Source organism: Gabonibacter chumensis (assembly GCF_024741215.1).
GTDB lineage: Bacteria > Bacteroidota > Bacteroidia > Bacteroidales > Marinifilaceae > Gabonibacter > Gabonibacter massiliensis.
Genome location: NZ_JANSKB010000001.1, coordinates 346,029 through 403,699 on the forward strand (window position 1 = coordinate 346,029; position 57,671 = coordinate 403,699).

The following is a 57,671-nucleotide window of genomic DNA, read 5'->3' on the forward strand; positions in this document are numbered from 1 at the left end:
CCTCGGCCCGCCGGAGCTATCTTAAAATGTTGTTCAATATCATCGGACTGCCATTTTTACCCGTATACAATGACTTCCAGTTCAAAACAGAAACAACAATCGACGGCAAGGATAAACTGACCGTTATCGGTATAGGAGCTTACGATGTAAATCATTTGAATAAAGGGATGAAACATCCCGACGACAATCAAAAATATTTACTCCGTTATTTACCGGAAAGTAAACAATGGAGTTACACCATAGGTATCACTTACAGGCATTACGGCAAACATTGGAACAACCTCTTCGTGCTGAGCAGAAGTACCCTACAAAATGAAATCGAAAAATATACAGACAATAACAAAAACCGTCCGAAATCAACGGACTATAGTTCGGGCGAAACCGAAAACAAATTCCGTTTCGAACATCAACGGTTGCTAAAAGCCAGCATCCAACTCAATTTAGGTACGGGTATCGAGCATGCGACCTACAAGAATAAAACCGTCAAAACACTATTCACGCATGGAGATATTGCCTCCATTCATTACAATCACGATCTCCATTTTTTTAAATGGTCTTTTTTCGGACAAGCAAGTAAAATATTCGGAGACGAAAAGCTAACCCTCTCTTTGGGCATTCGGGCAGACGGGAACAATTACTCTTCCGATATGCAAAATCCTTTCAAGCAACTCTCCCCCCGTTTCTCTTTATCCTACGGATTAACACCATTCTGGTTCATCAATTTTAACGCGGGACGTTATTACCAGTTGCCCTCCTACACGACCATGGGATACGCGGATGCGGAAGGCCTCCTCGTGAATAAAGACAATCATTTAAAATACATTTCAACCGATCATTACGTTGCCGGTATCGAATTCCGTATAGGAGACCTTACCCGGATAACCCTCGAAAGTTTCTATAAAAAATACGATCATTATCCTGTCTCCTTGTTGGACAGCATCGTCTTGGCCAATAAAGGTACGGATTATGTCGCCGTGGGAGACGAACCGGTAAAATCTTCAGGAGAAGGCCGGGCATACGGAATCGAATTTATGTTACGAACCCAGAAACTTTTCGGACTTACGGCTTCTGTTGCCTATACATATTATTACTCGGAGTTTAAAAAAATGGATAAATATTTACGACCGACATCTGTTTATATTCCGAGTAGCTGGGATAATCGCCACATCCTCTCGTTAACAGCGATACGGAAATTCGGGAATTGGGACATCGGGATGAAGTGGCGTTACGCGAACGGGGCTCCTTCCACCCCTTACGATGTGAATACCAGTTCTTTAATCGCCGCATGGGACACCAAACATCAACCCTATTACGACTATTCACGTTTCAACAGCGAACGTGCCTCGGCCTTCCACCAATTGGACATACGGGTCGATCGAAGTTTTTATTTCCATCGTTGGTCTTTGATCTTATACGCCGATATTCAAAATATCTATAACCATAAAACCAAAAGTCCGGATTTATTAGTTCCAGCAGAGAACCCGGATGGTAGTTACATCGTAGATAAAAACAAGCCGGACCGTTATATCATGAGATATATTAAAAACGATACAGGTACACTACTTCCTTCCATTGGAATTATTATTGATTTTTAAACACAAGAACCATATGATAAAGAACATTATTTTTGACTTAGGCGGAGTTGTCGTAGAATGGAATCCCAAACATATCCTCCGAACCTTTCCCGGTAATCCGGATCTCATTCGATACATTCACGCGAACGGCTTTTTCTCCAACTATTGGTCGGCATACGACAAAGGCATCCTGACCAGAGAACAGGTTATAGAGAAAATCGCACCTTTAACAGGCTGTTCCGTGGAAGATTGTAATGAATTTATAGAATTCGTGAAAGTTTCATTAGTCAATATACCGGAAACGGAAAAGCTGATTCAAGAATTATCCCAACAGGATTATCAATTATTTTGCCTCTCTAATATGTCCGAAGATTTTTATGAATACCTAAGGCCAAGAAAAGTTTTCAATTATTTCGAAGGAAAAATCATCTCCGCCATCGAAAAGATGGTCAAACCGGATCGAGAAATATACGAATTGCTTCTGAATCGTTATCATTTGAAAGCTGAAGAATCCTTATTTATTGACGATTTGCCGGCCAATATTCAGGCAGCTCAAAAGGTGGGAATACATACCGTACATTTCACGGATAAAGAGAAAGCATACCAAGAGATTAAAGACAGACTGAAGACCACCAAGAGATGTATCGTCGAATCCGTTTAGCGATTTCGCAAAACATAATAATAACGGAAACATAACATCACTCCGGTAAGGGTCAGTCCTACAGGATACCCGATCCATATTCCCTCAATACCCCAATTCAACACAAAACCAAGTATGTAGGAAACCGGCAGGGCAATCACAAAATAACCGACAAACGAAATAATAGCCATGGAGGTGACATCCGCGATTCCCCGTAAAGAATTTGCATACGTGATCTGTAAACAATCCCCGAATTGATAAAAAACCATAATCACCATTAATACGGCAACCAAATGTACCACCTCTCCCGAAGTCGTAAAAATATACCCGATATATCCTCTACTAAAGAAAAAAAAGCATGCCACAGCGGCAGCCAATACAAAGATCAGGTGAAAACCTGCCATGGTCGCTTGCCTCACGTTAACAATATCTCCTCTCCCGTAAAAATTACTTACCCTCACGGAGATAGCGGCCCCGACGCCGTAATAAACCATAAATCCTAAGGTCGAAACGGCGACGACGACCTGATGAGCAGCCAACGCAATCGTCCCCAGCCATCCGATCATAACCCCGCTCACGCTAAACAGAGCCGTTTCCATACCCATTTGCAATCCGACCATCATGCCCATTTTATTAAGTACTCCTACATCTCCCCTATTATAGCTTGTTCGTTTATACCCCACCAAGTAGCGACGATAGCCGCTTCTACGATAAAACAACATGACAAAAGCAACAAACATAAGCACGCGGGAAGTCAAGGTCGAAATCCCGGCTCCCGTCAAACCTAATGCCGGAGCTCCGAACTTTCCATAGATAAAAATATAATTCCCGATAATATTCAACAGGTTTGCCGACAACATAATACACATAGGAGTAATCGTATCCGTTATTCCGTCAGCAAATTGTTTAAAACTATTGAACATCATGACAAAAACCAGAGAGGCTAACTGCAAGAGAAAATAGGGACGAATAATCGGTAACAGCTCTTCAGGTTGTCCCATCCTATCCACATAAAGATAAAGTATCCACATGATCACAGACAACAAAATCCCTATACATAGATTAGCCAACAAACTGTTTCTTAGCAATCCTCCCACCCGAAATTTGTCACCTCGACCGTAATACTGCCCGACCAGGGGCGTTAACCCGTAAGAAAAACCTAAACCGAATAAAATCGGAATATTGAAAACACTATTGACAAACGAAGCTGCTGCCAGATCCGCTGTACCGTAACGTCCGACCATAATATTATCGGCCAACCCCACCAACACGATGCCTAATTGACCCAGAACGATAGGAACACCCAGACGTATCGTATCTACATAATGTTTTCTATACTGTTGAAAATAAGTTACCATTCCCTCTGTTTATTTGACGAGCAAAGATAAACAGAAAGAATGGTAAGCAAAATATCGTTCTATATTTATTTGAATAACTCTCCGGCAAGTTCTTTTTCCGCCTGCATATCCATTTTGTCCTTCAACACGAAGTCCATGTAATAAACGTAAGCGTGCTCCAAGTTCGGTTCAATAGCTTTACAAGAGAAACTTTCATCGATCTTCTCTGCCACGACCTGAATCTCCATGCCGCCTTCTGTCGGGATCGTGGATACAACCGGATATTTCTCTTTTACCTCCTCGTATTCCGTTTCCGTGACAAACAATTCCCATACTTTTCCTCTGGCTTGGGAAATCATTTCATCGGGAGAACCTTTAAATTTCAATTCTCCCCTGTTCAACAAGGCCAAATTCTTACAAGTACTTGAAATATCGCCTACAATATGAGTCGATAATAAAATAATCGCATCTTTATCACTAATATCGGATAAAATATTCCGGAAACGGATACGCTCTTCCGGGTCCAAACCGGTTGTCGGCTCATCAACGATGATTACTTTCGGATTACCGATAATAGCCTGCGCAATTCCCAATCTTCGCTTCATACCACCGGACAAACGATTAGCCCAACGATCGCGAACTTCGAATAATCCTACCTTACGCAACATTTCATCTACAAGCTCTTTCCGTTGCTTCTTTTCGATTCCGGCTAAACCCGCACCGTAATCTAAAAACTCCCAAGTCTTTAATTTTTCGAAAAAACGAAAATCCTGCGGTAAATATCCTAATAAAGAACGGATGGCTTTCCGATCTTTCGCGATATCGTAATCATCAAAAAATATCGTCCCCGATGTCGGTTCTTGCAAAAGCGTCATAATCCTCATCAAAGTAGTCTTTCCTGCCCCATTCGGTCCTAACAATCCAAACATTCCCGACTCAATCTCCAGATTCAGGTCATTTAAGGCTTTTTTTCCTCCGGGATAAACTTTATCCAAATGCTCAATTTTAATTTTCATGATCTTAGGTTTAAAAGTTAATACACGACACGGTCTACTAACAAATTTGCTTCTAAAATTAAGACATTTATTTTAGTTGTATGTGTTTTTGTTTATTATTATCCCCTATTTAACATATTTTATATTTATACCTTTTATTCCGTTACCTGTTTCGATTTCACAAGACATGCCAAGAGCCGTCGAAATGACGGCTCTTGGCATGCTTTGCACGTTATTACAAACGTTACTGCCAGAATGTAAATTCCGAAGTATGTTTGTAGATCACATCGACAATTCCGTCTCCAAATCCTGAGCACCGGTACAAAACTTCTGGTTTATTATAGTATAATGCAGCGTCGGTCATGTGATAAAAATAGAACTCCCCGTTCGAAAGCCCAACACCTAAACCGGGATACCCGGACCACATAGAATAGGTATATCCCTCATTCGGACAAAGAGCGGTTACGGATTTTCCGTTAAAATTATCATGTACGAACGTCTCGCCATCGACCATGCGGTAACAACACAAGAGATCGTTATTCTCTCCCCCGCTAAAGAATAAATACTCTCCTGTCTTATACAAAAAGAATTTGCTGTCCGACGTGATGTATTCACCTCCGGAAAAATCTTTTTGCAAATATTCTTCTTCAATAGTCACACCTCCATTTGATCTTGCCGGAACCCCAAATTGTTGAATCTTATATTTCCCGGAAGGATCTTTCAATATCATCACGTATTTACTGCTTCCACCGTCCCATTCGTAGTCGCCATAAGCGGCGACATAGGTCAACTCCATATCTCCTAAATTATCCAAAGGAGTATAATTCTCTGCCGGCCAACCATCTTCACAGAACAAAACCACCATAGCAGCCAAGTTAGAACCGAAACAAGCCGAATAGATCAAACGGCGGTTGGTTTCATCATGTAATAAAAAGTTATTGGTATTCGTGTAAATCGGTTGAATCAACCGTTCGATTTTACCCCCTTTAACTCCGTTATCCACGTCTATATACATAGGTACGTTCACGTAAGCATTAGAATGGAAACCTTCATTAGACAACATCTCCCGGTTATACAATTTTCCATCCGCATTCAACAGCACATTAATGGATGGGTGATAGCAAACATCAACAGGTGCAAGATTAGCAGGAGGATTTTCATTCACAAATTCCTGTTTTGTAGTAATCACCCTTTCAATGGTCGTCCCGTCCACCTCTACGCATCCGTCTCCGCCCTTCTGGATTACTAAAAACTCACTCTTATTCATCCCGGCAATATGTTGAATTACCTTCTGTGGCCCCGTCCCTAAATCAGCTCCGTTCACATCTTTATAAACATGATAATAGATTTTATAATCCTTAAAATCTTTCGGATCGCCGAATTCCATAAATCCTTGTACCTTTACAAAACCCAACCTTGACGTTTCTCCCTCTTTGTACAAAACCACAAAACAATCCTGATAAGGAGAAACACCACTCAACAATAACGTCCCGACATATTGGACCCCCGTACGAGTATCCGTTGCTTCCAATCTAAAACGATATTCACGAATCTGTAGAGGAGTGAATTCCAATATCTTTTTATTGGAAACAGAGTCCTTCCCATCATACCATATATACGTAAAATAAATCGAATCGGCAGGAACTTCATATTCGACCTTAGGATCGTAGGTGACAGGCTCCCCCACTATCGCCTGCAACGAAGCCATTGTTCCTTTATTAATAGTCAATCCCGGTAATTCAATATATTTGTAATTCCCTTCGTCATCGATACAGGACCAAAAAAACAAAAGTCCAGCTATCAAAATCAATATATATCTTGTCTTCATTGTCATTCTATATTTAATGATTCCTAATTCCCTAATACCGGCACACTCGACAACATCAGCGAGTTATCTTCATCATAACACGGGTCTCCAATTTCCGACAAACGAATCAACTCGTTTTTAAACTCGAGGGCCAATGCCCGTCTCTCGTCGTAATTATAATCCGTCAGGTCTCCGACTTTCGTCACTTCCATAAACTTTCTGAACTTCGTCACGGTATAGGGGCCTAAAAATATTTTTTCAACCTGACCACCTTCCGGCCACCATGTGGGACGAGTTACTTCATCACTAAACCATATGATTTTCCGTGTATAAATCGTCTGCCCAGGCATTAAATCCCCACCGGATTGAATCTCAACGACGAGCCTGACTTTCCGAGTTAAATCCACTTTTTTCAACGTCAGATAAAGCGTATCTTCCGTTTGGTTCGGCTTAAAAAATATCTCTTCGGGAAGTCCGTATTGACTCGGTTTCGCCGTCGTCTCATCCTCGACTACCTTTATCACAAATTTCGTTTTTTCCTTCAGAGGATCACCCACTAACTTTACTGCCAAAGGTATCTGCAAATCATTCGCCCAAGAATAGAAGAAAAAAGAGTATTCGAGGGAATCGGTCCAAATATCTGTAAACTGCACGTAATGCTCAGGACCATACATCGGAATCTCCTCTTTACCGCAAGAGATCAGTAAAGATATTCCTATCAAAAGAGAAAATAATCTTCCCATAACGATTTCATTTTATTAGTAAATATTTTCATTTTCAGGGACAGGCAACACAAACTTGGATTTGTCCATTTGAATGATCTGTGTTCCGCTAACGATCGGTCGGTTCAAACGTTTAAACAAGAAAAAGGCTTGTCCTTCCGCCAAATACTCTTTCTTCCCCTCCCAAATCAATTCATCCGTATAATTATCGGCAGAAATCTCCCGCAATGCTCCCCGTTTCGCCCGGACTTTATTCATATAAGCCACGCCTTCTGCCTTGGTAGCCTCTTTAGCCACAAGACATTCACTCAGGATATAATAAATTTCACTCAAACGCAACACGGGAATTAAAGGTTCTTGAGCATGAACCAACTGCTCATCGGTATCCAAATCCAACCATTTTTTAGTTACTACATTACTTGAGCCCGGAATCGGTTGTCTTTGATAAGCACGATAATCCAAACCGTCATTCCGGCCCGTAAACATGGCATCCCAATCTTTTACGTACATACTGGCCTTTGTCGAGGTTTTAAAGTCCGCAATTTTTTCCAACAGATGATCGTCATAAAGAGCGAAAATAATATCGTTCCAATATTTCACGTAGAATTTTTTATCTACGGTAGAAACAAAATTTTTTTCCGTGAAATCAATCATATCTTCTCCTCCCTCATCCGACACATAACGTGTTAAAATACCCCGGCAATACTTCTCGGCATTCGTCAGATCTCCCGCGTACATATATGCCCGCGCCAAGAGTCCCTGAATCGCCATATAGTTCATCCGTCCACCTCTCAGGGTAAAGAAACGTCCGCCTTCAGCAGCATCGGAAACCTGTAAACGAGCTTCCGGACTTGCCATATACCACTTATTATAAACCGTATCATAACTTGCCACCAAATCTTTTGCCGTCAAAAAATCCTGTATCACCAATTCCATAATCTGGGATACGGTCTTTTTGCCTTCAAATTTAGAGGGGTATACATTAAAATAAGGAATATAACTGCCTCCATCACCCGTAACGGGTGCCGGAGCAAACAAACGTAACAGATCGAAATGAATAAAGGCCCGTAAAGCGTAAGCTTCGCCCATAATCAAATTCTTTTCAGCATCGCCCAATTCAAAGAAAGAACCCTTTTTACCCTCTATCTCGCTGATCAGTTTATTGCAATTGGCTATCGCTTTATAAGACTTCGACCAGATCGTAGAAATAATCTCTTTATTCCCCGTTAATCCGTACTGGTATTTTACCAAACCGGAATAAGCTTGTTCTATATCATTATCGTCATATGTTTGAGCTAAAACACTCAAAAATCCCCAGGACAGTTCTCGTCCGTAAAGCTCTTGAGAAGAGAGCATTTCATAAACTCCGTTCAAGGCGTTTCTAAAACCCTCGCCATTTTTGAAGAGCTCCTCATCCGTCACCTGATTTTTAGGCGAAACATCCAACCATTTATCACATGAAGAGAGTGATACAAGCAGCAGGATGATTATAAATATATTTCTATCTATTTTCATAACCGACTATTTTAAAAACTTACGTTTAATGTAAAATCAAAACTTCTGGCAAAAGGATAAGACAATCCTCTCTCTTGTTTTACACTTGAGAAATGGGCCACGTCATTCATCTGGAACTGTAACCGCAACATACTCAGTCCAATTCGGTTGATCAAATCCGTATTAAAATCATAACTCAAAGTCAACGCTTTGAAATCTACCCGATTATTCTTCTGAACAAACCGAGAGGTCGGACGTGTCGTGTATTCGCGTTCCTTAATAGATTTCAATTTCGTGCGATCTCCCGGATTTTGCCAACGTTGAGTAAGAACGCGCTTATCCGCGTTCGCGTATCTTAAATCCACATTTTCTACCTTATCCACCAAGGTCTGATTGTATTCATATCCTCCGAAATCATAAGTAAAAGTGGCGAACAATGAAAATCCTTTATATTGTAGATTCACACCAAAAGCTCCTGTCACGTCAGGCTCCGTATCTCCTAAAATCATTTGTTCCGAAGCGATCCAATCATAACCGATCGTTCCGTCCCGATAGACATAGATCTCCTTACCGTCACTCGGATTAATACCCAATGACTTCATGCCCCAGATCGAAGTTAATGATCCGCCCTCGGTATATTTCATCAAAGGTTTACTGTACTTGGAATCTTTCCAATTTGAATCGTAATCCGCAAACTCGGCATTCACCCGGTCATTATATTCTTTAAGCGACTCTGAGATTTTCCGGATTTTATTTTTATTATGAGCCAAATTTCCGAATGCAATCACATTCCAATCTTGATTTCTCAAAACAGTAGCTCGAACGTCCAACTCGATTCCCTTATTCTGAACTTCTCCGATATTATCCTTATAACTTGTAAAACCTGTAGAGGCCGGTAAGGTTACATCGGAAATTAAGTCTTTGGTTATCTTATTATACCAACCGATTTTAAATTCAAGAGCATCCTGCAAAAAGCCCAGCTCCAACCTCACGTCATAATTATCCGTTATCTCCCAAGTCAAATTATCATTACCCATATAGTAGAGTTGTAATGCATTTCCGGTCCCATAATATTTTTTGGTAATCTCATAAGTATGCTTGGCCGCGTAAGGCTCGAAATCAACTTTTCCGGTTTGTCCGAAAGTTCCGGTAATTTTCAGTAGACTCAACGTCGGATTACCCTTTAAAAAAGAGTAATTATGTATGTTTAAACCCACACCGAATGAATAGAAAGGAGCTGTTCTTTTCTTAGATCCGAATTCAGAAGAACCGTCCAGACGAAAAGAAGCGTCGAACAGATAGATATCATCATACGAATAATTCAATGCCATCAATCCACCGAATAATCGGGTATGATTATCCGTGTAAGTCGGCTCCTGAGTCTCTTCCGCGTAACTCGGAGAACTTAATGTTCCGGAGGGGAATCCTCTGTAATAAGTAGATGTTTGGTCATAACGCTCTTCCCGAGCATTAATACCGATAGAAAAATTTATATTATGCTTGGCAAAGGACTGTACGTAATTAGCCATCACTTTCAAATCCCAACTTATCGCTTCCATTTTCGTTTTTGACAAATCACCGCGTAACGCTTTTGATTCGTACACGCTTTTGAATTTATCCGATAACGGATCCGTGAAAACTTTCGTCCATTCATCTTTTTTGGTGATCGAGAACTGTCCCTGTACCTGCATACCGGTAAAAGCATACCAATTGACCTGAAAATTATTAGTCAAATCACTATACCCTCCTTTATCATAATTATTTAAAATCTTAGCCTCGTAAAAAGGATTCTTCGTGTTGGAGCCGTAATGCCAGGGTAAGGTCTTCAAATAATCCCCGTTTTCATCCACAAAAGGCACATAAGGCAATCGTGTTGTATACTCGCTGAAAGTACCATAAGGAGAATTGGTAGATTTTTTTACATCATAACTGACTTTATTCTTGATTTGAAGATATTTACTCCGGTAATCAATTAAAAAACCGGTTCCCACGACTTTACGCCCCGAACCTTTCATTACACCATTCTGAACATCATATCTTAAATCAACCCCGAAACGAATATCATTCACACCACCTTCAATATATAAACTGTGTTTATGATTAAATTCATTTCGCAGAGGTTGAGAGATCCAGTCACTATCGACCCCTTTTAAAACATTGTTCCGTTTAGCAATCAACTCTTGTTGTAACTGCTGATACTGTAAATCATCATCATTTTCATAAAAATCGGCAGCGATCTCCGCATCCAATTTTTCTCGGGCATTCATCAAATTGTAGTCCGAAAGATCAGGTACGGTCAAACCTCCGGTGAAATTATAGGAAGCTCTCAATTTACCGGGAGTCGGAGCCTTTGTTTCTATAACAACAACTCCGTTAGCAGCACGAGAACCATAAATAGCCGTCGCCGCGGCATCCTTCAATATAGTTATGCTCTCAATTCGGTTGGGATCAAAATCATACACCTTCTCAACCGTCGTCTCATAACCATCCATGATAAAAATAGGTGTATTGGGATTATTCTTTAAAGCCGTTTGAGAAATAGAGGATTTATCCAATTCCTTTACACCTATTCCGGAGCGTCCGCGAATATAGAATTCCGGCATGGTATTCGGATCCGATCCCATATCGTTGTTTCGCATGATACGAAAAGAAGGATCGAACACTTGCAACACATTAATTACATTCCGGGAAGAAACCTTTAACAAGTCTTCTTTCCCTATTCGAATCGCATTTCCGGTAAAACTGGATTTCTTAATGTTGGCATATCCCGTGACCACAACATCCTTCAATGTTTCGGTTGCCTCTTTCATGATCACCTTTATATGAAGGGAATCTTTGATAACAATCTCCTGAGTCTCCATACCGATAAAAGAGAATACCAACGTTAACTTTGCCGTATCCGGAACAGACAACTTAAATTTTCCTTGAGGATCGGAACTAACTCCAATGGTAGTTCCCTTAATTCTGACGGTAACGCCGGGAAGCGGCTGTTTCGCTTCATCCATGATCTCCCCCGTAACGGTTTTCTCTTTCTTTTCATCCGCCGAACGGGCCGTCAGCACAAAGATATCATCGACTACCTTGTAGGTTAAATTCGTATTTTCCAAACATTTGTCCAACACCTCCCGGATAGTCTTCTCTTTCATGTCCAAATCAAATCTGCTCGTAGATTTTACTTGTTCGTGATTGTAAAGGATTTCACACCCTATCACGTTCGTTAAATACTCCAGAGCGGAGAGCAAGGTTACATCTTTAAGATGTACTGTAACGATCTTGTTTTGTTGACCATACAGATTTTCTCCGAAAATAGACAAGACCGTAAAAAGCTGGATAAAGAGAACTATACTCCCTTTATAAAACAACTTTCTACACCTGTTTCTAAAGAATGAATGATCGTTTTTTCTCATTTTTGTAGTAGTTAAATTATAAATAATTATTCACACATTTTTATCGGATCCATCGATTTCATTGGTATCGATGGCTTATCAATCCATACTTTTGTCCCCGACGGACAATCTAATTATTTCAATAACAACTGTATTGGGATTTTCATGATTTTTTTAATTAGATTTCACATGCTTACCATATAATACACATAACTCTCTACTTCATCTTAACTATAAGATGAATAATTTCATTTAAAATCCGATATTGTTAGTTACTCACATTTCATGACCGTAACGGTCTTGTCTTTCACATCAAATTTTACATCCTTAGCTGTTAACTCCAAAATTTCAAATGCTTTCGATATCCTCTCGTACTTTGGAATAAATCCCGAAAAATGATAGTCCTTAATAGATTGATTCGTATAAAAGAGATTCACATCATACCAACGAGCCAGTGTCCTCATGACCACCTCCAAACGTTCGTTTGAAAAATAAAATTTATCATTTTTCCACGAAATTGAATTTACGGCATTGACTTTCTTTATTTCGATTTTATTCTCCGTGATCTCCAATGCATGATTCGGAGTAAGCCTGTAATTTTTGTCTGCTTTAGCAACCTCCACGCTCCCGCTTAACAAAACAATACGCGAAACATCGTCTTCTTTGTAATTCGAGACATTAAAACAAGTTCCCAAAACTTTAATCGAGAAATCTTTGCTTTCAACAATAAATGTCCGGCTTTTGTCAGGTTTTACCTCAAAATAAGCTTCTCCTTCTAAATATACTTTGCGTTCTTCAGCATTGAAAACCAATGGATATCTCAATTTAGAATCTGAATTTAGATAGACGACAGTCTCATCTGGCAATTGCACGCGAAACTCTCCTCCACGTCCGACAACCAAAGTATGAATGTCATTTCCTGCATTTTTAGCCGTTAGCGATGTTTCCGTCGAATAATATAGAGTAGATGAATCGTTTTTGAAACGCATACCTGTACTATCCATCATTTGAACTTGGTGTTCCTGCCCTAATTGAATTTCTCGTTTGTCAGAGAGAATCAATGTCGCTTTCCCCATTCCCGGTAAAATATTATTTTGGACAGTTGTTACGGACTCCCGTTCTTCGTTCTTTTGGTCTTGTTCAGGCCAATAAAGAAAAGCTCCCCCTATTAATAACAAAACAGAAGCAGCATATCCGACAAAACGAATCCAATGATATTGTTTCTTTTTTCGCTTTGCGATTTTATCCCAAACTTTTTCCGGTTCTATCTGTTGATAAAGTTGATACTGTTTCAAAGCATACCGTTCATCTAATACATGATCGTATAATGCTCTGTTTTCGGAGGATTGTGCAATCCATTTATCCAAAACAACTTTTTCATCCATATCAATAGTCCCTTTAATCATTTTTATGATTAATTCTGATATGATTTCTATGGTTGCTTCTTTTTCCATTCTTAATTTTGGATGACAATTCATGTGTATGACAAAAAATAACGTCCCGAGGGTGACAATACTTATTTATTTTTTTATCAAAAAAAATTACCATTTAACAACATATTGTATATCAATATTTTTACTCTTATTCATATCTGTGTATTTTTATAGATTCGGTATAAAAAGTAACAATAACGGAAAAAGGTCTTTCAAATTTTCTTTTAAAAATTTACGTGCTCGCAATCGTTGAGTTTTTACTGTGTTTTCCGAAATATCTAATATTTCGGCAACCCGATTAACTTCAAATCCCTCAACATAACTTAATTTGAATACTTTCTTACACTCTTCAGGAAGACGCTCTATCGTATGAAAAATTTCTTCTATCACCTCGTTCTCGATACGTTGTAATAAGTAATTTTTATCATCGTATTCCTCCTGATGAAATTCTTTCATTTTCTCACCCACGTAAGCTTGCTTCTTCACGTGATTTATACAAGCATTGTAAACAGAACTATATAAATAAGATTTCAGTGATGTCTTTTTTGTCAGCTCGACGTTCTTATTCCATAGTGCAATAAATGTATTTTGGACAATATCTTCTGCTTCATCAAAATTTTTTACTATACGATGCGCAAAAAGGCACAATCCCGGATAAAATTTGCAAAACGTCTCTTTGCATTTTTCATCTGTCGCGAAAATTGAAGTATGATGTGTTAATTCCGTCATACATTAGATGCATTTTATAACAAATATACATATCCGTATGGTATATGACAAAAAAAATTAACAAACGGGTGACATTATATCAAAAAAATATTTTTTGGGTAACAAAAAGAATCGTTACTCGTTAATATTACAGAGATTACTACTTATTGACTTAGTGGCACATAACATTCTGCTTAGTACTGCTAAGTACAAAAATATTATTTTTCAGTTACTTCGCATAGGTAAGTTGTTGGTATGAAATCTAAGATAGATCTACAAGTCATTGAAAAAATCAAGAAACGTCGCTTGGAATTGAAAGTTTCCCAAGCAGAGTTAGCTTATGGCATAGGTGTATCCTTAGGTTTTATCGGGCAAGTCGAGAGCCTGCACTATCCGGCAAAATATAGTGTGACGCAACTCTATCAAATCGCACAGTATTTGGAGTGTGCCCCCGGGGATTTTTTTCCTCATATCGACAATGAATAAATAATGGTAATAGAAGAATTGATCTTTATCAAACTGGCGTATCAATTGGCATATTTATCGCCCGTTTGGAAAAATACAATTTATGAATACGAATATAGATCGAATTATTGGTCGAATCAGATTCAGTCTATTCAGGCCAAAGGCAAATTGGAGTTTGATACAAATCCGTATGATGTTGTCAGATGGTAGGTTTACTTATTATTTACCGCGTCAATTGAAAATTAACCCCCTATACTGGGATAATCAAAACGGTTGTGCTGTTATAGACAGTAGAGTAAATTCAGATTTAAAAGGGAACCCAATATTAAAAAAACATTTGCTGAATATAAATTCAGAAATAGAACAAACCCGAAATACACTTATTGATATTTTGCAAGAATGTCAAAGGAAAAAGCAAGTTCCTACGGTTTCACATGTAAGAAATCAAATCCGTTTCAAATTAGACCCTAAAACAAATCTCTCCTCCTCTTGCGATTTTTTAAAGTTTGTCCAGTACTATTTGGAAGATGTTTCGGACTATCGTCCTTCCACCTTGACAAGTCATTGGTGTAGTGTCAAAATCTTGAAAAAATATTTCGATCATAAGCAAAAGAAACTTCGCTTAGATCAGATAGATCTTGATTTTTATAATGATTTTACAAAATATTTAACAGTTCACAATTATAAGCTAAATACGGTTGGGAAAATTATTAAACATATAAAGACTTGGATGCGTTGTGCTTATGAAAAAGGCTTTACCGTAAGTGATGATTATAGAAAAAAAACGTTTAAAAAACCGACAGAAGACAAAGAAACAATCTATCTGTCAACACAGGAGTTGAAACAAATCGATCAATATGACTGTGCCGTCAATTTAGAAAAAGTAAAAGACATGTTTATTTTAGCTGCTTACACGGGATTACGGTTTTCCGACTTTTCCAGACTAAAAAGAGAGAATATAACCAAGAATAATACCATCCGGCTTCAAACACAAAAAACGAACGAGATCATTGAAATTCCTTTACACCCTATCGTAAAAAGAATTATTCGAAAATATAATTTCGGTTTTCCCCCCGTACCCTCTAATAGTCTATTTAACGAATATATCAAAAGAATAGCTAAAGGAGCAGGTATAAAATCGGCTATTATTATTGAAGAGACAAGAAAAAATCAGAAAGTGCAAAAAATTTTGGAAAAATGGCAACTGGTGACGGCCCACACGGCCCGCCGTTCGTTCGCCACGAATGCTTATCTGGCACACGTACCGACACTTGCCATCATGAAAATTACGGGACATTCTTCTGAGAAAGTATTTTTACGTTATATCCGTATAACACAAGAGGATAACGCGAGACAATTGCAGGAACATCCTTTTTTCAAAGGATTATAATTCATTCTGGCTTATATCATGGCCGATAAAGAATACTGTCCAAATACAACTCATTTATAATTAATGCATAAGTAATTGTTCAAATTGTCCGTCGGGGACAATAATATATTAAAGCCTGTTAACAAACACCCGATTAAGAATCTGAAAGACTTTATTTTCAAGCAAACATAACGATAAAAACGATTTCCCTCACTTTATATCATATGATAAAGTCATAAATCACATACTTACGAATATCGAAGGAATTAACTTTATTAGAGATCACCGGCATTTCCCAAAGTTATACCTGACATATATGATACTTTTTATAAAAATGGGATCATCTTTTGTTAGATGATCCCATTTTTGTATCTTGTTAAACAGGTATTATTGCATGGGCAAATAACCTTTGTCCTGTAACATTTTCTGAACTTTCATGACAACTTGTTGACCCCATTGTTGTCCAATCTGCATACTGCCTTGCATAATCATCGGTTGGGCAGCAGCCAATTTTTTCCCGATCGGGGTCTCGTAAAATTTAATGATCTCTTCCAAATCTGCCTTGGTTAATTGTTTTTCGTAAACAGGGGCCATCATCGTTATCAAATCATCCAATGCCGTCTTTTCTACCTCTTTTTGAATAGTCTCAAGAGCATCAGCTGGGATATTAGGAAGCTGTTGTTTAATTGCTGCAAACATCTGGGGAACCATCATTTTAAAAGAAAGGTCTGCTCCTGAAACTTGCATCATTTTTTTCAATGTTTCAACATACTCTTTTGAAGGCTGGGTAGCCGGTGTTGTCGTTTGTGCTTTTGTTCCAACCCATACAAAAAGGGTTAAAACAACCATGATCATAATCTTTTTCATAAATCCTTTTTTAAATTATTCTGCAAGTATATCGATTTTACATGAAAAGCTATCATAACTCGAAGAAAAAATAAAAATATTTTATAAATTGCCGTCTAAATAAAACAATGGGTCATGAAACATCTATTTCTTTTTCTTATCACAATGGCATTTATGTCAGTTAGCTCATTAGCTGACACTTCTCTATTAAAAAGATTGCAAGAAATCAAAGAAATCTCCGATATAAAAAAAATGGATATATCTCCGTACAAGGAATACTACGAATTTTGGTTCGAACAGCCTATTGACCATTCAGATCCGAGTAAAGGAAATTTTAAACAAAGGGTTTTGTTGGGACACCGCGATTTCAATGTACCCATGGTTGCCGTTTTAGAGGGGGACGGCATCCACACGGCAAACGAGAGTGAACTTTCTGAACTCTTTAATACAAACCAGATTACGATAGAACACCGTTTTTTCAATCAAAGCGTACCCTCATCCGGAATCCCCTGGAAATACCTCACGATTAAACAGGCTGCGGCCGATCAGCATAACATCATACAGGCCATTCGGAAAATATACCCGGGAACCAAATGGATATCCACAGGAATCAGTAAAGGAGGACAAACCACTATATACCACCGCTATTTCTATCCGGAAGATGTAGAAATAAGCGTCCCTTACGTGGCTCCCATGAATTTGGAGGCTATCGACCCCCGATTGGAAAAATATTTGGACAATTTGGGAGGAACTCCTGAACACCGAAAATTGTTTGAAGGCGGAGGCAAAGATATCAAATGGCAGATCATCGATTTCCAGAAACGATGTTTTGAAAATCTAAATACGCTCGTGCCCAAGATGCAAGAATTTGCCCGGGACCATAACTATACCTTCCTTACGGTAGGCGGAGTAGAGAGAGCCACCAAATTGGTTATTTTGGAATTCCCTTTTGCCTTCTGGCAATGGGGTGCCGACATAAACGATATGCCGACAGAAGATTCCAGAGATATGAACGAAATCTTTAACTATTTGGTAACCGTATCTTCTCCCGATTTCTTCGACGACAAATCCATCGTGAAACTTCAACCTTTTTATTATGCAGCCTTAACGGAAACCGGTATGTACGCTTATGACATCAAACGATTCAAAAAATATTTTAAAGAAGAACCCGATAATACCATTGATTTCCATTTTGCATTACCTGCCGGAATCGACAAGGTTTCATTCAACACGAAGCAGTTACAGGCGATCAACAAATGGCTTCAAACGAATGCTCAAAACATGTTGTTTATATACGGGGGACTTGATCCCTGGAGTGGAACGGCCGTGGATTTAAAGAAGAACGAGAAGTGTTTGAAATACGTGAAAGCAGATATGGACCATAAGTGTAGAATACAAAGTTTCGAAAACCTGACAAAATCAGCTATACTCAAAAAACTGAATAGTTGGATTAAAGGTATTGAAGAGGAAGAATCAGAGGAATTAATTTATTAATTGACGAATAATCTGATCGGTAGCTCCCAACCGACTATAAACAAAAGTCAAGGCATTCGTTCCGGCCGTCTCCGTGATAGCCGGATTTTTTATTAAGGAATCCATAAGAGCCGCAAATTCATCCGTACTTTTTATCGTAAATGCCCCTCCGCATTCCAATAAATCCACAGCTTCTTTAAACTTATGAAATTTAGGACCAAAAATAACCGGAACCCCGTAAATGGCAGCTTCCAACGTATTATGGATCCCTTTACCGAACCCTCCCCCGATATACGCGATCGCCCCGTAACGGTAAATAGAAGAGAGCAGTCCTATGCAATCGACTAATAGAACCCGACAAACGGCGAGATCTGCCTGCCCATCCGTAAAACGAGCTATTTTTTTCTTACAACCGTCCATAATTTGTTTCAAATGGCTCTCCCCGATTTCATGCGGCACGATAATCCATTTATAAGTATCATCTTGCCTGTTAATATAATCGAGAATAATTTCTTCATCTCCGGGCCAAGTACTTCCACAAACGACAGCACGCTTATCCGAACAAAAAATCTCTACCCGATCAATCTGTTTGGCAAGATCCGCAATTTGCTTTACCCGATCGAACCGAGTATCACCCGTTTTCTGAACGTTAGTAATCCCAATAGACGACAAGAGCCGAACAGACTCTTCATCCTGCACAAAAAGTTTCGTGAAGAATCCCAATATCCTCCGATACAAACCGCCCCACCATTTAAAGAATGGTTGTTCCTTCCTGAATATGGCCGAAATCAAATAAACGGGAACCTGACGTTTATTTATTTGGCGCAGATAATTATACCAATACTCGTATTTTATAAAAACAACGGCATCAGGACGTATGGAATCCAGAAAATGCCGAGCATTTGAAGGAGTATCTATAGGCAAATAGAATATATAATCGGCACCGGCGTAATTTTTACGTATTTCATAACCGGAAGGTGAAAAAAAAGTCAATACTATTTTTGTCTTCGGTTCCTTTGCACGTAACATCTCCATAACAGGACGCCCTTGCTCGAATTCCCCCAACGAAGCAGCATGGAACCAAACCAATTTACCCTCTCCCCGATCTATATTTTTCAACTTCTCCCCAAGACCTTTTCTCCCCTGTACCCATAAAGAAGCTTTTTCATTAAAACAAGCAGCAATACGAATTGCAAAAAGATAAAATACAATACCGATATTATATACAAATACAGACATACCCTTATGATTTTAACTTATGAATCTCCGATTTTACCCCCAATTTAATATTTTCTACGGCAGAATTTTCTCCTTTAAATAGCTTTCACCGTCATTTCTTTTGATGTTTTATCACGCCTCAAAGGTATAAAAATTCTAACCTGATAGCATAACTTTTGTAAATAACGTTAAGCATAAACGATCATCTTGATTATTCATTAATTTTACCGGAGAATTTACACGAAAATCAGTCACAATATAAATTAAAAACTTAAGTTATGAAGATTCTGAATCTATTCATGGGCATTATGATGAATACCATTCTCATTTTCCCACTCCAAGCACAAATTGGAAAAGAGATGAAAGCCTTCCGTAACAAAGAAGGAATAACCGTGACCATGCTGAACCCGTCACTTTACGGATTATATAAAAAGAATGATCTTTCGCTCTCTGCGGAAGAAGTACTTAAAAAGGTTAAGGAGATCAATGTTCTTCAGATTGACTGCCAACAAATAAAAGCCAACGTCCTCGAGAATATATACCATCGGTTAAATCCCATATTAGAAAACGAGTCAAAATACAACCAGGTACAAAGTTATCAAGGAGCCACGAGAAACGAACGTATTTTTGTCACGCAAAATGACGATACGATTACTTCCCTGGTTCTATGGAACGAAGAAAAAAATAAAACTACGATCATCGAACTGAGGGGAGATATCGAATTAAACAAGATCCATCTATTGGCAAATGCCCTTCAGGTAAAGGGTATGGACGTTCTCGCCTACATCAATGCACCCGAACAGGAAGAAGAAAACATCTTTGACAGACATCAGGAACTTTTAAAAAGATTCTTACAAGAAAACTCCTTTCACAATGACTCTGCAACGCTAAACGGATTTTTAAAAAATCACCGGGAGCGATTGGGTAGCATGGACAAAATGTTTGCACGAATGCAAGAAATGATGGAAAACATGGGGAATTCATTTGAATATCGACAAGGAACGACCTCAGACAACGGCTTCGAAGAGTTTATGTCCAACGGCATAGAGGTCATCCAAGAAAACGGAAAAACCAAGATTAAAGTCAATGCTCAAAATTCGAAGATCATCTATTTAATCGACGGAAAAGAATTCTCTGCTGACAGTATAGGCAATCGTATTCCGGATGAAATCGCCACCGTTAATATGGTTCGTTCTCCCGAAGATCCCAAAACGTCCTATGTCGTCATTAATACCAAACAAAAAGCCGGCAGATTCATCAGTTACGCCGACGGTATTTTAAAATTCAATCACGAGCATCAGGATTATACCTTTAACATAGATAAACTGGACGAGCCGATTTTAATCATTAATAACCGATTAACCAGAAATTTGGATATCGATCCGGCAGATATTATCCAAATCCGTCCTATAACCGAAATCGAGAGTAAAATATTGGGATATCCGTCTGCCAAGGTCATTATCATTGTCGATAAAATGATATTCGGTTTCTAACTTTTCCAATAAAAAACCGTATAGCTGCAAAAGAGAAAGTCGTCTTTCATCCAGACGACTTTCTGTGAATTGTATTAAACGACCAACAATACGTTTATGAGACAAGCAGCAATACCGATGAAGCCAGGAGTTTTTCTTCTGATTATTACCTTTATGATTTTTCACCCAAGCTTTGGCCAAAACAAAATGATCCGATCAAAGCAAGGAAATGAGAATTCTAATTTGCAACAACCCCTTCCCTCACAAGACGAGTGGTGGAAATTATTCAAGGACCCGATTCTTGACTCGTTAATTATTAAAGCGGTAAATAGAAACTATGACGTACGGATTGCTATCCGTAAAATCGAAATGGCAAAATCGAAATTAAGAGTAGACCGTAGTCCCTACTATCCTTCTATCGATCTTACCGTAAATTATGCTCCTGAAAAAAGCAGTCTGAGTGCAGACAAAAAAAACATCATCGAACGGAACGGTACAGCAACACTAAATTTAAATTGGGAATTGGATATATTCGGAAGAATTCGTAAAGAGAGCTCTTCCCAAAAGGAGTTCTATCTGGCAGCCCAAGAAGATTACCGGGGAGTTATGGTTTCCATGGCAGCCCAATTATCAACGGCCTACATCAATTTACGCACGGCACAAAAACAGCTTCAGGTAACACAAGAAAACTTGGAATCACAAAAAAAAGTCATGGAATTGACCGTCTCTAAGTTTGACGTGGGATTAGTATCACAATTAGATGTCGCACAATCCAAAAGCCTGTATCTACAAACAAAAGCCAGTATTCCCGGAATAGAATCTTCCATTAACGAAGAAATTAATCTAATCAGTGTTTTAATCGGGGAACACTCGGACCTCCTGCGGGAAAAATTACTAAAAGCCGAACCGATCCCCACCAATCCGAGAAAAGCAGCTCTTGGTATTCCGGCAAATCTTATCCGTCAACGTCCGGACGTTCGTTCCGCAGAACGAACCATTGACGGTTTAGCAGCCGCTGTCGGAGCCAGTCGTGCCGACTGGTGGCCTAAATTCCTACTTACCGGATTTTTCGGGTATTCATCGGAACAGTTTGAAAATTTCACAGACCGCGACAACATGATATGGCAAATCGCTCCCACGATGAAGTGGACCATTTTTAGCGGTCGTAATCTCGTCGAATCGGAAAAAACAGCACAATTGCAATTGGAAGAAGAAATTAACAATTATAATCAAACCTTATTGACCGCCATTCAAGAAGTGGACAATGCCATGGTCACCTATAACAAGTCATTGCAACAAATTTCGGCTATGAAAGAGGCTTTCCAGCAATCCAAACTCACGTTAGAATTGGCCATAAAGCTGTATAAAAGCGGATTGACGAATTACCAGAATGTCCTCAGCTCGCAAGTAAGTTTGTTAAACTACGAGAACTCTTTGATCCAAGCCCAAAGCATATCACTTCGGTACCTTATCCAACTATATCAGGCATTAGGAGGCGGATGGCCGATCGGAGACCGTCTCGAGAAATAAAGAAATAATCCATAAAAACAACATACAATGAAACGACTGACTCATCTTCTTGGAATCTCATTCATAACGATAAGCATCATCACGGGAGGTTGCGGAAAACCCAAACCACAAGAGGCTCCGCCTGCTCCCTCTATCGAAGTAAGTAATCCCACGCAACGGACAGTCGTATACACGTTTGAATACCCCGGTTATCTGGAGGCAGAACAAACGGTAGATTTAGTCGCCCGAGTTCCCGGTTTTTTAGAAGAGATCCATTTCAAACCGGGTCAACGCGTGCATGAAGGACAACTACTCTTCGTCATCGAACCCCAACCTTACAAAGATAAGGTACGCCAAGCAGAAGCCACCCTGGAAAGCACTAAATCTCAATTAGCTTATAGCAAAGCTTCCTACCTAAAGATGAAGGATGCCGTAAAAACAAATGCAGTCAGCGAAATCGATTATTTACAGTCGGAAGCCAATTACGGGGAAGCCATGGCCACTTACGAAGAAGCCCACAGTCAATTAGATTTAGCCCACATTAACCTGAACTACTGTTACATAAAGGCACCCTTCTCCGGCAGAATATCCCGGAATCTTATAGATCAAGCCAATCTCGTCGGCACGGAAACAACTACGTTAGCCACCATTTACAAAGACAGCAGGATGTTCCTCTATTTCAATATGGCTTACCAAGATTACGTAAAAATGTCGCAAACGGCCCCGAACCAAGCGCCACAACAGATTACCATCCAAGATGTAAATATTCCGGAAAAAACATGGGTGGGTACCTTAGACTATACCGCTCCCAATATAGATTTAACGACAGGAAGCCTTACCCTCAGAGCCACCATTCTAAATCCTAACGGAGAGCTTCTTAGCGGACAATACGTGAAAGTGATCATCCCATATAAAACGGTTACCAAAGCTATTCTTATTCCGGAAGGTTCTATCGGAACAAACCAAAGCGGGAGATTCGTTTATATTGTCAATCCTGATAATACGGTAGAGTTCAGACACGTGGATGTGGGAGTACTCACTCCGGACGGAATGCGGGAAATCACACGGGGAGTCGAAATGGGAGAACGATATGTAGTGGAAGCTCTCGTAAACGTTCGTCCCGGAATGAAAGTAACCCCTGTACTTTCCGTACCCAAGTAATGGGCGCTGTCAATGATCAACTTTAATTTAAATCTTCAAATTCTATGATGTCAACATTTTTCATTAATAGACCCATCTTCGCCACCGTACTATCCATATTGATCGTAGTGGCCGGATTGGTTACCCTCCGCAGTCTACCCGTGGAACAATACCCCACTATTACTCCTCCGACCGTAGTTGTAGAGGCGAGTTATCCGGGAGCAAACGCGACAACCATTTCTCAAATGGTAGCCACCCCCATCGAACAACAAATCAACGGAGTTGAGGGAATGCTTTATATGTCATCTACTTCTTCCAGCGCGGGAGTTTATAAATTAACCATCACATTCGAAGTTGGAACGGATCTTGATATGGCAACCGTATTGGTACAAAACAGGGTAAATATGGCTCTTAGTACCCTACCTCAAGAAGTGACCCAAATCGGAGTCACCACGACAAAAGAATCGACAAACGTGGTTATGTTTCTTTCCATTACCTCCGACAATCCGAATTACAACGCACTTTATCTCTCCAATTACGCGGAATTGAATTTAGTAAACGAATTGGGACGCGTCAAGGGAGTCGGAAATGTAGGACTATTCGGAGCCGGGAACTACAGCATGCGTATTTGGCTAAATCCCGATTTGCTCACGATTCGGGGAGTTTCGCCGGAAGAAGTTATTGCCGCTATTAAAAGTCAGAACATACAAGTAGCAGCGGGATCGGTCGGTTCCCTGCCATTAAATCAAAAAGTAGCATTCAAATATACGCTTGAAACCCAAGGCTTATTACTGAACGAAGAGGAGTTCGGAAACATCATCATAAAAGCCTTACCCGGAGGAAAATATTTACGAATAAAAGATGTAGCAACCATCGAATTAGGCAACGAGAGCTACAATGTAGAAGCCACTTTAAAGGGACAAAACGTAGCCGCTATAGCCATATACCAACTCCCGGGGGCAAATGCTCTCGACGTAGCTGAACGGGTAAAAGCCCAGATGGAAAAACTGGGTTCCTATTTTCCGGAAGGTGTTCATTATAATATCACCTTAGATACGACCGAATTTATCAAAGCATCTATTAAAGAGATATACAAAACTTTAGGCTCTGCATTTATATTGGTACTTATTGTCATTCTGCTATTCCTGCAAAACTGGAGGGCCATGTTAATTCCTCTTATTACCATTCCAGTATCTCTGATCGGTACTTTTACTTTCATGGGGCTATTAGGCTTTTCTATTAATACCCTAACCCTCTTCGGTCTTGTTTTAGCTATCGGCTTAGTCGTAGATGATGCCATCGTAATCGTAGAAAACAGTTACCGACTGATTGAAACCGGAAAATACGACAACATGAAAGAGGCCGTGAAACAGGCCATGAAAGAAGTATCCGGAGCCATTGTTGGCATCGTCTTGGTTCTGTTGGCCGTATTCATCCCGACGGCATTCATCGGAGGAATTACGGGATCGCTCTATAAACAATTTGCCTTGACGATTGCCGTAGCCACGGTAATCAGCGGATTCAACGCTTTAACTTTAAGTCCGGCTCTATGTGCTCTTTTCCTTAAACCCAAACAACCATCCAAGTTCTTTTTATTTAAAGGTTTCAATCGTTACTTCGAAAAAACCACGAACGGCTATTTATGGGTAGTAAAAGGCTTTATGCGAAAATCCGTATTGACTTTTATCGTTTTCATCCTCCTCTCCGTCATCGCTTTTGTTCAATTTTCGAGAGAACCCCAGACCTTTATTCCCAATGAAGATCAAGGGTACTTTATCATTTCCATGCAATTGATGGACGGAGCCTCCTACTTCCAAACGGCTAAAGCGGTTGAGAAAGCCAGCAAAATATTAGATGAACTGGATGGAGTAGAGACCTATATTACCATCAACGGTTTTTCCATCATGGACAATGCCGAAAGTTCCAATGCCGCATCCATTTTCGTGATGCTAAAAAATTGGGACGAACGCAAAAATAAAAGCCTTAGTGTCGGATCTATCGTTAATCGTTTCAACGAAATGGCCTATTTACAAATTAAGGAAGCGGAGGCTTACGCCGTTTCTCCTCCACCCATTCCCGGATTGGGAGAGAGTAGCGGTTTCCAAGTCATGATAGAAGATATTAACAGTTACGGCCCCCAAATGTTACAACAGGCGACTGACGCTTTGGTACAGGCAGGGAACGCTCATCCCGGATTATCTTCCCTGCGTTCCACGTTCAGCGCCAACGTACCCCAATACTTTTTAAATATAGACCGGGATAAGGCCGAACTCATGCAAATCCCCATCGGAAACATATTCAACGCCTTATCCAGTTACTTAGGCTCCGTTTACGTGAACAATTTCGTTAAATACGGACGTACTTACCAGGTCAAACTGGAAGGGGCTCCCGACAGTCGTCGATTAATCCACGATGTTCTTTATTTAAACGTACAAAATGCCGAGGGTAATATGGTTCCCCTTTCGGCATTTACAACCGTAAAACAACAACTCGGAGCCGAATTACTACCCAAATACAATACTTACGTGGCAGCCATGATTTCCGGAGAAGCCGCCCCAGGTTACAGTTCCGGCCAAGCCCTAAACATCATGACACAACTTATGCAGGAAAAATTAGGTACTTCATTCGGCCATGAATGGACAGCCCTGGCGTATCAGGAAGAGAATGCCGGATCTACCACCTCTCTTATTTTCGCCTTAGCCATTATCGTTGTTTTTCTGATTTTGGCCGCTCAATACGAGAGCTGGACCACCCCGTTCGCGGTAATCATGGGACTCCCCATTGCTCTTTTAGGCGTCGTGATCGGCGTTATGATCATGAATTTGCCTATCAGTGTATATACGCAAATCGGCATTATCCTGCTAATCGCACTCACGGCTAAAAATGCCATACTGATTGTCGAGTTTGCCCGGGATTACCATAAAGAGGGAAAATCAATCTACGAAGCTGCATTGGAAGGAGGAAGAGTCCGTCTACGTCCGATATTAATGACCTCCTTCGCCTTCATTCTCGGTACCTTCCCCTTGGTCATCTCCACCGGAGCGGGTGCGGCCAGCCGTATATCCCTCGGTATTGCCGTCTTCGCCGGAATGCTGATGAGCTCGTTAGTCGGTACGCTGTTTATGCCCAATTTCTATTACATGATGCAATCCCTACAAGAACGTTTGGGTCGAAAAAAGCATAATCTGCCGGCAAAATAAAAGTGCTGTATGCCCAAATAAAAAAAGAGTCGGCAGTAATCTGCCGGCTCTTTACCAATATAAAAACTTCTCTATTAATACACGATTGTCATCTCGTCGATCAAATTTTTAGCTTTAGCCATTTTATCGATAATAAATAGAACATAACGGGTATCCACATTGATACAACGTTGCAGATTCTCTTCAAAATCGATATCTCCGGACATCGCTTCGGAGTTTCCGTCAAACGCGGCACCGATTAATTCACCGTTAGCATTGATTACCGGAGAACCGGAATTTCCTCCGGTAATATCATTGTTTGTAATAAAACAAGCCACGACATTATCCGTTCCGTAAGGAGCGAAATTTTTAGCAGCATACAAATCCTTCAATTGCTGAGGAACTTCGAATTCACCGCCTTTAGGTCCCTCTTTTTCCATCACTCCCGTCAAAGTCGTGTAATAATCGTAAAATACGGCATCTCTCGGTTTGTAACTACCTACCTTACCATAAGACAAACGGATCGTGGAATTAGCATTCGGCGCCCATACCTTATCCGGATTCATCTTCATCAATCCGTTTACAAACAAACGATTGCCCTTGGCTATATTTTGATTCATCTCACTCGTCTTGGCACTCATACCGATATAAAACTCAAAGAAAGACTTCCCGGCTTTATAAGCCAAATCTTTCTCCAATTTCTTCATGTCCGGTTTTTCCAAAAACGCCGTAAAGGACTCTTCACTCGCGTAAATCGATTTATCGAACATATCCTGAGCGAATTTTTCATAGTTGCCTTTATATTTTTTATTTACATATTGAATAATCTCCGGATACATCTCTTCTCCCACCGATTCGCTGTACATCTTAAATAAAGTAGATACTAAATTTTTATCTATCTCAGCATTAAAATCTTTGTAAAAATCCTTCGCGTATTTCTTCAAAACTTCCCTTATCTTCTCTTTTTTATCATCGGAAAGCGTATCTTTTTTAGATAATTTCTCGAGCAAATTACTCGTACGGAAAGCAAACATATGAAGTTCCGGTCCTCCCAATGCTTCTTGCAAATAGGCCATAGCTACAGAGTAATCAGCCATATCCTCGTACCCCTTCTTAATCAGGTTCAGAGCGTTTCCGTATTTAGCTTTACGTGCAGGATCCGCATTAACCCAAGCAGTAAATTCGTTTTCAATTTCAAGCTTATTGGCCATCGTGTTCAACTTCTTCAATGCTATATTCTGCTCATGGGAATACTTCCAATAATTAGCACAACTGGCATATTTAGAAGCATATTGAATACGGGTTTTCGGGGAAGCATCCATTCCTTCTTTCATAACCCGAAGTTTTTCCGTACGCACCTTGTAGCGAATATCATTGGTAACATCCATGGTCTCTTTTAATCCGAATGAGGTTAAAAAACGATCCGTGGAACCGGGAAATCCCATCGTCATAGCGAAATCTCCATCCTGAATCCCTTTAGCAGAAACCGGGAAATGATGTTTGGGTTTTAGCGGAATATTCTTTTCCGAGAATGAAGCAGGCTCTCCGTCAGGACCGGTATAAATACGGAACAAGGAGAAGTCCGCCGTATGGCGAGGCCACATCCAGTTATCAGTATCTCCCCCGAATTTACCCATACTTTGAGGAGGAGCTCCGACCAAACGAACATCCCTATAAATCTTATATACCAACAAAAAGAATTGATTGCCTTCAAACATATCCTGTACCTGAGCACTTAAATTCGTACCCTTGGTTACTTTCTCCACGATCAATTTAGATACGCTATCGATCGCCACAGCTCTCTCCGATTCCGTCATATCATCGTTCAACACGGCATTTACCTGATCCGTCACGTCTTCCATCCGTTGAAGAATGGAAGCGGTTATTCCCGGATTCGCCAATTCTTCTTTCAAACTATATGCCCAAAAACCATTGGAAAGATAGTCATGTTCTATTGTAGAATGAGATTGAATCGCACCAAAACCACAATGATGATTCGTCATCACCAACCCCTTCGGAGAAATAATCTCGCCGGAACAGAAATGACTAAAAGGACGACCTTCCCGTCCTAATCCCACTACTGCATCTTTTAAACACGCTTGATTTATTGAATAAATATCTTCAGCCGATAGTTTACAACCCATGGCTTGCATCGTGTCGATATTCTTGTTCAACAAGGATAACAACCACATGCCTTCATCCGCCCGAGCTATAGACGCTGAAAGCAAAGCAAAAACAACAATAAAAATTTTTCTCATCTGCTTCATTTAAACATTCATTTTATATAATTCAATTTTCAATTTACACGTACACGAATCCCGATTAATCACACTTTCAGGCAAACGTCGGCAAATATACAATAAAATCAATTAGAGCCAGCATATTCACTTTTATTTAACTTGTTGTTAAAAATCGAACGGACAGAAACGACACCCGTCAAAAGCAGATTTTTTCATCCGGAAACCAGAAAAATAAAACGTGATTCCGAAAGAAATCGTTTTCTTTCTATCTTTGTCATCACAGAAACAATTATGGCAGAAAAACGAAATATCAGGAAATGTAGCGGAAAAGAGATCTCCGATTTCCTCGAACAACAAGGAGAAAAAGCGTTTCGTACGAAACAAATTTGGCAATGGCTTTGGCAACGAGGTGTAACCCGATTCGAAGAGATGACCAATTTATCCAAAAATACACGGGAGCTATTGGATAAATATTTTGTTATCAAAACCGCGGCATTAACCCACATCCAAAAAAGCAACGACGGAACGACCAAATTAGGTTTCACGTTGGATGATGGGCAATTGATAGAGTCCGTACTGATTCCCTCGCGGGACAAAGCCACAGCCTGTGTTTCGTCTCAGGCAGGATGCAAATTAAAATGCAGTTTTTGTGCCACGGGAGGATTAGGATTCACCCGAGACCTACAACCCGAAGAAATTTTCGATCAGGTGGTAGCCGTAAAGAAAATGGCAGAAGAACGGGGATTGATCTTCTCCAACATTGTATTTATGGGCATGGGAGAACCTCTCCTGAACTATGACAATGTAATGGAAGCCATCCAAAAAATAACCTCCGAAGAGGGATTAGCCATGTCTCCCTATCGAATCACCCTTTCGACTGCCGGTATCCCGGAAGGAATAAAAAGATTAGCAGACGATCAGGTTCGTTTTAATTTAGCCATCTCTTTACACTCTGCCATTAATTCGACCAGGAATCAAATTATGCCGATCAATAAAGCATATCCTCTTCCGCAACTGGCCGAAGCCATTAAATATTTCGTGGAAAAAACCGGAACCCGTCCGACATTTGAATATCTTCTTTTGAAAGAGATCAACGATAGCCTGGAAGCAGCAAAAGCACTCGCCTCTTTCTGCCGACAATTCCCTATTAAAATCAATATTATCGAATACAATCAAGTCGAAGGAGCAAAATACCAGCATAGCCCGGCAGAGAACAGAGACTCCTTTATTCGCTTTCTCGAAAGTAAAAATATCGTCGTCAATCTACGGCATAGCAAAGGAAAAGATATTGACGCCGCTTGCGGTCAATTAGCCAATAAAAAATGATAACATTTTGCCTCTGACGTGCGTAGTAATTAGAGTAAACATCTAATTTTCAATACTTACGTCATGAAGTCATTATTATTTCTGATGCTGCTTGCGGGAATCAGCATCACAGAAGTCATCGGGCAAACCGAGGGGAAAGTGGACAACACTGCAGTGGACAGTCTGGACATAGATAAATATGCCGGACTGTGGTATGAGATCGCCCGTTTCGACCATCCGTTCGAACGGGGCATGGTAGGGGTTACGACGGAATACATTATTAAATCCAATGGAGACATCGAGGTTATCGGATGCGGATACCGGGATAGTCTGAACGGAGAGAAGCGAGAAATCGTAGGGAAGGTACATATCCCGGATAAAGATAAACCGGGAATTTTAAAAGTTACTTTTTTTCTAATCTTCAGTACAAACTATTATATCCTGGAAGTAGAAAAAGATTATAGTGCCGCTCTGATAGGGAGCTCCGAGATCGATCATTTGTGGATCGTAAGCCGATCACCAAAACTCCCCAAGAAAAAATTAAACGATTTATTAAAACGGGCACAAAAAAGAGGATACGATACACAAGCTCTCATTTTTGTTCCCCACAAATCCAAAGACGTAGAGCGGGAACTCACAGACCTCTGAGATTTCCGGCCGCTATTTTAAAATAACTACCGAAAATTTTTACCCTCCTTTTTTATTTCCTTATTTTTGACAAATAATTATCAGAAATATGGAAATTCTTATTTTAACCCTCTCTATTATCATATTAGCTCTCAACCTCATCCTTATTTTCCGTTATAAAGATAGAGGGACAAAAAAACAATTAGAGCAACTTCAACAACATCTTTCCGGATTAGAAAAAAACATGCTGGACGAGATCCGATATTCGAGAGAGTGTGAAACTGCCAGATCCGGTCAAAACAGAGAAGAACTATCCCGAAATCTCTCCGATTTTCGAACAGAGCATCGAGATGTTCTAAAAAACCTCTCAGATCAAAATACTCAAGTAATCCATTCGTTTCAAAAAAACTTTTCCGACCATATGGAACTCTTCCAACGTTTGTTGAAAGAAAAAATGGAGGAACTAACCGTTCGTCAGCAAAACCTGGTGCAATCCACAGAAAAAAAACTCGAAGAGATGCGCCAGACCGTAGATGAGAAACTACAAAAAACATTACATGAAAGATTAGGTCAATCTTTTGAGTTGGTAAGCAAACAATTGGAACACGTACAAAAAGGATTGGGAGAAATGCAGACATTAGCTCATGATGTAGGCGGATTAAAACGCGTATTGAGCAATGTGAAAATGAGAGGCTCTATCGGAGAAATCCAATTGGAAATGCTCTTGGAACAACTCTTGGCACCTGAACAATACACGGCCAATGTAAAAACCAAAAGAAACTCGGACGCCATCGTCGAATTTGCCATACGACTTCCGGGTAAAGAGGAATCCAAAGAATGTATTTTTTTGCCCGTCGATGCCAAGTTTCCCAAAGATGCCTATGAACAGTTGTTGGATGCTTACGAATCGGCAGACCCGCAACGAATCGATATTGCATCCAAAAACATAGAACAAACCATCAGAAACATGGCTAAAGACATTCATGATAAATATCTTGATCCTCCGTACACAACGGATTTCGGCATTATGTTTCTGCCTTTTGAAAGCATATATAGCGAAGTGGTCCGTCGGGCCTCTTTACTGGAACAACTCCAGCGAAATTACCAGGTAATTGTTACAGGTCCCACAACCTTTGCTGCCATCCTCAATAGCCTCCAGATGGGATTCCGTACGTTAGCCATCCAGAAAAGAAGCAGTGAAGTATGGCGGATTCTCGGAAACGTGAAAACAGAATTTGACAAATTCGGAGGCATGCTTGAGAAAGCGCAAAAAAGTATTCAAACAGCCAATAATCAATTAGAAGAGGTCATGGGAAAACGTACCCGTGCCATACAGCGACAACTACGTTCCGTCGAAGCATTTCCTACCGACGAATCCCCAATACAATTGACACTTGACAATTCTGATTATCAGGAAAATGAATAACAACACAATTCGAAAGACTTACCTTTCCGAACTCGAATTAAATCGAAAGTTATTTTGCTGCATACACCATAGAAAAAAGATCAATTGCTCCTCATGAGAAAGTTCTTCCCGCAATATCTGATAAGCTCTACTAACCTGCACTTTTATCGTATTTACAGACAATTTGTATTCCTCTGCAATAGCTGCATAAGAATTTCCTTCAACACATATCTCGATAAAAATTTCTCTGCATCTTTCAGGTAAAGTTGCAATTGCTTGTTCCAGTTTAAAACGTAAATCCGCCCGTTCCATCTCAAATTGAATATCAGTAGAACCAATCATATTTTCAGACAATCCCGTGTATCGCTACTTGGTTCGTAAAACATTTAATGACATGCGATAAATTGAAGTATGACAATAAGAACGAAAAGACAACTCTTTTGAATATGCGTTGCAAACACATTCACCATGAAAATAATCATCCCTTTTAAGTTTTTCGATATTAATACCCCAAAACATGTACACCTCTGATTTATGTGCGGCAAGATAGGATATTTTCAATATAAAACAAAATTGATGTTTCATTATTCAATTGTAAAGTTTTTATTAGTTTTGTATGAATAGAAGTTTGGTTTATATATAAAAATATGGAAACAAGAAAAAATAAAACAACGTTGCTCATTATGGCAGCCGGAATGGGATCGAGATTCGGAAGTTTAAAACAATTGGCATTACTCGGACCTCATCAAAAAACATTACTTCACTACTCCATTTACGATGCTCTTCATACCGGATTCGATAAAGTCGTTTTTATCATCCGAAAGAGTTTCGAAAAAGAATTCAGGGAAGCAGTAGGGAAATATGCCGAAAACCACGCGGAGACCTATTACTGCTTTCAGGAAATGGATCGTTTACCGGGTAATCTTTCTCCCGTCGAACGAGAAAAACCGTGGGGAACGGCTCATGCCATATGGTCTGCCAAAGAGGCGATTCAGGAACCTTTTATCGCTATTAATGCCGACGACTTTTACGGTCGGGATGCATTTCAAAAAATGCACGAATTCATCGCTTATAATCCGGATGACACCTGTTTCAGTCTTGCTGGATACCGTTTGGATTCCACCTTGTCTGAAAACGGTTCCGTTTCAAGAGGAATTTGTACTTTCGACCGAGACCTTTTCATGACAAGTATTACAGAATGCACGAAAATCATCAAGGACAATGACGGCATCAAAGATATCGCAACCGGAAGAGTACTACAAGGCGGTGATATCGTTTCCATGAATTTTTGGGGATTCACTCCCATATTATTTGAAGAGATCGAAAAACAATTCATCGAATTTTACCGCCAAAACAGGACAAACCCAAAGGCTGAAATCTATATCCCCAGCGTCGTGGATACACTTCTCAACCGGAAAGAAATAAAAGTGAAGATTTTAAAAACAAACGCCAAATGGTTTGGAGTAACTTACAAAGAAGATACCGACTTCGTCAATCAGGCATTAAACCGTTTTGAAACGGAAGGCGTATACACGGATATAAACAAATAAACAAAATCAAAAACGGGAACTTAATATATAATGGACAGAATCAAACGGATATACGAAGCCTTTAAGAGCAGCGGACAATTCATTTCCGCTACTCCATACGGTTCGGGACATATCAACGATACGTATCTGGTGAAAGTAGATGAAGAGGCTGAATACATTCTCCAACGCATCAACGGGAATATTTTCACGGATATACCGAAATTGGTCCGAAACAAAGAGCTGGTTTGCGGACATATTCGCAACCGCTTGATCAAACACAAGATTAACGATATTACCAGAAAATACATTACCTATTTTTACACGAATAAGGGAAAACCGTATTACAAAGATTACGACGGTAATTATTGGACGCTCGCATTATTTATCAAAGGATCAAGGAACTACGAAGTAGTCACCTCGGCTCCTATGGCTTACGAATTCGGAATAGGATTGGGGGAATTTGAAAATCGCATATCCGATTTCGACGCTTCGCTTTTGATCGAGACCATCCCCGACTTTCATCATGTCGTCCATAGGCAAAATGAATTACAAGACGCTCTTTTAAAAGCAGAAGACGAGAAAATAGAAAAGAGTCGAGAGTTGGTAACCTACCTCTCCTCTTTAGACCCGGAAATGATTGATTTTCAAATCATGAAGGATGAACACCATTTTCCTTCACGAGTTACTCACAACGACACTAAAGTCAATAACCTTTTATTCGACGGAAACAATCATCCTTTATGCATGATCGATTTGGACACCGTCATGCCGGGCATCGTACATTACGATTTCGGAGATGCTGCAAGATCTTGTTGTAATACAGCCGGCGAAGAAACGACAAACCTGAATCAAGTTTATTTCAACATAGAGTATTTCAAAGCTTTTTGTACCGGATTCATGGAAAAAACCAAACACCTGTTAACCCGTAAAGAAAAAGAAACACTCGGTTTTTCTTGCAAATTAATGACTTATTTACAGGCTATCCGTTTTTTAACAGACTATCTTCAAGGGGATCTCTACTATCCCGTAACTTATACGGATCAAAATCTCCAACGAACAAAAGTTCAGGTGAAACTACTGAAAGACATCGCCAAACAAGCGGGTCGAATCTCTCGATTTATTTTAGAGAATTGAAACAGGAAGAAGAGCGAAAGAATTTCTCCGCCCTTCTTCCTGTTTTTATTTTTTATTCTTATCGCGGTCTTCTTTTGTACAGACGACGGAACAATCTTTATCTCTTTTGCAATCCGTTGTCTCACATTTCCGGTCGCACGAATCATTACAGTCCCCCATACAATTTTTGTTGCAGTTATTCGGCTTACAAGCCTTACACCGCAATAACTTACCGTCCTTAGCACACATTCCCAAAACTTTTACATCGCATTTCGCAAGAGCCGCGCGCAATCCCTTTACGGAATTCTTATCCATTCTAAATGTTAATAAAACAGTAGAATCTTTCAGATTGATTTTAAGATCTTTTACTCCTTTCTCGAAAGGTATGTTCTTTTCTACTTTTGCCTTACATTTAGGACAATGAATATCCGTTTTAAAAATTACGGTCGTATCTTTTTTAGTCTGGGCATCAACCGTCAAACCGACGGTTATAAACGACACTAACGCACAAATAATTTGTATTGTTTTCATAATCAAATTGTTTATTAATTATTCAATAGGAGTATTTCAAATATATGTATTCTATTTTAAATTTAAAAATCATTACCTATGATTCCCGATCTAAGGCAAAACGTATTCCGATATAAAATTTCCTCCCGTGAACCGGTCCCCAAATTTTCGAGGAGTCAAAATATTTTCCCCAAGGATCGTCTGAAGCTATCACCGGATGTTTCTGTTTAAAATCCCCCATATTCTCACATCCCCCGTATACACTCCAGCGACGGAAAAACTTGGTCACCTGCGCATTCATCAACTGAAAAGCCTTAAAATTACTTCCCGTCTGATAAGTTTCAGGAATTCCTGTCTGACGAGGCATCCTTCCTCCCCCGTTAAATTGAGTCGTAAAGTCAAATTGCCATTTCCTCAAATTAGTGTGATACGATAAATTCAAAAGTCCTTTGTAGCGGCTGGTCAAAGGCAGCATTTCTGTTTTTCTTCCATGAAGCGTTGTTTTAACATCGTTATAACGGTAAGCGGCTAAAAGATCCAGACGGGGAATCACCTCGTATTGCATTTCGATTTGATAACTATTGGAATAAGACTTTCCCTCCAAATTATAAAAATTTACCCGATCAAAAGCCGTTTCGTTATCAACAACCACCTGATCCGTAAACTTCGTATGATAATAATCAGCTGAAATCGACAAAATTCGATCAAATAAATAGAATTTACGGTTCAGATTCACACCTATATTCCAAGCATCTTCCATCTTTAAATACTTTAATTCATCCGGATTTTCCGCCAACAACTTTCCATTAACATAGATACCTGCCGAAGATGCTAATAAATAGCTATTCTCCGCTAAAATATTAGACATGCGTAATCCTCTTCCGGCAGTAAGTTTCAAATTGGTCATCTCGTCCGGCCTGAACATAAGATGAAGCCGGGGAGTTACAAAATTCCCGTATAAATTATGATGGTCATATCTTAAACCCGCCATAAAAGTAAATTTCTTATCAAAAAACATTCCGGTATATTGAAAAAACGCACCCACTACCTTCTCCTGACGTTCAAAATTAACCGGATTCGTAATCGTAGCAATATCATCCGTAAAATAACGGTCCTGAAAATCCTCATCATAATCATCGTAATTGAAGCTAATCCCCGTTGCGTACTGTTGATCCGGATGGGAACCGAATACAGACTGAAAGATATAGTTCAGGTAAAGATTTCTCTGACGGGCATCGTATCTTTTCAATCCGTAATACGAATCCTGATCATGGTCCGTATAATTTACCATAAGGGCCATACTCGTATACTCGTACTGCGGCATAAGATAACCCCATTTTAAGAAACCCTCGTAACGTCTCGTGTCTATCCCGATTCGATACGAAGACCCCGAATTCACACCGACCGAGTGATGCTTGCTCTCTCCACCTTTCCGCTCCTCATCCAAAAACTTTCCTCCGAATTGAAAAAACCACTTTTCGTCTTTATATGCCCAACGATTCATGACATTGTATTGGGTCTTTTCCGGCATATCCGAAAAGCCATCCTTATTTCCATCATGAACTTTATCCAACCAATCTCCATGTATCAAAAACATCGTACTCCAACGATCATTAAATTTGACACCGAAATTAGAGTTAAATTCAAACATCCCGTCATCACTATAATAAGCATTCAAATACAGCTTTTCACTACTCTGCGGTTTCTTATAATCGACACTAATTTGTCCGACAATCGACTCGTACCCGTTTATCACCGATCCTGTTCCTTTTGAAATGGAGATTGCCTCCATCCAAGGCCCCGGAATATAACCTAATCCGTACAAAGAAGAAAGTCCCCGAAAATTAGGGAAATTTTCTGTCATCAATTGGATGTATTTTCCCGTCAATCCTAATAATTGGATTTGTTTAGCCCCGGTCACAGCATCAGCATACGAAACATCGACAGAAGCATTCGTCTCAAAACTCTCGCCTAAATTACAACAGGCAGCTTTTAAAAGTTCCGTACCGGTAATGACCTGTTCAATCACGGGACGATTCGTGCTCATGACGGTAGATCTTTTTCTGGAAATAACACTCACTTCATCCAATTGCCGCCCCTCGATCAACACGAATTCCACAAATTTATCCGTAGATTTTACTTCTACCGTATCCGATTGAAATCCTATAAAACTGGCAACTAATTTTCCACTATCATCCCATTTAATTTTAAACTCACCCTTTTCGTCAGCCACCACACCTTTCGATGTTCCCAGCCAGTATACATTAGCCCCCGCTATCGGTTGTAAACCGTCAGCCGTCTCTTCCATAACCCGGCCCTTAATTATTTCAGCCCGAACCATAAAAGTTCCGAGCATCAATAATACAATCAATATATATTTCATCTACTATTTCTAATTTGCATTTTCCAATAAATAGGCCTATCCGAAAGGCCTATCACTCCATTACGAACACATTAAGAATCAAGAATAAATCTCGTTTATCCTCCTAAAAAAACGTAAATCAACAGCGGAAAATACATAACAACTCCGGAGGCCGGAAGTTGCCAATGAAAGAAAGATCCGTATCGAAAGAACAGAAAACAAGACCTGTTATTGGAGGAACAAAACATACCTCGTCTTTCCGATCCTGAATATCAAAACATAAGAATACCCCAGTTGAAACAGCCCAGTCTCCAGACAACTTATAAAAGTCATGTTCGGCTCTCTCTTGCTTGCAAGCACTCTTCTGAAGTTTTTTGCACGAAGAGCAACAATCGTTTCCACATAAAGAGATCTCTTCACCCGGAAACATCCGTACCTCTACATAGGCCATCCGACAACCGGAGCATTGTACCTTCATTACATTTATCCCGACTGTTGCAAAGAGAAATGCAAATAAAAGCAATAACGCCGGTACGTTCATTCTATCCTTTCTCATCGGAACAAAAATAATTCTTTTTCCTAAAAAACAGAACAATAAAAAGAAGGGGTAAAAAATTATTAACTCTTTTTTCTATCATATCCACCTATTTATATTTAAATAACAGAAAAAAGTATTACTTTCGAACGCCAAACATGTAAGAACGGATTATTTTATATCATTCCAGTCAACTATGAAAAATTTATTACTATCAGGATTATTTATTCTCCTTGTTATCTCTTGCGGGAAAAAATCCAACGTGGAAATAACAGGTGCAATTAAAGAGACTACTGCCGGAACAAAAGTATATTTAGAACAAATTGACGTAGCCGGAAAAAAGATCATAGATTCAGCCAAATTGAATAAACAAGGACAGTTTAATTTCAAGCTTAACATTACTTATCCTTCATTTTATTCCGTGAAATTTCCAAACAAGGAACAGGTGACCATTATTGCCAGTCCGGGTGAGCAAATCGAAATCAGCGGAACCTTAAAAGACATTCAAAACAATTATTGGGTTGAGGGTTCAGAAAATTCGTTGTGGATCAAATTATTGAATTTCCAACTTCAACGGACCGTGACGTTGACGGATTCATTACAAAAGGCGTATCGAGCCCTTCCCCAGGACAAGAGTTACGATAGTCAACGGGAAGAATACTCTAAAGCATGGAGCGAAGCCCTAACCAAACAAGTCAATTTCACGCGTGATTTTATCATCAAACACGCTACCTCTTTAGCCGCCTATTATGCTCTCTATCAAAAAATAAACAATAACTTGTTCATATTAGACGAGATCAACGATTTACATTATTTCAAGGTTGTTGCCTCTTCTTTAAGTGCCCTTTACCCGGAATCACAGTATACCAAGGCTATTATGAACCACTTGAAACAAATAGGGCAGGCCATACGCAATCAACAATTAGCGGAAGCGATCAACAATTCGGAAAAATCCTTGCCTGATATAAAATTACCCGATGCCAAAGGAGACTCGCTGTCTTTACTTCCCATTAAAAGTAAATTTGTCGTTCTCGAGTTCGGGGTACTAACCGCACAACAGAGCCAGACTTATATCAACGATCTCAAAAAGGTATATCAGAAATTTAAAAACAGAGGAGTAGAAATTTATCAGGTCTGTTTAGACAAAAACAAATTCCTATGGGAAGACCTTGTAAAGAAAAACAACATCACCTGGAAATGCGTACGAGATGAATATGCGTTACAAAGTCGGGTTGCCGCAACATGGAACGTCAAAACGATACCGGCCAATTATATTATCGATCAAAATATGGAAATCGTCGGAAAAAATCTATGGGGAAGCCGATTGGAGGACCGACTGAATGATCTGTTGAAAAAATAAACAAATCACCACCATGCAGCATAAAAAAGTGTATTTTCTTTCCGATGCTCATCTGGGAGCCAAACTCTTAGACAACAACAGGGAGAGAGAGAGAAAGCTTGTTTTATTCCTGGAAAAGATCAGGCCGGAATGTGCTGAACTTTATCTGCTTGGTGATATGTTTGATTTCTGGTTCGAATACAAACGTTCCGTCCCTAAAGGGCATGTCCGTTTTCTCGCGGAATTGGCCCGCTATACGGATAACGGTATAAAAGTACATTTCTTTACCGGTAATCATGATATATGGGCCTTCGATTATCTAAACAAAGAGTGCGGCGTAATTTTACATACCGCCATTGAAGAGACTCGAATCAACGGTAAAAGTTTCATGATCGGCCATGGAGACGGGTTAAATCCCAAAGATAAAGGTTATCTATTCCTTAAAAGGGTTTTCCATAACCGTTTTTTACAAAAATGCTTCCGGCTTATCCATCCAGACTGGGGAATCAAATTGGCTCATGCCTGGTCTTCACATTCCCGTTTGAAAGACAATGGCAAAATAGAAGCTCTGGAATACTTAGGAGAAGACAAAGAAGAGATTATTCTCTATTGTAAACGAATTTTACAACAACGGCATTTCGACTACTTCATTTTCGGACACCGCCATATTCCTATCGATCTCCCGTTGTGTGATAGTAGCCGTTACATCAATACGGGAGATTGGATTTCCCATTTTAGTTACGCTGTCTTCGACGGAGAAAAAGTCGAACTGAAATTTTACAATTGACGATTAAACAATTAGGTGATTAGAATGATTGACGATTGTAGATTACAAAAACAGCGTCCAATTTACAATTTACAATCTACAATTTAAAACTTGTAATGAATGTGTGACCCGGAATTAATCATAAATCAAAAATCGATTTACAATTTTTTATTCCATTTTTTCAGTATATTGCATTGTTTTCGCGTGAAAAAGTCTTAACTTACAACATCATATCCCTACTGTAAAACTATTTGACCATGTTAGTAAAGACTTTCGGAGGTGCCGTCTACGGAATTAACGCTCTCACCATCACAATAGAGGTAAATATTCTTTGGGGAGCCAAATTCATAATCGTGGGATTACCCGATAATGCCGTTAAGGAGAGTCAACAACGTATTGATTCCGCCTTAAGGGAAATCGGACTTAAAATTCCGGGCAAAAGGGTCATCATTAACCTTGCCCCGGCAGATGTGAAAAAAGAAGGATCATCGTACGACCTCCCTTTAGCCTTAGGAATCTTAGCTGCAAACGAACAAATCCCACATGAAGAATTAAAAAACTATGTTATCATGGGAGAACTTTCCCTCGACGGGAGCTTACAACCCGTGAAAGGCGTGCTTCCCATTGCAATCAACGCGAAACAAGAACATTTTAAGGGGATCATTGTCCCCATTCAAAACGCTAACGAAGCTGCCGTAATCAAAGGTCTTGAGGTATACGGATTTCACCATTTGAAAGAAGTAATTACATTCCTTAAAAAAGAAAAAAATTACCAGCCGTTTTCTTATCAATTCGCAGAAGAGAACAATTACTCGGACAACGAAATGCTGGATTTCAAAGATGTAAAAGGACAGGAAAATGTAAAAAGAGCGTTGGAAATCGCCGCTGCCGGAGGCCACAATCTGATCATGATCGGTTCTCCCGGATCGGGTAAAACGATGTTAGCCCGTAGATTACCGTCCATTCTCCCGCCCATGACCGTCGAAGAGTCGCTCGAGACGACCAAAATACACTCCGTCGCCGGAAAAATACAACACGAAACCTCACTTATTACCTACCGTCCTTTCAGATCGCCCCATCACACCATATCCGATGTCGCTTTGGTAGGAGGCGGAAGCTGGCCGCAACCGGGAGAGATATCACTTGCCCATAACGGGGTCCTTTTTTTAGACGAATTACCGGAATTCAAGCGAACCGTATTAGAGGTCTTGCGTCAACCGCTTGAAGATCGTACGATATCTATCAGTCGGGCAAAATTCAGCGTAGAATATCCTGCAAACATCATGTTGATCGCCTCCATGAATCCCTGTCCTTGCGGTTTCTACAACCACCCGACAAAGAGCTGTACCTGCCCTTCCGGAAGCGTACAGAAATACCTTGCCAAGATATCCGGTCCTCTACTCGACCGCATCGATATGCATATAGAAGTGATTCCCGTCGAATTGGAAAAAATGGCCAGCCGGACAGAAAGCGAGCCCAGCATCCTGATCCGGAAACGAGTCATTGAGGCCAGAAGGATTCAAAACCTCCGCTTCAAGAAATATCCCGGAGTATACTGTAACGCTCAAATGACATCTCCTCTATTGAAAAGATATTGCTCCCTAAATGAAAAATGCATAGCTTTATTAAAAACCGCCATGCAAAGATTCGGACTTTCCGCCCGAGCTTACGACCGTATTATCAAGTTATCCCGTACGATTGCCGATCTGGAACATGAAAACCTCATCTTCCCCCGGCACATCGCCGAAGCCATTCAATACAGAAGTTTAGATCGGGAAGGATGGGGAAACTAAAACCCTTATAATTGTAAATCAAAAAATTGAATGATTCAGTGATTGAAAATTAAATCACAGAATCACTAAATCGTGTAATCGTCAATCCAGAATCATTATACTCTATTCAAAATATCCTCCAAGCCTTGGAAATGGTTTTTGTAGTCTTCAACACTACGGCGAATCACTTCATAGGCTTCTTCCTTCCCATATACATCAATAATCTCCGTATGCCTCTCTTCACCCGGAAGATCCTTATACGTCAAAAAATAATGCCTCAACCGGTCGACTACAATATGTGGCAAATCCGCGATATCATTATACACGCTATAAGTGGCATCATGTTTCAACACGGCTATAATCTTATCATCGGCCTCGTTTCCGTCCAACATACGAAATCCTCCTAAAGGACGAACATCGGCAATAATATCTCCATGCGAAATCGTTTTTTCTGTCAACACGCAAATATCCAACGGGTCCGAGTCACCATGAATCCCGGTCCGCTGCGACTGCATCATACAATATTCCGCCACCAATCCGCCACAGTAAGTCTGAGGTAAAAAACCGTACAAAGCCGGAACGACATTAGAGTATTTTTGAGGGCGATCTATCTTTATATAACCGCTTACTTTATCCAATTCGTATTTCACCGTATCCGTAGGAACCATCTCGATAAAAGCCGTTACGACCGCGGGAGATTCCTCACCGATGTCCAAACCATGCCAAGGATGTGACTTATACCTCAAACCCATCAATCGGGCGATCGGATCATTAATTTTGTTTCCCATAACTTTTATAATTGCATTTTTACATGCTAAGACTCGTCGCCTTAGCTTGTATTGTTTGTGTATTTTTTATGAAAAAAGTTTATTCTCTATAAACTCGATCAAAATATGGATGATCTTAATATGAATTTCCTGTATTCGATCCGAATATCCATTCCAGGGGATACAAATATTCACATCGCACATTTCTCTCATTTTCCCCCCGTCTTTCCCTGTCAATCCGATAACCTTCATCCCTTTCTCCCTGGCAGCTTCAATAGCTTTAACTATATTCAACGAATTCCCGGAAGTACTTATCGCTAACAATACATCCCCTTTCACACCGTGAGCTTCCACGTAACGAGAAAAAACATATTCAAACCCAAAATCATTGGCGACACATGTCAAATGAGAAGGATCTGCAATAGCTACTGCCGGCAATGCTCTTCGATTTTCACGAAAACGACCGGTTAATTCTTCAGCAAAATGCATCGCATCACAGAGAGAACCTCCATTTCCACAACTCAACGCTTTTTTCCCCTCCCGTAAGGCACCGACAAGAATCTCCCCGGCCTTTTCAATTCGATATATATTCTCTTCGTCCGCTACAAAATCAGCTAATAGCTGCCGGGCATCTTCAAAACTTTTTTCTATTCCATTCATCCTTTCTCAACTATTTATTTTTCTCCATTCAACAACCTCTCCACGGTCTTTTTTCAACATAATCGAAGGAACAACCTCTTTAATGTTTTCACAGAGCAAATCGATTAACTTTTGCTTCGCGTAATGTCTTGAATAAATAACACTCACTTCTCTTAACGGAAGATGTGAAGAAAAAGATCTCACCTGCCTTTTTTTCTTTTCACTCATATCACGGATTGCCAATTCCGGAATTAAGGTAAACCCTCCCTCCTGATCTACAATCTTCATTAAGGTCTCCAATGAATTACTCTCAAATTCAAAAGGCAAATTCCTATGCTGAACAGCATTCATTTCGCATAAATTGATCACCTGATCCCTAAAACAATGCCCACTCCCCAGCATCCATATCTCGGGTGTTGCTATATCCTTTATCTCTACGATCTCTTTCTTCAACAACTCATGTTCCGGATGAGCATAAATCATCATCTCTTCATAAAATACGGGACATTCAATAATTTTTTCATCCCCGTAAGGAGTCACGAAGATTCCCGCATCCAACGTATCGCGCTTCAATCGGTAAATAATCTCTTCGGAAACCAGCTCCTCCACCTCCACCTTTACCGCGGGATATTTACGAATATAATTACCAATAAAAATAGGTAACAAATAAGGAGCTAAAGTCGGAATTATTCCTATTTTCAACGAACCCGACACCTCCTCTTTCTCCTCGTTGATAATCTCCCTGATCCGTTGATTCGACGCTAAAACATCCCTCGCCTGATCGATCAATTTCTTTCCAATATCAGTCGGGACAACCGGTTGACGACTTCTGTCAAATATAATTACACCCAAATCCTCTTCTAATTTCTTTATCTGCATACTCAATGTCGGTTGAGTTACGAAACACTTATCCGCAGCCGTGGCGAAATGCCTGTACTCGTCAACCGCAACAATATATTCTAATTGAGTGAGTGTAATCATACTTTATATACTATTCAAAAAAATCTTTCACTTTGGAAAAGAAACTTTTCTTATCGCTGGCTCCCGGATGAAAACCCTCTCCCTCTTTCATCTTTTCCACCAATTTTTTGTCTTCTTTCGATAAATTTTTCGGAATCCATACGTTTACTTTAGCTAATAGATCGCCTTTACCGTATCCGTTGACATCGGGTAAACCTTTGCCGCGTAAACGTAAAATCTTACCAGGCTGGGTTCCCGGTTCAATTTTCACCTTCACTTTGCCGTCAACCGTCGGGATCTCGACCGTCTCCCCCAACACGACTTCCGGATAACCGACAAATACGTTATACAACAAATCATTGCCGTCACGCAACAAATCCGGATGCTCCTCCTCCTCTATCATCACGATCAAATCCCCGTTCACTCCTCCCCGACGGGCCGCATTCCCTCTACCTCCCAGGGACAATTGCATACCGTCTGCCACTCCCGCAGGAATATTTATGGTGATGACTTCTTCAGACATCTGCACTCCTTCGCCATTGCAATACGTGCATTTATCGTTAATAATCTTCCCCTCTCCTTGACAAGTCGGACAAGTCGAAGTTGTCTGCATCGCTCCCAAAATAGTATTCTGTACCCGTGTTACCTGTCCGCTTCCCCCACAAGTGCTGCAAGTCGAAAAAGAAGTGCCATTTTTTGCTCCCGTCCCTTTACAATGCTCACAAGCCACGTACTTCTTTACCTTGATCTTTTTTTCTATACCGGTAGCAATCTCTTTTAGGTTCATCTTTACTCGCACCCGCAAATTGGTCCCCCGATTCACCCGACGAGCACTTCTTCCCCCTCCGCCGAAACCTCCGAAACCTCCAAAGCTGCCGAAAATATCTCCGAAATGAGAAAATATATCGTCCATACTCATTCCGCCCCCGAAACCTCCGGCCCCGCTTCCCATTCCCGCATGACCGAATTGATCGTACCGACGTCTCTTCTCTTCGTTACTCAATACATCATAGGCTTCTGCAGCTTCCTTAAATTTCTCCTCGGCCTCTTTGTCCCCGGGATTTTTATCCGGATGGTATTGTAATGCTAATTTTCTATATGCCTTTTTTATCGCAGCAGCATCCGCATTTTTAGATACCCCCAACACTTCATAGTAATCTCTCTTTTCCATTTTAAATTTTAGATTTAAATTTTAGATTTAGCACACACCGTAAATCACTATAAATTTACAATTTACAATCTAAAATCAATTATTCTCCAACAACAACCTTCGCAAAACGAATTACCTTATCGTTCAACGTATATCCCTTTTCGATACAATCGATGACCTTACCTTTTTGCTCCTCCGTAGGTGCGGGAATAGTGGTCACAGCCTCGTGCAAATCCGTGTTGAAATCCACATTTTCTGTCTCAATCACCTTCACGCCATTTCGCATCAGAAAATCCTTAAAATTAGCATAAATCAAATCAACCCCCTCTTTTAAAGCACGAACATCCGTGGCCTTCTCCATGCTTGCCAAAGCCCTCTCGAAATTATCGACCACGGGTAATATTCCTGTTAACACCTGCTCCCCGGCCGTTTTCATCAGTTCCATTCTCTCTTTTAAAGTCCTCTTGCGGTAATTATCGAACTCCGCGGACAAACGAAGATATTTATCATTCATCTCCATCAGTTTCTGTCCCATCTCCTCCAATTGTTTTTCCTCCTTTTTACAAGACTTATCCTTCTTTTTTGAAGATTCTTCATGTCCCTCACCTTTTGATTCTGATGCATGTTGAGCCCCAATCAACTCCTCTTCCTGTTTTCTTTTCTTCTCTTCCGACATATCTATATTTTTTTAGTTCTATTCTTGTGATTCTTATTAATAAACAAAATCTTTGCCAATAACAGGGTATGCCACATTGACAATACCACGAAATGCCAACATGGCACGACTGTCAGCCACAAAGGTAGAGATTTGCTCATTGACAGACAAATAAATACCGACCTCTTTTTTGTCCCGGATCATACAATAATCTTACCAAAACCTCCGTTTCAGCCTCTCATTTACAAGATACCGCAATCCGCAAAACTATAAAAACCATGAGAAGTAATAACCAAATGGTCCAATAAAATTATATCTAACGTATCTCCCGCTTTTCGAATCTTCCGGGTTAACTCTATATCCTGATTACTCGGTTCTATATTTCCGCTCGGGTGATTATGAGCAATGACAAAAGAACGGGCCTTCATCTCCAATGCTTTACGAAAAAGTATGCGCATGTCGACAAGTGTTCCTTCCATTCCCCCGGAAAACAAACGTTCGCAAGATTTCACTCTACAACCTGTATTCAGAAAAATAACCCAAAACTCTTCATGATCCAAATCGCCTATACGAGGCTGAAGCAACTCGTAAATATCCCGGCTGGAAACAAGTGTCATCACATCGGTTTTTCCGACAAGCCCTCTTCTTCGACCAAGCTCGAAAGCCGCAATTACAGAAGCCGCTTTAGCAACACCTATCCCTTTATAAATATTCATAAAATCACGAACGCCAAGCCGGGCAACAACATTCAAATCATTATTATGGTCTGAAAGGATCCTGCGTGCCAAATCCAATGCAGATTCCCCGTCGCTCCCGGAACGCAGCAAAATCGCCAGCAGTTCATTCGTTGAAAGAGCCGAAACCCCTTTAGATAAAAGTTTCTCACGAGGTTTATCGTCTTCTGCCCATGAAGATATCGGAATATACTTACCATCCATACCCAATCATTTTTAGATACGGTAAGTTAATCCATTTCAAGAAATAAAAAAAATCCTGAGACGGAAATCTCAAGATCAGACAAATAAAGAGATGAAGGTAACGGAAAATCCGTTACCTCAATATCTTAAAACAAAATAGAAGATTATAGCTTATTCACGTGCAAAGCCAACTTGGATTTCAAGTTTGCAGCTTTATTTTTGTGGATAATATTCTTTTTCGCTAATTTATCCAACATAGCTACAACCTTCGGAAACAAATCCATAGCAGTTTCTTTTTCATTCAATGCACGCAATTTTCTAACAGCATTTCTCGCGGTTTTTGCATAATAACGATTGTGCAATCTTCTTTTCTGAGTCTGCCTTATTCTTTTCTCTGATGATTGATGATTTGCCATCTCTTCAAATAAATTTAATTCAACTTTCGTAGTCCGTACGGGAATCGAACCCGTGTTACAAGAATGAAAATCTTGCGTCCTAGCCCCTAGACGAACGGACCATCATAATAATCCTAAAATTGTAGTCCGTACGGGAATCGAACCCGTGTTACAAGAATGAGAATCTTGCGTCCTAGCCCCTAGACGAACGGACCATCGTTTGCCTTTAGCGGATGCAAATATACGGCAATTTTCATTCCTACCAAAAAAATCCTTGCATATTTTTCCATCCCCAGACAATTTTCACCAAAAACAAAACATAAAAACGTAAATACCAATACTTTACGCGAACAACGACCTTAAAATCCATCTAAATAACCTTCCGTTTGAAATATCCGACTAATACATTTTAGTCTTTACGCAACCGCTTTTCAAATAAATACCTTATTTTTGTTTTTCAATCGATTGAGGTTAATTTTACAAATATTCATATGGCCAAACTTTACCTGATCCCTACCCCCGTGGGTAATCTCGAAGATATCACGCTAAGAGCTTTAAGACTTTTAAAAGAGGTTTCCGTCATTTTGGCGGAAGATACTCGAACTTCTGCAAAACTTTTAAAACATTATGATATCAACACGCCACTACTCTCGCATCACAAGTTCAACGAACACCAGCAAGTGAAAAGAGTAGCGGAACGGATCCAACGGGGAGAAGATATAGCTCTCATTAGCGATGCCGGAACTCCGGGGATTTCCGATCCCGGCTTTTTACTGGTACGTACCTGTGTGGAACAAGGCATAGAAACAGAGTGTCTGCCAGGAGCAACGGCCTTGATTCCGGCCTTGGTCAATTCAGGTTTTCCCTGCGATCGCTTTTGTTTTGAAGGCTTTTTGCCTCAAAAAAAGGGACGATTGAAAAAATTAACCCAGATGGCAGAGGAAGAAAGAACAATGATATTTTACGAATCCCCTTTCCGTATCGTCAAAGCTTTGGAACAAATGGCCGAATTATTCGGAGAGGATCGAAAAGCATGCGTTGCAAGAGAGATCAGTAAATTACACGAAGACTTTCAACGGGGAACCCTTAAGGAACTGCTGGAACACTTCACGGAAACAGGAGCAAAGGGGGAAATCGTATTGATCGTGGAAGGAAAACCTAAAAAAGAAAATACGGGAAACGACATAGAAGAAGAGTAAACATTTACAAATCCACAAGATACCTAATTGTAGATTGGAAACGATAAGAATTTCGTGATTCAGGGATTAAGTTCAATCTCCGAATCTCTGAATCGTTTTTATCTGCAATCGTAAATCTCCGAATCACATAATCGCCAAATCAATCGTCTGCTTTTCCCAAATATTTCCATAATCCGGCAGCACAAACAGCTCCCAAAAAAGGAGCGACGATAAACAGCCAAAGTTGCGACAACGCTTCGCCTCCCGCAAAAACAGCAGGAGCAATACTTCTGGCAGGATTAACGGAAGTCCCCGTCACCGGGATACAAACAATATGAATCAAAACCAACGCCAAACCGATTGCCAAACCGGCAAACCCCGCAGGAGCACCCTTGCCGGTAGAACCAAGTACAATCACAATAAAGATAAAGGTAAATACCAGTTCCGCCACAAAAGCGGGAAGAACATCTCCGTCCGCGTATACATTAGCCCCGGTTCCTTCTAACCCCATTTCGGAAGAGATGATATAAAGAATCGCGGAACCTATAAAAGCCCCTATGACCTGGAACAACATGTACATGCCCGCGTCTCTACCGCCCATCCTCCCGGATAACCACACTCCTAAAGTTATGGCAGGATTGATATGACACCCGGATATGCTCCCGATAGTATATACCATGGCCAAAACAGACAAACCAAACGCGAAAGCGATACCCAGGAAACCTATTTCACTACCGGCGATAACAGCGCTGCCACACCCCATGAGGACGAGAACCATCGTTCCAATCATCTCTGCCACATATTTTTTCATACCTTCTTTGTTTAAATTTCAGAAATTAAATCCCCGAAAGTTATAATAAAATCTTTTAAAAAGACCGTTTTGTTAAAAAATATCTTTATCGGCAAATAAACGATAGAAATATCCAAAATAAAAGCCGTTCGAAATATGACGAACGGCTCTCTCGCGTATAAATTATACCTATTTACTAAATTTACGACCGTAGAATTTAGCGTTATTTCCTAACTCTTCTTCTATACGAAGCAATTGATTGTATTTGGCCATACGATCGGAACGACTTAAAGAACCCGTTTTTATCTGACCGGAATTCGTTGCCACGGCGATATCCGCAATCGTAGCATCTTCAGTCTCCCCTGAACGATGAGAAGTTACTGTCGTGTACCCGGCACGTTGAGCCATTTCTATCGCATCCAACGTCTCTGTCAATGTTCCGATCTGGTTTACTTTGATAAGAATGGAATTAGCACATCCCAATTCGATACCTTTTTTCAAGTATTGTACGTTCGTAACGAAAAGGTCATCCCCCACCAATTGGCAACGATCACCTATACGTTTTGTCAATAATTGCCAACCGTCCCAATCGTTCTCACTCATACCATCCTCAATGGAATCAATCGGGTATTTCGTAATCAATTCCTCCAGATAAGCGGCTTGCTGTTCTGAATTTCTCTTGGCGCCCTGAGATCCTTCAAATTTAGAATAATCATATATACCGTCTTTGTAAAACTCGGAAGAAGCACAATCCAAACCGATCATAACATCTTCTCCCGGCTTATAACCTGCGGCCTTAATAGCACTAATAATAGACTCCAGAGCATCTTCCGTTCCTTTCAAAGCGGGAGCGAAACCTCCTTCGTCGCCAACAGCCGTACTCAGGTTCCGGTCGTGCAATACTTTTTTCAAACTATGGAAAACTTCAGCTCCCATCCGCAATGCTTCCCGGAAAGAACCTGCCCCAACCGGACGGATCATAAACTCCTGAAAAGCAATCGGAGCATCCGAATGAGAACCTCCGTTAATAATATTCATCATCGGCACAGGCAAAACCTTAGCATTCACTCCTCCCAAATAACGATACAAAGGCATCTCCAAAGCATTGGCAGCAGCTTTAGCACAGGCTAAAGATACTCCTAACAATGCATTGGCACCTAAATTACTTTTAGTCGGGGTCCCGTCTAACTCGATCAAAACACGATCTATTTCCACCTGATCCAGTACACTCATGCCCAATAAAGCATCGGCAATCACCGTGTTCACGTTATTTACGGCCTTGGTAACGCCTTTCCCTCCGTAACGTTTCTTATCTCCATCCCGCAATTCCAATGCTTCATTTTCTCCCGTAGAGGCTCCGGACGGCACGGCAGCACGTCCCATAGCTCCACATTCTAACATAACATCCACTTCTACCGTGGGGTTTCCTCTTGAATCTAAGATTTCTCTTCCTACAACTTCCGTAATATACATCTCTTGTGCTTTTTAAGTTCATAATAAATTAGGGATACTAAGATACGAAAAACAAAAGAAATAACCTGCATTACTTCTTACAAATTGTTTCTAATCTAACAAACAAAGAAAATTCCCGAGAAAGACGTCTCCTTCGACCTGCACTATCTCTTTTTCGAAAGTACATATGGCCCTGCTGTTCTGAAAAAATATAAAAGCCGCCATGAAAGGCGGCTTTTATATTTCGAAGTAAAAACTTACCTACTCGGCTTTCGGAGTCTCTTCTGCAGGAGCTTCTTCCGCTTTAGGAGCCTCAACGGCAACCTCAGCTTTGGGAGCCTCTTCCTTTTTCGTCGTACTTCTACGACGACGAGTGGTTGTTTTCTTCACCTCTTCTTTCTTCACCTCCGTGTAAGTGGTGTTATAATCAACTAACTCGATAATACACATTTCAGAATTATCACCGATACGGTTAGCACCCAATTTCAAAATACGGGTATAACCTCCCGGACGATTAGCTATCTTCTGAGCCACGTCCCCGAATAATTCGGATACTACCTCTTTTTGACGAAGGTAGGAGAATGTCATTCGGCGAGAGTGAGTCGTATCGTTCTTGCTCTTCGTCAAAAGCGGCTCAACATACATCTTAAGGGCTTTAGCTTTAGCTACTGTCGTTTTAATTCTCTTGTGAAGAATCAAAGAACAAGCCATATTAGAAAGTAGTGCTTTTCTGTGAGCACTCGTTCTACTTAAGTGGTTAAATTTCTTTTTATGTCTCATTTTACTTATTCTTTGTCTAATTTATACTTGGCAACGTCCATTCCGAACTCGAGGTTATTGTTCTCAAGCAAAGCTTCCAATTCAGTCAAAGATTTCTTTCCGAAGTTTCTGAACTTCAACAAATCGTTCTTATTGAATTGAACCAACTCACCCAAAGTCTCTACCTCAGCTGACTTCAAACAATTCAAGGCACGAACAGAAAGATCCATGTCCACTAATTTTGTCTTTAGCAACTGACGCATGTGCAATACCTCTTCATCAAACTCTTCATTTCCATATTTATCTTCGGTTTCCAGAGTAATCTTTTCATCCGAGAATAACATGAAGTGATGAATTAGAATTTTTGCTGCCTCTTTCAACGCATCTGTCGGATTAATAGAACCATCGGTTTCAATCTCGAAAAGGAGACGTTCGTAATCGGTTTTTCCTTCTACACGATAATTCTCAATCTCGTATTTTACGTTCCGGATAGGCGTGTATATAGCATCGATCGGAATAAATCCGATTTCAACCTCCGCCGGCATGTTTTCAGCAGAAGGAACATATCCCCGTCCTTTCTGTATGGTAATCTCCATTTCCAAGGTGGTCGAAGAGTCCATATTGCAGATTACAAGTCCCGGATTCAAGATCTCAAATCCAGACAGGAATTGGTTCATATCACCGGCAGTAAACGTCTCTTGTCCAGAAACGACAACGGTCAGCTTCTCATTCTCCACGTCCTCCACTTTTCTTTTAAACCGAACCTGTTTCAAATTCAAGATGATCTCGGTTACATCCTCGATAACTCCGGGAATTGTAGCGAATTCATGTTCTACACCGTGAATTTTAATACCGGTAATCGCATAGCCTTCCAAAGAAGACAACAAGATTCTGCGTAGTGGATTACCAATAGTGATACCGTAACCAGGCTCCAAAGGACGGAATTCGAATTTTCCGAATTTATCCGTTGATTCAAGCATGATCACTTTGTCCGGTTTCTGGAAAGCTAATATTGCCATATATATTTTTATTTTACTACTTAGAATATAATTCTACGATTAACTGCTCTTTGATGTTCTCTGGAATGTCCGTTCTTTCCGGAACGTTGAGAAGTTTACCGCTCATAGAAGCAGCATCCCACTCCAACCAAGAATACTTACTGGTCTTTGAACCTCTTAAAGATTCATTGATCACCTCCAAAGATTTGGATTTCTCTCTCACACCTACGATATCTCCCGGGCGTACGTGGCAAGAAGGTATGTTACATACCTTGCCGTTAACCACGATATGTCTGTGCGATACATACTGACGGGCAGCAGCGCGGGTAGGAGCAATACCTAAACGGTATACGACATTGTCCAAACGACACTCCAATAATTGAAGCAATACCTCACCGGTAATACCCTTACTGCTCTCGGCTTTTTCAAACAAAATACGGAATTGCTTTTCCAACAATCCATAAGTATATTTTGCTTTTTGTTTCTCCTTTAGCTGTATTCCATACTCGGAGATTTTCTTTCTACGATGAGCCAAACCGTGTTGTCCAGGAGGATAGTTTCTACGTTCCAACGCTTTATCCGGTCCGAAAATGGGCTCACCAAATTTTCTTGCTATCTTAGACTTAGGTCCTGTATATCTAGCCATTTTATTCTGTATTTTAAAATTCTTAGATTAAGCTCCACGCTTATACTCTACGTCTTTTAGGAGGACGACATCCATTGTGCGGAAGCGGGGTAACATCGATAATTTCAGCCACTTCTATTCCACAAGCGTGGATAGCGCGAATAGCCGATTCACGACCATTACCTGGTCCTTTTACGTAAACTTTCACTTTTCTCATACCCAGATCAAAAGCAACCTTCCCGCAATCGGTAGCTGCTGTTTGAGCCGCGTATGGAGTGTTTTTCTTCGATCCTCTAAAACCCATCTTACCCGCGGATGACCAAGAGATCACCTGACCGTTGGAATTGGTCAAAGAAATAATGATGTTATTAAAAGACGAATGAACGTGCGCTTGTCCCACGGCTTCTACTTTAACTAGCCGTTTCTTGTTTGATGTAGACTTCTTTGCCATAATTCAATCTCAATTCAATTATTTAGTTGCTTTTTTCTTATTCGCAACAGTTTTCTTCTTACCCTTTCTCGTACGGGCATTATTCTTCGTACTTTGTCCTCTGACCGGAAGACCGATACGATGCCTGATTCCACGATAACAACCGATGTCCATCAGTCGTTTAATGTTCATCTGGACTGAAGTTCTCAATTCTCCTTCTACCTTGTACTCACCATTGATGACTTTACGTACAGCAGCTAATTGATCGTCATTCCAATCCTTCACCTTAGTGTCAAAATCGATGCCCGCCTTTTCAAGTATGGTCCGGGCACTACTTCTACCTATTCCGAAGATATAGGTTAGAGCTATTTCTCCTCTTTTATTCGAGGGTAAATCTACACCAACGATTCTTGCCATAAATTTCTTTACTCTTTTTACTTAAATTAATAATCAACCCTGACGTTGTTTAAACTTCGGGTTCTTTTTGCAAATGACGTACAAAACGCCTTTTCTCCTGACAATCTTGCAATCAGCACTACGCTTTTTTACAGATGCTCTTACCTTCATGGTTCAACAATTTAATTTTTATATCTGAATGTTATCCTACCTTTCGTGAGATCATACGGAGACATGTCCACCCGTACCCTATCTCCCGGAAGTATTTTTATATAGTGCATCCGCATCTTCCCGGAGATATGGGCCGTTATAATATGCCCGTTTTCCAGTTCAACACGAAACATAGCATTTGACAATGCTTCCGTTATTACTCCATCCTGCTCTATTGAAGGCTGTTTCGCCATAATTTAATTTTAGATGTTAGATTTTAGATCTTAAATTAAACCCTTTATCTTCTAATTTACAATCCAAAATTTACAATTTACAATTTCTATATATACTCAAACGTCGACAAAATATCAGCACTTCCTTTACCCACCGCAACGGTATGCTCAAAATGTGCTGACGGCATATGATCTCTGGTTCGAATCGTCCAACCATCGGACAGCTGATAAACATAACGTTTCCCCATATTTATCATCGGTTCGATGGCTATAACCATTCCCGTCGTCAACTTACACCCCTGTCCCCTTTTTCCAAAATTTGGCACTTGGGGGTCTTCATGCAAATTTCGGCCAACCCCGTGTCCGACTAACTCTCTCACGACAGTAAAACCATTCGCTTCCGCGTGAGATTGTACGGCATACCCGATATCGCCTATACGCATTCCAGATATTGCCTGCTCTATTCCCTTGTACAAACACTCCTGAGTCACCCTCAAAAGTTTCGCCACTTCTTCACTGACTTTTCCCACGGCAAAAGAATAAGCACTATCACCATAAAATCCATTCTTTACGACCCCACAATCGACGGAAACGATATCACCCTCTTTTAGACATCGAGAAGACGGTATTCCGTGAACAACTTCATCATTTATCGATATACAAAGCGTATTAGGAAACCCTCCATATCCAAGAAAGCCGGGGACCCCACCATTCGAACGGATGCAATCTTCCGCAATCTTATCCAATTCCAACGTTGAAATTCCAGGACGAATATATTTAGATACCTCTCCTAAAGCCCTTCCAACCAAACGGTTACTTTCCCGTAATAGCTCGATTTCCTCCTGTGTCTTAAAAAAAATCATGCCGCAAAAGTAATACTTTTTAATTGAAAACGGAAAATTGAAAATGGAAAATTAATATACAATCTTCTTCATTTTCAATTTCCTATTCCTTTACTTTCAATTAATAAGCAGCAGGACCACCCGGATTCTTACCTTTAATACGTCCCGATTTCATCAACCCGTCATAATGACGCATCAACAAATGAGATTCGATCTGTTGTAATGTATCCAATACGACACCGACCAAAATCAGCAAGGATGTACCGCCATAGAACTGCGCAAATTGATGATTTACTCCGGAAATTTGAGCAAATGCAGGCAAAATAGCCACAATCCCAAGAAATATAGAACCGGGAAAAGTGATTCTTGACATAATCGTATCAAGGAACTCCATTGTTTTCCTTCCCGGCTTCACACCAGGAATAAAACCGCCGTTCTTTTTCATATCTTCAGACATCTGCATCGGATTCACCGTGATAGCCGTGTAAAAATAAGTAAACGCTACGATCATCACGAAGAATACTCCATTATACCAGAAACCGGTAAAATTGGACATGGCCGAAGCAAAGCCGGATAAAGACTCTGAATTCGCATAGTTGATCAAAGAGATAGGCAAAAGCATAATTGCCTGAGCAAAAATGATAGGCATAACTCCGGCAGCATTGATCTTCAACGGAATATATTGACGTACACCACCGTATTGCTTATTACCCACGATACGTTTAGCATACTGTACAGGCACTTTGCGCGTACCTTGTACTAACATAATCGTTCCGCAGAATACCAAGAAAAGAAGTATCAACTCGATTAACAAAGCGACCAAACCGCCACCTTGCTGCGTCACCCGAGAGGTTAACTCCGCAAAGAAAGCGAAGGGCAAACGAGCGATAATACCGATCATAATAATGATAGAAACACCATTACCGATACCTTTATCCGTTATTCTTTCACCTAACCACAGAACGAACATAGATCCCGCTGCCATAATAACTATGGACGAAATTTTAAAGAAAGCACCTGTTAACACAAAAGCCTCGGCAGGCACTTGAGCATATAAGTTGGTAAGATACGCTGAACCTTGCAAAACAAGGATAACTAAGGTCAAATACCGGGTAATCTGGTTTATTTTACGCCGACCGCTCTCACCTTCCTTTTGCAAACGTTGAAAATAAGGAACAGCGATTCCCAATAATTGCACGACGATTGACGCTGAGATATACGGCATAATTCCCAATGCAAAAACGGATGCATTAGAGAATGCTCCTCCAGAGAACATATCCAATAATCCCAGAACACCACTTTGTGTTTGTGCCTTCAACGCATTCAACATGTGAGGGTCGATACCCGGCAGTACCACCTCAGTTCCTAATCTATAAACGAGAATGAGCCCAAGCGTAGTCAAAATTCTAGTCTTGAGTTCCTCGATTTTCCAAATGTTCTTTAATGTATCAAATAACTTCATAAGTTCTTCCTTTTAAGGCATTGAATCTGGGATTTTGTTAAAGTTGCTTCAAAAATAGTAAATCTATTCTAAAAACAACTTTAAACTCCCAAATTTTTAATCTTACAATTCAACTACCGTACCGCCGGCAGCCTCGATGGCAGCTTTTGCTTTCTCCGAGAACTTGTCAGCTTTTACTTCCAATTTGGCAGTCAATACTCCATCACCTAACACCTTAAGAAGTTCGTTCTTAGACATTAAATTAGCTTTGATCAAGTATTCCCTATCGATCACAGTAAGATTATCCCTTTCTGCCAAAGCCTGAAGCATACCAACATTGATAGCTTTATATTCTACTCTGTTTATATTTTTAAAGCCAAACTTAGGCACACGTCTCTGCAAAGGCATCTGTCCTCCCTCAAAACCGATCTTGTTTTTATAACCGGACCTTGATTTAGCACCTTTATGTCCTCTTGTAGAAGTACCTCCTTTTCCCGAACCTTGTCCGCGACCAATTCTCTTTGTATTGTGAGTTGATCCGACTGCCGGTTTTAAGTTACTTAAATCCATTTTATTATCATTAAAATAGTTTGACAATCACTTTACCTCTTCCACGCGGAGAAG

54 protein-coding genes and 2 tRNA genes (2 of these 56 cut by a window edge) are annotated in these 57,671 nt (G+C 40.2%); 18 read left to right on the forward strand and 38 right to left on the reverse strand.

What is annotated here, in order from left to right:
• Together NVS78_RS01485 and NVS78_RS01490 are read left to right on the forward strand one after the other, a co-directional pair.
• A protein-coding gene (locus NVS78_RS01485; RefSeq protein WP_286357614.1) for a TonB-dependent receptor crosses the window boundary here: on the forward strand, nt 1-1,595 show its 3' portion. 814 nt of this gene lie to the left of the window's left edge; 1,595 of the gene's 2,409 nt are visible here — the last part of the coding sequence; the start codon falls outside the window, past its left edge; it ends in the stop codon at nt 1,593-1,595.
• Between the two features lie 13 nt (nt 1,596-1,608).
• Nucleotides 1,609-2,235 carry an HAD family hydrolase gene (locus NVS78_RS01490; RefSeq protein WP_286357615.1) on the forward strand — a complete coding sequence of 209 codons (627 nt, stop codon included), beginning with the start codon at nt 1,609-1,611 and terminating at the stop codon, nt 2,233-2,235.
• On the opposite strand, the gene NVS78_RS01495 is transcribed toward NVS78_RS01490, so the two are convergent.
• The 8 genes from NVS78_RS01495 to NVS78_RS01530 all read right to left on the reverse strand — a co-directional run bounded on the left by NVS78_RS01495 (nt 2,232) and on the right by NVS78_RS01530 (nt 14,117).
• Entirely contained in the window at nt 2,232-3,572 is a 1,341-nt protein-coding gene (locus NVS78_RS01495; protein WP_286357616.1) for an MATE family efflux transporter, read from the reverse strand. The two genes, NVS78_RS01490 and NVS78_RS01495, sit on opposite strands and share 4 nt — an antisense overlap.
• 65 nt (nt 3,573-3,637) lie before the next feature.
• Nucleotides 3,638-4,567, reverse strand: coding sequence for an ABC transporter ATP-binding protein (locus NVS78_RS01500; RefSeq protein ID WP_286357617.1), 930 nt, complete (start codon nt 4,565-4,567; stop codon nt 3,638-3,640).
• Between the two features lie 223 nt (nt 4,568-4,790).
• On the reverse strand, nt 4,791-6,374 hold the full coding sequence (locus tag NVS78_RS01505) for a PKD-like family lipoprotein (RefSeq protein WP_286357618.1): 1,584 nt from the start codon (nt 6,372-6,374) through the stop codon (nt 4,791-4,793).
• A 23-nt stretch (nt 6,375-6,397) separates the two neighbouring features.
• Nucleotides 6,398-7,096 carry a DUF4843 domain-containing protein gene (locus tag NVS78_RS01510; protein ID WP_286357619.1) on the reverse strand — a complete coding sequence of 233 codons (699 nt, stop codon included), beginning with the start codon at nt 7,094-7,096 and terminating at the stop codon, nt 6,398-6,400.
• A 15-nt stretch (nt 7,097-7,111) separates the two neighbouring features.
• Nucleotides 7,112-8,590, reverse strand: coding sequence for a RagB/SusD family nutrient uptake outer membrane protein (locus tag NVS78_RS01515; protein WP_286357620.1), 1,479 nt, complete (start codon nt 8,588-8,590; stop codon nt 7,112-7,114).
• Nucleotides 8,591-8,601: 11 nt separating this feature from the next.
• Nucleotides 8,602-11,976, reverse strand: a complete 3,375-nt coding sequence (locus NVS78_RS01520; RefSeq protein WP_286357621.1) for a SusC/RagA family TonB-linked outer membrane protein — start codon at nt 11,974-11,976, stop codon at nt 8,602-8,604.
• A gap of 251 nt (nt 11,977-12,227) precedes the next feature.
• Nucleotides 12,228-13,409 carry a FecR family protein gene (locus tag NVS78_RS01525; protein ID WP_286357622.1) on the reverse strand — a complete coding sequence of 394 codons (1,182 nt, stop codon included), beginning with the start codon at nt 13,407-13,409 and terminating at the stop codon, nt 12,228-12,230.
• A gap of 147 nt (nt 13,410-13,556) precedes the next feature.
• Entirely contained in the window at nt 13,557-14,117 is a 561-nt protein-coding gene (locus tag NVS78_RS01530; RefSeq protein ID WP_286357623.1) for an RNA polymerase sigma factor, read from the reverse strand.
• Nucleotides 14,118-14,351: 234 nt separating this feature from the next.
• Between NVS78_RS01530 and NVS78_RS01535 the strand changes: the two genes are divergently transcribed.
• Entirely contained in the window at nt 14,352-14,582 is a 231-nt protein-coding gene (locus NVS78_RS01535) for a helix-turn-helix domain-containing protein (RefSeq protein ID WP_041503025.1), read from the forward strand.
• A gap of 172 nt (nt 14,583-14,754) precedes the next feature.
• A complete protein-coding gene (locus NVS78_RS01540) occupies nt 14,755-15,951 on the forward strand; it encodes a site-specific integrase (RefSeq protein WP_286358447.1) in 1,197 nt (398 codons plus the stop codon).
• Nucleotides 15,952-16,317: 366 nt separating this feature from the next.
• On the opposite strand, the gene NVS78_RS01545 is transcribed toward NVS78_RS01540, so the two are convergent.
• Complete coding sequence (locus NVS78_RS01545) at nt 16,318-16,797, reverse strand: DUF2059 domain-containing protein (RefSeq protein ID WP_286357624.1); 480 nt, start codon at nt 16,795-16,797, stop codon at nt 16,318-16,320.
• Nucleotides 16,798-16,911: 114 nt separating this feature from the next.
• Here NVS78_RS01545 and NVS78_RS01550 point away from each other — a divergent pair, with 114 nt between their 5' ends.
• Nucleotides 16,912-18,270 carry a S28 family serine protease gene (locus tag NVS78_RS01550; RefSeq protein WP_286357625.1) on the forward strand — a complete coding sequence of 453 codons (1,359 nt, stop codon included), beginning with the start codon at nt 16,912-16,914 and terminating at the stop codon, nt 18,268-18,270.
• On the opposite strand, the gene NVS78_RS01555 is transcribed toward NVS78_RS01550, so the two are convergent.
• Nucleotides 18,259-19,488 (reverse strand): 3-deoxy-D-manno-octulosonic acid transferase, encoded by a 1,230-nt coding sequence (locus tag NVS78_RS01555; protein WP_286357626.1) that lies wholly within the window; start codon nt 19,486-19,488, stop codon nt 18,259-18,261. The genes NVS78_RS01550 and NVS78_RS01555 overlap by 12 nt on opposite strands.
• A gap of 257 nt (nt 19,489-19,745) precedes the next feature.
• On the opposite strand from NVS78_RS01555, the gene NVS78_RS01560 reads away from it, so the two are divergent.
• The 4 genes from NVS78_RS01560 to NVS78_RS01575 all read left to right on the forward strand — a co-directional run bounded on the left by NVS78_RS01560 (nt 19,746) and on the right by NVS78_RS01575 (nt 26,788).
• The gene (locus NVS78_RS01560) at nt 19,746-20,960 is read left to right on the forward strand and encodes a DUF4252 domain-containing protein (RefSeq protein WP_286357627.1); all 1,215 of its coding nucleotides are present in this window, start codon (nt 19,746-19,748) and stop codon (nt 20,958-20,960) included.
• Nucleotides 20,961-21,146: 186 nt separating this feature from the next.
• Entirely contained in the window at nt 21,147-22,469 is a 1,323-nt protein-coding gene (locus NVS78_RS01565; RefSeq protein ID WP_286357628.1) for an efflux transporter outer membrane subunit, read from the forward strand.
• A gap of 27 nt (nt 22,470-22,496) precedes the next feature.
• Complete coding sequence (locus tag NVS78_RS01570) at nt 22,497-23,609, forward strand: efflux RND transporter periplasmic adaptor subunit (protein WP_286357629.1); 1,113 nt, start codon at nt 22,497-22,499, stop codon at nt 23,607-23,609.
• 44 nt (nt 23,610-23,653) lie between these two features.
• Entirely contained in the window at nt 23,654-26,788 is a 3,135-nt protein-coding gene (locus NVS78_RS01575) for an efflux RND transporter permease subunit (protein WP_286357630.1), read from the forward strand.
• A gap of 74 nt (nt 26,789-26,862) precedes the next feature.
• On the opposite strand, the gene NVS78_RS01580 is transcribed toward NVS78_RS01575, so the two are convergent.
• Nucleotides 26,863-29,025, reverse strand: coding sequence for a S46 family peptidase (locus NVS78_RS01580; RefSeq protein ID WP_286357631.1), 2,163 nt, complete (start codon nt 29,023-29,025; stop codon nt 26,863-26,865).
• Nucleotides 29,026-29,298: 273 nt separating this feature from the next.
• Between NVS78_RS01580 and rlmN the strand changes: the two genes are divergently transcribed.
• From rlmN to NVS78_RS01595, 3 genes are all read left to right on the forward strand, one after another.
• Entirely contained in the window at nt 29,299-30,333 is a 1,035-nt protein-coding gene (gene rlmN, locus NVS78_RS01585; protein ID WP_286357632.1) for a dual-specificity RNA methyltransferase RlmN, read from the forward strand.
• A 63-nt stretch (nt 30,334-30,396) separates the two neighbouring features.
• On the forward strand, nt 30,397-30,960 hold the full coding sequence (locus NVS78_RS01590; protein ID WP_286357633.1) for a lipocalin family protein: 564 nt from the start codon (nt 30,397-30,399) through the stop codon (nt 30,958-30,960).
• A gap of 88 nt (nt 30,961-31,048) precedes the next feature.
• Nucleotides 31,049-32,365 carry a DNA recombination protein RmuC gene (locus tag NVS78_RS01595; RefSeq protein WP_286357634.1) on the forward strand — a complete coding sequence of 439 codons (1,317 nt, stop codon included), beginning with the start codon at nt 31,049-31,051 and terminating at the stop codon, nt 32,363-32,365.
• 18 nt (nt 32,366-32,383) lie between these two features.
• On the opposite strand, the gene NVS78_RS01600 is transcribed toward NVS78_RS01595, so the two are convergent.
• Entirely contained in the window at nt 32,384-32,686 is a 303-nt protein-coding gene (locus tag NVS78_RS01600) for an RNA polymerase sigma factor (RefSeq protein WP_286357635.1), read from the reverse strand.
• A 305-nt stretch (nt 32,687-32,991) separates the two neighbouring features.
• On the opposite strand from NVS78_RS01600, the gene NVS78_RS01605 reads away from it, so the two are divergent.
• Both NVS78_RS01605 and NVS78_RS01610 read left to right on the forward strand, forming a co-directional pair.
• A complete protein-coding gene (locus tag NVS78_RS01605) occupies nt 32,992-33,894 on the forward strand; it encodes a sugar phosphate nucleotidyltransferase (RefSeq protein WP_286357636.1) in 903 nt (300 codons plus the stop codon).
• A 30-nt stretch (nt 33,895-33,924) separates the two neighbouring features.
• Nucleotides 33,925-35,007, forward strand: coding sequence for an aminoglycoside phosphotransferase family protein (locus NVS78_RS01610; RefSeq protein WP_286357637.1), 1,083 nt, complete (start codon nt 33,925-33,927; stop codon nt 35,005-35,007).
• A gap of 45 nt (nt 35,008-35,052) precedes the next feature.
• Here the strand turns inward: NVS78_RS01610 and NVS78_RS01615 are convergent, their stop codons facing one another.
• From NVS78_RS01615 to NVS78_RS01625, 3 genes are all read right to left on the reverse strand, one after another.
• Nucleotides 35,053-35,517, reverse strand: coding sequence for a heavy-metal-associated domain-containing protein (locus NVS78_RS01615; protein WP_286357638.1), 465 nt, complete (start codon nt 35,515-35,517; stop codon nt 35,053-35,055).
• Between the two features lie 76 nt (nt 35,518-35,593).
• Nucleotides 35,594-37,879 (reverse strand): TonB-dependent receptor, encoded by a 2,286-nt coding sequence (locus NVS78_RS01620; RefSeq protein WP_286357639.1) that lies wholly within the window; start codon nt 37,877-37,879, stop codon nt 35,594-35,596.
• A 118-nt stretch (nt 37,880-37,997) separates the two neighbouring features.
• Entirely contained in the window at nt 37,998-38,414 is a 417-nt protein-coding gene (locus tag NVS78_RS01625) for a hypothetical protein (protein ID WP_286357640.1), read from the reverse strand.
• A gap of 175 nt (nt 38,415-38,589) precedes the next feature.
• Between NVS78_RS01625 and NVS78_RS01630 the strand changes: the two genes are divergently transcribed.
• The 3 genes from NVS78_RS01630 to NVS78_RS01640 all read left to right on the forward strand — a co-directional run bounded on the left by NVS78_RS01630 (nt 38,590) and on the right by NVS78_RS01640 (nt 42,291).
• Nucleotides 38,590-39,753, forward strand: coding sequence for a redoxin domain-containing protein (locus NVS78_RS01630; protein ID WP_286357641.1), 1,164 nt, complete (start codon nt 38,590-38,592; stop codon nt 39,751-39,753).
• Between the two features lie 13 nt (nt 39,754-39,766).
• A complete protein-coding gene (locus tag NVS78_RS01635) occupies nt 39,767-40,519 on the forward strand; it encodes a UDP-2,3-diacylglucosamine diphosphatase (protein ID WP_286357642.1) in 753 nt (250 codons plus the stop codon).
• Nucleotides 40,520-40,755: 236 nt separating this feature from the next.
• Nucleotides 40,756-42,291: a YifB family Mg chelatase-like AAA ATPase gene (locus tag NVS78_RS01640; RefSeq protein WP_286357643.1), complete on the forward strand. Its 1,536-nt coding sequence runs from the start codon at nt 40,756-40,758 to the stop codon at nt 42,289-42,291.
• A 95-nt stretch (nt 42,292-42,386) separates the two neighbouring features.
• On the opposite strand, the gene NVS78_RS01645 is transcribed toward NVS78_RS01640, so the two are convergent.
• The 10 genes from NVS78_RS01645 to NVS78_RS01690 all read right to left on the reverse strand — a co-directional run bounded on the left by NVS78_RS01645 (nt 42,387) and on the right by NVS78_RS01690 (nt 47,968).
• Complete coding sequence (locus NVS78_RS01645; protein ID WP_286357644.1) at nt 42,387-43,058, reverse strand: inorganic pyrophosphatase; 672 nt, start codon at nt 43,056-43,058, stop codon at nt 42,387-42,389.
• Nucleotides 43,059-43,124: 66 nt separating this feature from the next.
• Complete coding sequence (gene lpcA, locus NVS78_RS01650; protein WP_286357645.1) at nt 43,125-43,697, reverse strand: D-sedoheptulose 7-phosphate isomerase; 573 nt, start codon at nt 43,695-43,697, stop codon at nt 43,125-43,127.
• Between the two features lie 6 nt (nt 43,698-43,703).
• Entirely contained in the window at nt 43,704-44,657 is a 954-nt protein-coding gene (locus NVS78_RS01655) for a LysR substrate-binding domain-containing protein (protein WP_286357646.1), read from the reverse strand.
• Between the two features lie 10 nt (nt 44,658-44,667).
• Complete coding sequence (gene dnaJ, locus NVS78_RS01660) at nt 44,668-45,807, reverse strand: molecular chaperone DnaJ (RefSeq protein ID WP_286357647.1); 1,140 nt, start codon at nt 45,805-45,807, stop codon at nt 44,668-44,670.
• Nucleotides 45,808-45,886: 79 nt separating this feature from the next.
• Nucleotides 45,887-46,462 (reverse strand): nucleotide exchange factor GrpE, encoded by a 576-nt coding sequence (locus NVS78_RS01665; RefSeq protein WP_286357648.1) that lies wholly within the window; start codon nt 46,460-46,462, stop codon nt 45,887-45,889.
• A gap of 36 nt (nt 46,463-46,498) precedes the next feature.
• The gene (locus NVS78_RS01670; protein ID WP_286357649.1) at nt 46,499-46,645 is read right to left on the reverse strand and encodes a hypothetical protein; all 147 of its coding nucleotides are present in this window, start codon (nt 46,643-46,645) and stop codon (nt 46,499-46,501) included.
• Nucleotides 46,646-46,683: 38 nt separating this feature from the next.
• Entirely contained in the window at nt 46,684-47,379 is a 696-nt protein-coding gene (gene radC / locus NVS78_RS01675) for a RadC family protein (protein ID WP_286357650.1), read from the reverse strand.
• A 143-nt stretch (nt 47,380-47,522) separates the two neighbouring features.
• Nucleotides 47,523-47,774 carry a 30S ribosomal protein S20 gene (gene rpsT, locus NVS78_RS01680; RefSeq protein WP_059026721.1) on the reverse strand — a complete coding sequence of 84 codons (252 nt, stop codon included), beginning with the start codon at nt 47,772-47,774 and terminating at the stop codon, nt 47,523-47,525.
• A gap of 29 nt (nt 47,775-47,803) precedes the next feature.
• Nucleotides 47,804-47,875 (reverse strand) — tRNA-Glu (locus NVS78_RS01685).
• 21 nt (nt 47,876-47,896) lie between these two features.
• Nucleotides 47,897-47,968 (reverse strand) — tRNA-Glu (locus NVS78_RS01690).
• A gap of 276 nt (nt 47,969-48,244) precedes the next feature.
• Between NVS78_RS01690 and rsmI the strand changes: the two genes are divergently transcribed.
• Nucleotides 48,245-48,952, forward strand: coding sequence for a 16S rRNA (cytidine(1402)-2'-O)-methyltransferase (rsmI, locus tag NVS78_RS01695; protein WP_286357651.1), 708 nt, complete (start codon nt 48,245-48,247; stop codon nt 48,950-48,952).
• Nucleotides 48,953-49,091: 139 nt separating this feature from the next.
• Here the strand turns inward: rsmI and NVS78_RS01700 are convergent, their stop codons facing one another.
• From NVS78_RS01700 to rpmD, 13 genes are all read right to left on the reverse strand, one after another.
• On the reverse strand, nt 49,092-49,742 hold the full coding sequence (locus tag NVS78_RS01700) for an aquaporin (protein ID WP_286357652.1): 651 nt from the start codon (nt 49,740-49,742) through the stop codon (nt 49,092-49,094).
• A gap of 168 nt (nt 49,743-49,910) precedes the next feature.
• Nucleotides 49,911-51,194, reverse strand: coding sequence for a phosphopyruvate hydratase (gene eno, locus NVS78_RS01705; RefSeq protein ID WP_286357653.1), 1,284 nt, complete (start codon nt 51,192-51,194; stop codon nt 49,911-49,913).
• A 240-nt stretch (nt 51,195-51,434) separates the two neighbouring features.
• A complete protein-coding gene (gene rplQ / locus NVS78_RS01710; RefSeq protein ID WP_041503051.1) occupies nt 51,435-51,953 on the reverse strand; it encodes a 50S ribosomal protein L17 in 519 nt (172 codons plus the stop codon).
• Between the two features lie 5 nt (nt 51,954-51,958).
• Nucleotides 51,959-52,951 carry a DNA-directed RNA polymerase subunit alpha gene (locus tag NVS78_RS01715; RefSeq protein ID WP_041503052.1) on the reverse strand — a complete coding sequence of 331 codons (993 nt, stop codon included), beginning with the start codon at nt 52,949-52,951 and terminating at the stop codon, nt 51,959-51,961.
• A gap of 16 nt (nt 52,952-52,967) precedes the next feature.
• Nucleotides 52,968-53,576 (reverse strand): 30S ribosomal protein S4, encoded by a 609-nt coding sequence (rpsD, locus tag NVS78_RS01720; protein WP_286357654.1) that lies wholly within the window; start codon nt 53,574-53,576, stop codon nt 52,968-52,970.
• Nucleotides 53,577-53,616: 40 nt separating this feature from the next.
• Nucleotides 53,617-54,006 carry a 30S ribosomal protein S11 gene (gene rpsK / locus NVS78_RS01725; protein WP_041503054.1) on the reverse strand — a complete coding sequence of 130 codons (390 nt, stop codon included), beginning with the start codon at nt 54,004-54,006 and terminating at the stop codon, nt 53,617-53,619.
• 18 nt (nt 54,007-54,024) lie between these two features.
• Nucleotides 54,025-54,402 (reverse strand): 30S ribosomal protein S13, encoded by a 378-nt coding sequence (gene rpsM, locus NVS78_RS01730; protein ID WP_041503055.1) that lies wholly within the window; start codon nt 54,400-54,402, stop codon nt 54,025-54,027.
• 33 nt (nt 54,403-54,435) lie between these two features.
• Nucleotides 54,436-54,552, reverse strand: coding sequence for a type B 50S ribosomal protein L36 (ykgO, locus tag NVS78_RS01735; protein ID WP_072025884.1), 117 nt, complete (start codon nt 54,550-54,552; stop codon nt 54,436-54,438).
• Nucleotides 54,553-54,563: 11 nt separating this feature from the next.
• A complete protein-coding gene (infA, locus tag NVS78_RS01740; protein ID WP_009137817.1) occupies nt 54,564-54,785 on the reverse strand; it encodes a translation initiation factor IF-1 in 222 nt (73 codons plus the stop codon).
• Nucleotides 54,786-54,871: 86 nt separating this feature from the next.
• Nucleotides 54,872-55,627 (reverse strand): type I methionyl aminopeptidase, encoded by a 756-nt coding sequence (gene map, locus NVS78_RS01745; protein WP_286357655.1) that lies wholly within the window; start codon nt 55,625-55,627, stop codon nt 54,872-54,874.
• Nucleotides 55,628-55,727: 100 nt separating this feature from the next.
• Entirely contained in the window at nt 55,728-57,068 is a 1,341-nt protein-coding gene (gene secY / locus NVS78_RS01750) for a preprotein translocase subunit SecY (protein WP_286357656.1), read from the reverse strand.
• Between the two features lie 102 nt (nt 57,069-57,170).
• Entirely contained in the window at nt 57,171-57,617 is a 447-nt protein-coding gene (gene rplO / locus NVS78_RS01755) for a 50S ribosomal protein L15 (RefSeq protein WP_041503456.1), read from the reverse strand.
• Nucleotides 57,618-57,644: 27 nt separating this feature from the next.
• A protein-coding gene (gene rpmD, locus NVS78_RS01760; protein WP_041503058.1) for a 50S ribosomal protein L30 crosses the window boundary here: on the reverse strand, nt 57,645-57,671 show its final stretch. It continues 156 nt past the right edge of the window; 27 of the gene's 183 nt are visible here — the last part of the coding sequence; the start codon falls outside the window, past its right edge; the stop codon is at nt 57,645-57,647.

Bases quoted from the DNA above. Each gene is read 5' to 3' on its own strand.
- NVS78_RS01490 (WP_286357615.1), top strand. From the start codon at position 1,609: ATGATAAAGAACATTATTTTTGACTTAGGCGGAGTTGTCGTAGAATGG.
- NVS78_RS01495 (WP_286357616.1), bottom strand. From the start codon at position 3,572: ATGGTAACTTATTTTCAACAGTATAGAAAACATTATGTAGATACGATA.
- NVS78_RS01500 (WP_286357617.1), bottom strand. From the start codon at position 4,567: ATGAAAATTAAAATTGAGCATTTGGATAAAGTTTATCCCGGAGGAAAA.
- NVS78_RS01505 (WP_286357618.1), bottom strand. From the start codon at position 6,374: ATGAAGACAAGATATATATTGATTTTGATAGCTGGACTTTTGTTTTTT.
- NVS78_RS01510 (WP_286357619.1), bottom strand. From the start codon at position 7,096: ATGGGAAGATTATTTTCTCTTTTGATAGGAATATCTTTACTGATCTCT.
- NVS78_RS01515 (WP_286357620.1), bottom strand. From the start codon at position 8,590: ATGAAAATAGATAGAAATATATTTATAATCATCCTGCTGCTTGTATCA.
- NVS78_RS01520 (WP_286357621.1), bottom strand. From the start codon at position 11,976: ATGAGAAAAAACGATCATTCATTCTTTAGAAACAGGTGTAGAAAGTTG.
- NVS78_RS01525 (WP_286357622.1), bottom strand. From the start codon at position 13,409: ATGGAAAAAGAAGCAACCATAGAAATCATATCAGAATTAATCATAAAA.
- NVS78_RS01530 (WP_286357623.1), bottom strand. From the start codon at position 14,117: ATGACGGAATTAACACATCATACTTCAATTTTCGCGACAGATGAAAAA.
- NVS78_RS01535 (WP_041503025.1), top strand. From the start codon at position 14,352: ATGAAATCTAAGATAGATCTACAAGTCATTGAAAAAATCAAGAAACGT.
- NVS78_RS01540 (WP_286358447.1), top strand. From the start codon at position 14,755: ATGTTGTCAGATGGTAGGTTTACTTATTATTTACCGCGTCAATTGAAA.
- NVS78_RS01545 (WP_286357624.1), bottom strand. From the start codon at position 16,797: ATGAAAAAGATTATGATCATGGTTGTTTTAACCCTTTTTGTATGGGTT.
- NVS78_RS01550 (WP_286357625.1), top strand. From the start codon at position 16,912: ATGAAACATCTATTTCTTTTTCTTATCACAATGGCATTTATGTCAGTT.
- NVS78_RS01555 (WP_286357626.1), bottom strand. From the start codon at position 19,488: ATGTCTGTATTTGTATATAATATCGGTATTGTATTTTATCTTTTTGCA.
- NVS78_RS01560 (WP_286357627.1), top strand. From the start codon at position 19,746: ATGAAGATTCTGAATCTATTCATGGGCATTATGATGAATACCATTCTC.
- NVS78_RS01565 (WP_286357628.1), top strand. From the start codon at position 21,147: ATGATCCGATCAAAGCAAGGAAATGAGAATTCTAATTTGCAACAACCC.
- NVS78_RS01570 (WP_286357629.1), top strand. From the start codon at position 22,497: ATGAAACGACTGACTCATCTTCTTGGAATCTCATTCATAACGATAAGC.
- NVS78_RS01575 (WP_286357630.1), top strand. From the start codon at position 23,654: ATGATGTCAACATTTTTCATTAATAGACCCATCTTCGCCACCGTACTA.
- NVS78_RS01580 (WP_286357631.1), bottom strand. From the start codon at position 29,025: ATGAGAAAAATTTTTATTGTTGTTTTTGCTTTGCTTTCAGCGTCTATA.
- rlmN (WP_286357632.1), top strand. From the start codon at position 29,299: ATGGCAGAAAAACGAAATATCAGGAAATGTAGCGGAAAAGAGATCTCC.
- NVS78_RS01590 (WP_286357633.1), top strand. From the start codon at position 30,397: ATGAAGTCATTATTATTTCTGATGCTGCTTGCGGGAATCAGCATCACA.
- NVS78_RS01595 (WP_286357634.1), top strand. From the start codon at position 31,049: ATGGAAATTCTTATTTTAACCCTCTCTATTATCATATTAGCTCTCAAC.
- NVS78_RS01600 (WP_286357635.1), bottom strand. From the start codon at position 32,686: ATGATTGGTTCTACTGATATTCAATTTGAGATGGAACGGGCGGATTTA.
- NVS78_RS01605 (WP_286357636.1), top strand. From the start codon at position 32,992: ATGGAAACAAGAAAAAATAAAACAACGTTGCTCATTATGGCAGCCGGA.
- NVS78_RS01610 (WP_286357637.1), top strand. From the start codon at position 33,925: ATGGACAGAATCAAACGGATATACGAAGCCTTTAAGAGCAGCGGACAA.
- NVS78_RS01615 (WP_286357638.1), bottom strand. From the start codon at position 35,517: ATGAAAACAATACAAATTATTTGTGCGTTAGTGTCGTTTATAACCGTC.
- NVS78_RS01620 (WP_286357639.1), bottom strand. From the start codon at position 37,879: ATGAAATATATATTGATTGTATTATTGATGCTCGGAACTTTTATGGTT.
- NVS78_RS01625 (WP_286357640.1), bottom strand. From the start codon at position 38,414: ATGAGAAAGGATAGAATGAACGTACCGGCGTTATTGCTTTTATTTGCA.
- NVS78_RS01630 (WP_286357641.1), top strand. From the start codon at position 38,590: ATGAAAAATTTATTACTATCAGGATTATTTATTCTCCTTGTTATCTCT.
- NVS78_RS01635 (WP_286357642.1), top strand. From the start codon at position 39,767: ATGCAGCATAAAAAAGTGTATTTTCTTTCCGATGCTCATCTGGGAGCC.
- NVS78_RS01640 (WP_286357643.1), top strand. From the start codon at position 40,756: ATGTTAGTAAAGACTTTCGGAGGTGCCGTCTACGGAATTAACGCTCTC.
- NVS78_RS01645 (WP_286357644.1), bottom strand. From the start codon at position 43,058: ATGGGAAACAAAATTAATGATCCGATCGCCCGATTGATGGGTTTGAGG.
- lpcA (WP_286357645.1), bottom strand. From the start codon at position 43,697: ATGAATGGAATAGAAAAAAGTTTTGAAGATGCCCGGCAGCTATTAGCT.
- NVS78_RS01655 (WP_286357646.1), bottom strand. From the start codon at position 44,657: ATGATTACACTCACTCAATTAGAATATATTGTTGCGGTTGACGAGTAC.
- dnaJ (WP_286357647.1), bottom strand. From the start codon at position 45,807: ATGGAAAAGAGAGATTACTATGAAGTGTTGGGGGTATCTAAAAATGCG.
- NVS78_RS01665 (WP_286357648.1), bottom strand. From the start codon at position 46,462: ATGTCGGAAGAGAAGAAAAGAAAACAGGAAGAGGAGTTGATTGGGGCT.
- NVS78_RS01670 (WP_286357649.1), bottom strand. From the start codon at position 46,645: ATGATCCGGGACAAAAAAGAGGTCGGTATTTATTTGTCTGTCAATGAG.
- radC (WP_286357650.1), bottom strand. From the start codon at position 47,379: ATGGATGGTAAGTATATTCCGATATCTTCATGGGCAGAAGACGATAAA.
- rpsT (WP_059026721.1), bottom strand. From the start codon at position 47,774: ATGGCAAATCATCAATCATCAGAGAAAAGAATAAGGCAGACTCAGAAA.
- rsmI (WP_286357651.1), top strand. From the start codon at position 48,245: ATGGCCAAACTTTACCTGATCCCTACCCCCGTGGGTAATCTCGAAGAT.
- NVS78_RS01700 (WP_286357652.1), bottom strand. From the start codon at position 49,742: ATGAAAAAATATGTGGCAGAGATGATTGGAACGATGGTTCTCGTCCTC.
- eno (WP_286357653.1), bottom strand. From the start codon at position 51,194: ATGTATATTACGGAAGTTGTAGGAAGAGAAATCTTAGATTCAAGAGGA.
- rplQ (WP_041503051.1), bottom strand. From the start codon at position 51,953: ATGAGACATAAAAAGAAATTTAACCACTTAAGTAGAACGAGTGCTCAC.
- NVS78_RS01715 (WP_041503052.1), bottom strand. From the start codon at position 52,951: ATGGCAATATTAGCTTTCCAGAAACCGGACAAAGTGATCATGCTTGAA.
- rpsD (WP_286357654.1), bottom strand. From the start codon at position 53,576: ATGGCTAGATATACAGGACCTAAGTCTAAGATAGCAAGAAAATTTGGT.
- rpsK (WP_041503054.1), bottom strand. From the start codon at position 54,006: ATGGCAAAGAAGTCTACATCAAACAAGAAACGGCTAGTTAAAGTAGAA.
- rpsM (WP_041503055.1), bottom strand. From the start codon at position 54,402: ATGGCAAGAATCGTTGGTGTAGATTTACCCTCGAATAAAAGAGGAGAA.
- ykgO (WP_072025884.1), bottom strand. From the start codon at position 54,552: ATGAAGGTAAGAGCATCTGTAAAAAAGCGTAGTGCTGATTGCAAGATT.
- infA (WP_009137817.1), bottom strand. From the start codon at position 54,785: ATGGCGAAACAGCCTTCAATAGAGCAGGATGGAGTAATAACGGAAGCA.
- map (WP_286357655.1), bottom strand. From the start codon at position 55,627: ATGATTTTTTTTAAGACACAGGAGGAAATCGAGCTATTACGGGAAAGT.
- secY (WP_286357656.1), bottom strand. From the start codon at position 57,068: ATGAAGTTATTTGATACATTAAAGAACATTTGGAAAATCGAGGAACTC.
- rplO (WP_041503456.1), bottom strand. From the start codon at position 57,617: ATGGATTTAAGTAACTTAAAACCGGCAGTCGGATCAACTCACAATACA.